Source organism: Candidatus Blochmannia sansabeanus (nom. nud.), from assembly GCF_059935345.1.
Window position 1 is genome coordinate 57,672 of the sequence record NZ_CP011795.1, and the last position, 57,671, is coordinate 115,342.

Genomic DNA, 57,671 nt, shown 5'->3' on the forward strand with positions numbered 1-57,671 from the left:
GATTTAATCCAATGATTATGTCGCCTTTTTGTAGGCCAATAGAATAAGCTGGAGAATCTTTGGCTACTTCTTCAACTTGTACCCCTTTTGTCCCATCTTTTAAGTATCCATTGCTTAAAGAAGCTCCTTGTAACGCAGGAGTTAAAACCTCTTCAGTGGTGCTGACAGAAGTACTATCATCTAATAAAACTGATATTGTTTGCATTTTGCCATCTCGTAATAATCCTAGTTTTATAATTTTACCTGGAGCAGTAGTACCAATTTTGACTCTTAACTCTGCAAAATTTTTAATTGGTTTTCCCTCTATAGACACGATAATATCTCCTGCTTTTATATTTGCTTTAGCAGCTGCAGTTCCTGGCAAAACTTCACTAACAAATGCTCCACGTTGTGCGTCGATATTAAGTGCTTTAGCAATATCAGCGGTCAATTCCGTTCCTTTAATTCCTAATTGTCCACGTTTTACTTCCCCAAACTCGATTAATTGTTGACTTAAATTTTTTACAATATTGCTAGGAATAGCGAAACCGATACCAATATTTCCTCCACCGGGTGTTAAAATAGCGGTGTTAATTCCAATTAATTCTCCGTGTAAGTTTACTAAAGCTCCTCCAGAATTTCCTCTATTTATAGAGGCATCGGTTTGTATAAAATTTTCTAGTCCTTCAAGGTTTAAACCACTTCTGCCTAATGCTGATACAATACCAGAAGTTGCTGTTTGCCCTAATCCAAAAGGATTTCCTATTGCAACAGCAAAATCGCCAACTTTTAAGATATCGGAATCAGCCATTTTTATTTCAGAAAGATTTTTGAATTTTGATAACTGAAGTAATGCTAGATCGGTTTGTTCATCGTGTCCTATTAATTTGGCATCAAATTCTCGGCCGTCGTTAAGTTGTACTTTAATTTTATCCGCGCCATTTACAACATGATTATTGGTGATAATATAACCTTTATTAGCATTAATAATAACTCCCGATCCTAATCCTTCAAATGTTCTAGGCCCTCCGAAGTTGCCTCCGGGTATATCTGGTCCGAAAAAATATTTAAATTCTTTAGGTAATGTAAGTTTTCTTGCTGGTTGAATACCCTCTACATGTACACTTACTACTGCTGGAAGTACTGTATCTAGCATGGGAGCTAAACTTGGTAGGAATCCTGATATTTCTGTAGAAAATGTTGTATGATTTATAGAAGATTCAGAATATGGAACGCCTAATGCAAACAATATACTTAGTATATTAAGTAAGTGTGTTATTTTCATAAATAGTTAATTTAGTTAGTTATATTCTTAAGTAAGAATAATATTTATACTAAAATGTTTATAAAATATTAGTGGTTAAACTGTGTATATTTAGATCTATAATTAGTTTTAATTGTCTGTAAGTTATAGCGCTAAAGATAGCGCTATATATATGAACATGTAATATGGTACATAATGAAATTTATATGAATGATACTAGTATTATGTGTTATCATGATTTTTTAGAGTATTTTCCGTATTATTAGAGTAATCTAGTGGTGCTTCTATTGGTAGCTGTTCTTTTTGTATATTTGCCTCTTTAGTATTGAATGTACACATTATATCTTGAATATGTGCGTTTGGTAAAAAAAAGTTAGCACTTTTTTTAACATTGTGATACAGGTGATGATAATCAATTATCATTTTGTTTAATGACTCTATGGTGCATAAAAAGTGGTTACTCAGTTCTCTTTGGTATTCATTTAGTTTAATTTTGTTTTTTTGTAATTCGTCATATAAAGTTTTTTGATTATGCAGTAAATAGCGAATTCTGTAATACATTATAATTGCTCCTGTAGCAATACCAATTATTAAGCTTGCAAATATATACATACATATCATGATATAATATCCCTAAATTTGTTTTGTTTTTGATGTATTCTGTTTTGCATGTTAACTGAGTGGTTAGATCTGAGTGTTGATTGCTGTATAGTTAATATATATGCTATGAGGTAGAATTCTATTCCACTTAATTTTCTTTATCAAGAGTATTTGAAAAATACTCTTGATAAAGAAAATTAAGTGGAATAGAATTCTGTTTGACAAATATTTAGATAATTAAAGAACTAAAAATAGTTTTTAAAAATTGTTTAGGTACATTGATTATAAATTTTGATTTAATTAGCAATATACGACGAATTTATTTATTATAAGGCGTAATACCATTACATTTTTAATTATTTATTCTAAAAAATCTGTAGACAGATAGATTGTAGATATTTTATGTGTTAGATATTAATGTGTATCTATTTCAAATATAAGATAAAATTGAATAAATTGTATTTTTCAATAATACTGTTATAGTGTAAAATTCATTGTGCTATATTTTTATATTGAAAACTTATTTTTTAGTTTAAAATGGGTTTGATTTTTTTGTATTGAATTGAATTTTATTTTCATGAAAACTTTTATGGCAAAATTAAATATAATTAAACGAAATTGGCATGTTATTGATGCTAAAAATAAAATACTTGGTCGTTTATCCACTGTGATTTCTAGATATTTAATTGGTAAACATAAGGTAGAATATGCCCCCCATATTGATATTGGAGATTATGTTATTGTTTTAAATGCAAAAGAAGTATCTGTAAGCGGGCATAAATATGATAATAAGATTTACTATCATCATACTGGATATGCTGGAGGAATTAAACAATCTAATTTTAAAAGAATGCTTGATAAGCATCCTGAAAAAATAGTTGAAATTGCAGTAAAGGGTATGTTGCCTAAAGGTCCTTTGGGTCGTATTATGTATTGCAGATTGAAGGTATACTCAGGGAATACACATATACATTCAGCTCAGTCTCCTCAATTCATAGATTGGTAATTAGTAAAATAAAATGGAAGATAGAATATGATCTGTAATCGATATTATGGTACCGGACGAAGAAAAAGCGCTTCTGCTCGAGTGTTTATTAAATTTGATGCAACGAATAATGGAAAATTTATTATAAATAAACGTAAATTAAATCAATATTTTCCTAAAAATAGTATGCAATTTATTGTCACAAGACCTTTGAAAATTACTAATTTATTGAATAATATATTAGATATATATATTACTGTGAAAGGTGGAGGTACATCCGGACAGGCTGGAGCTATATGTCATGGGATAACACGTGCATTATTGCAGTATGATGAGAAATTGCGTGATACATTGCGTTCAGTTGGGTTGGTTACTAGAGATTCCAGAGAAGTAGAAAGAAAAAAGGTAGGATTACGTAAAGCACGAAGGAGCCCTCAATTTTCTAAACGTTAATGTTTGCTTTTATGACATTTTTATAATATATAAATAAAAAGGATATAAACGGTCTAATTTTAAATAGTATTTAAAATTAGACATAAGTTTAATTATAATAAACATTGAGATAAATTTTAAGCAGTAACCGTTGGGTATGTTTAGTTGATAAAAATTGGATTTAATATCATTATTAAAATAATATCAATTGCAGTAGTTTAATGCCCACTGTATGAATTTTATATTATTTATAGTAGTATGGCCAATGAAATTAGCTAATGACCCGGTTTAGGTGTGTTTATATCGTGTCAAAATAAATTGATGTGATGTATATTTTATTTTTAAACTATATATTTTAATATTTACTGAGTTATATATGATTTGATGATTTCAGGATGTTTATACTGCAAGAAAACTAATATTTACAATAATGTTTATCATATAGTTAAATTTATAAAATTTTAAATTTAAAATATATTTTGATAAGAATAAAATAGTATCTTTATTGAAAGTGAGGATTATTCAGAATCCTTGATGAACGTTAAAATGATTGGAAATATAGATAAGTTGATTTTATATAAATAGCTGTTTAATTTATCCTAATTATTTTTTCGTGTGATTAAATGTATGTAATAATACTAGTTATTTACTTTAGTTATTTTATAAATTTTATAAGTATATAAATTCACAAATAAGATAATGAAATATTATATTTTAATTTTATTAAAGATTTATAAATTATATTAAATATTTATGTATAAGTTTAGATAAAATAATTTATTTTTGTTAGATATATAGATATACTATATAAAATTAAAAATCTGCGATTTAGCGCTAACGTTTATTATTTTAGAATATTTATATATATTAAAGAATGATGTTGGTTTATAAATATCTTGTATTAACAAAAGAAATGATTAATTTTTATATTTATTATATTATAAGATAAGAAATATAAGATTTATTGTGTTTGTTAAAAATATTCTCCTATCTGTAGATAGGATTAATTAAAAATTTTATTATTTTTGTATATTTGTGAATGTAAATAAAAGTGTCAGTTAATAATAATTAAAACTAATATACTAATAAAAGTTAGTAAGTAAATTAAATTACAAATAATGTATCATGTATATATTTATTTTATTTATTTTTATAAATATTATTTGTATTTTACATCTATGTCAAGACGTTCGTAAAGAGTAGAATAAACCTATTTGGAAAGAGAGTTATATCTTTGTAACTACCGCGTTTTTTTATATATAAGAAAACGCGGTAGTTACATTTTTTACCCCATTTATCGTATTCGCAATTTCTTCAGCATACTTACCTTCTACATGAGTAACTTTACCTAAAAGAAATACTTCTTTATTTTCTGTAATTATTTTGATACTAGAGGTATGTATATCTTTTTTAAGAAGAAGACTTAAACGTATTCGATTACTAATTAAAGTATCCATAAAAATAGATTGTAAACATATGGGCGTGTCTTGACGAATTGCATTATAAATATTTTTTGTTCCATTAGTTTTAGCTACTATTTTTATAGCCTCTTCAATATAAGAAACAGAAGGAGCCTGTCCGGTTAATAGTACATTACCTTGATATACAGTGTTTTTGATACGTGCGAATTTTTTAATATATTGATTTTTATTGAAAGAATAAGCAATATGAGTTTCTAAAATATTATCATCCAGTTGAGTCCCTATGGTACGGGGATCATGCCATGCTGTAGTAATAAATGCAGCAGTTCCAATAGCTAACATGCTTGAGCAACAAGCTTGCAATATTAATACAGAAAATAAAACCAATAATAATTGAACTATATGATATCTATTATTCATTTATATGCATGTTAAATTTAGATGTTAAAATTGAAAATTCATGTTAATTTGATTATTATATGGTCTATAAGCACATTACTTGAAATGCATTATTATAATAATATATAATATAAAAATATTCAGTTATACAAGTACAATATAATATATTTTTAATAAATACGCATAAAATTATTATATTTTTGTTAAATATTTTTAATAATTTAATTATGTTCATAGTTTTTTTAAAACAACTATTTTAATAAAAAATAGTTATTAAATGAATTATATTTCAATTGCTAAATTTAAATTATTCAACGTTAAAGAATTAATCAGAGTGTTTTAGTTAAATATATACTTAAAATACATTTTAATTTTTAAAAAATAATATATTAATTAATTATTTATATTATTGAATTATTTATATATTAGCAGTCTTAATATATAAGATATGAATTTAATATATTAAGTATTCATAATAAAAAATATACTATATTATGGAAATTTTATTAAAACAATATTTATGAAATATATATATTAATATATGAAGAAACTATCGTCACCAATAACCAATTGTGCACCTGCTTTGTATATAGTGCCAACTCCCATTGGAAATTTAGAAGATATTACATATCGAGCGTTATCAGTTTTGCGTCAAGTAGATTGTATTGCTGTAGAAGATACACGCCGTACTCGCATATTATTAAATTTTTTTTCTATTCGTGCATCTTTGTGTGTATTACATCAACATAATGAATATAAAAAAATACCAACGTTAATTTCAAAATTACAAGCAGGATTAAATGTTGCTATAGTTTCTGATGCAGGTACTCCATTAATTAATGATCCAGGATATCGTTTAGTACAGCATTGTCAGAAACTAAAAATTAAGGTTATTCCGTTGCCTGGTCCATGTGCTGCTATTACTGCATTATGTGGATCTGGGTTGCCGACAGATCGGTTTTGTTTTGAAGGATTTTTGCCGCATAAACATAATTTACGTATAGCTCGTTTGCAAACCTTATTAGAAGAACCACGTACATTAATTTTTTATGATGTAAAATATCGTATAATAGATACTTTAAAAGATATAATTAGTGTTTTTGGATTAGAACGTTATGTTGTGTTAGCTCGAGAATTAACTAAAATATGGGAATCTATTTATGGAGCTCCTGTAGGCCAATTGTTATCTTGGATACAAAAAGATCATTCTCGAATTCAAGGAGAAATAGTTTTAGTTGTAGCAGGAAATTGTCTAAAAGATCATGAATTATCACCAAAAATATTTCATATCATGAATCTATTGGTATCAGAATTATCTGTAAAAAAAGCTGCAACTTTGGTAGCATATATATATGGATTGAAAAAAAACGTGCTTTATAAAAAGTATTTGAGTAAGCAATTAAATAAAATTGAAAACTAAAATATTAATTGATTGATGACACTGTTTAAAATAATGATTATAATATTCCAGGGAGTTAGCCAAACAGTCGCTGCTTCTTTGTATTTGTAGTAAGTAATAAAGATAAAATTGATATAATTACAAACGAAGGAGAGGAAAGTCCGGGCTCCACAGGACAGGGTGCCAGGTAATACCTGGGAGATGTGAATCTACGACAAGTGCAACAGAAAGAAAACCGCCAATAATTATTTTTGTAATGAATAATTATAGGTAAGGGTGAAAAGGCGTGGTAAGAGCACACCATACGGATTGGCAACAGTTCGTATCATGTAAACTCCACTCGGAGCAAGGCTGAATAGAAGTTCTATAGTATGGTCCGTACTGAACTCGGGTAAGCTGCTTAAGCTAGCATGTGAGTGCTAGCGTAGATGAATGATTGTTCAAGACAGAACCCGGCTTAACGGCTAGCTCTTTATTAAAACACATAAACCAAGAACAAAATCAGAAGTCATTGTAATCATTTGTATTACGTGTTTGGTTTTACAGTTAGTGATATTTCTTTTAGTAATTCATTACAAAATATACACTATTTATGGCAGATAATAAAAATTTTATTTGATGCTTCAATGTTAGATTGTGTATATTGTGTGACGTATTGAAATAATCTTTTATTACTATATTATTAAATGAGTTTTTAATGCCATTAATAAATAAAGTAGACAAAATAGTACGAATTAAAATATATAATTATATTATCTAATACTAATTGATATATCATTGCATTAATATATCTCATATGAAAATTTTATAAAAGTATTTCAGTGTTTATAATTATAGTGATTGAGCGAATAAATGTTAATGTTTAACTAGTTGTTAGTGGTATTATATAGAAGTTTTAGAAGAGTAGTATATTTGCATCTTTTATTGATTGAAAAGCAATGTAAATAAAATAAAGATGTATGGAAATATATATTTATTTTAAAAGTAGTTGTACATTTTATACGTATGCAATTAAGTGAGTCATGGATATTTTAAAAGAATTACTAAATATAATATGGCAAAATAATCTTACATTATTTCCCAACTTAAGATTGGTATTAGCTATTTATTCGTTAGTATTTATTATTCTTTTTTTAGAGAATGCTATTCTTCCGGCATTTTTTTTGCCTGGAGATAGTCTATTAATTATATTAGGAGTATTGATTGCAAAAGGTATTTTGAATTTTACTGCAACTTTAGGGATTTTAACTGTAGCAGCAGGTTTAGGTAGTTGGATGAGTTATTTACAAGGTAGATTTTTAGAAAATAATAAAACTGTAAAACGTTGGTTATCTTTTATACCCAATAAATCTTATCAAAGAGCAAATCGTATGATCCATAAACATGGATGGTTATCTGCTCTTTTTATTGGTCGTTTTATAGTATTTATACGAACAGTATTACCTACTATTGCAGGAGTATCTGGATTAAGTTTTTTTCGTTTCCAATTATTTAATTGGATTAGTTCATTTGTATGGGTATTCATACTTATTGGTTTAGGTGTTTTTTTAGAACGATCGGAATTTTTCTATATATTATGATAAATAATATAGTAAATTTTTATCTGAATAACGGCTGAAATATCATCAGTTCGTGATTTCTGTCAAAAATACCTTGTAAAATTTTTTCGAGATAATAGTAAAAATTGCTTTTTTATAAAAATAAATTGTGGCCCCTGCTGGATTCGAACCAGCGACCAAACGATTATGAGTCGCCTGCTCTAACCAATCTGAGCTAAGGGGCCTTTATTGTCATCTTAATTATTCAATAGCAATTTCAACTAAATTGCTTAAAATAAAATTAAAATATGTAAAAACTTAATTTAGTATTCAAAACCATTATAATGGAATTATATAATTTTATTAAGTTTTATTTTTATTCTCCTGTGTGATTTTTCATTTATTGGTATTGTAACCGTCGTAGTGTATATAGTATATTTTATATGATTTTAAAAAAGATTGTTATATTTGATATTTTTATATTAAATGTGCATATTGTAAATTAACATGTGATATCATAATTATATTAAATTGGTAATTATGATTTTTATATTTATTTAATCATCTAAAAAGCTGCGCAATATTTCAGAGCGGCTAGGATGACGTAATTTTCTTAAAGCTTTTGCTTCTATTTGACGGATGCGTTCTCGAGTTACATCAAATTGCTTTCCTACTTCTTCTAAAGTATGATCAGTATTCATATCAATGCCGAATCGCATACGTAGTACTTTGGCTTCTCTTGGAGTTAATCCAGAGAGTACATCATGGGTAGCAGTACGTAAATTATCTGAAGTTGCTGAATCTAAAGGTAAATCAAGATTTGTATCTTCAATAAAATCACCAAGATGAGAATCTTCATCATCTCCTATAGGAGTTTCCATGGAGATAGGTTCTTTCGCAATTTTTAATACTTTTCTAATTTTATCTTCTGACATAAACATACGTTCTGCTAATTCTTCTGGCGTTGGCTCATGTCCTATTTCTTGTAGCATTTGCCTAGACACTCTGTTAAGTTTGTTAATAGTTTCTATCATATGAACTGGAATTCTAATAGTACGTGCTTGGTCCGCTATCGATCTAGTAATTGCTTGGCGAATCCACCAAGTGGCGTAAGTAGAAAATTTATAACCACGACGATACTCAAATTTATCTACAGCTTTCATCAAACCAATATTACCTTCTTGTATTAAATCTAAAAATTGCAGTCCTCTATTTGTATATTTTTTGGCAATAGATATAACTAAGCGCAGATTAGCCTCAACCATTTCTTTTTTAGCTCTTCGTGCCTTAGCTTCTCCAATAGACATACGACGATTAATATCTTTTACTTGTTCTATTGTTAGTCCTGTTTCTTTTTCAATTTGGTGTAGTTTGGATAAACTATGTTGTACATCTTCATCAACTTTATGTAACGTTTTTGACCATGACGTGTTGTGCATAGATAAAGCTTTGTTAAACCAAGCTTTATTAGTTTCATTTCCTGAAAATAATTCTATGAAATTTTTCTTAGGCATTTTACTAATTTCAACACATAATTTCATAATCAAGCGTTCTTGTATGCGTACTCGTTCCATCATAGAGCGCATATTACTAACTAAATTATCAAATTGTTTTGGAACTAATCTAAATTGCTTAAATACTTCGGAAAGCTTTAAGATTTCTTTTGATGATTGAGCATGATTTCGTCCATTACATTTTATTGATTTTCGTGTTATTTCATATTGATCGCGCAGAGCTATAAATTTCTTACGAGCTATGTCTGGATCAATATTATTTTCATCATTATTTTCTGCTTCATCGTCGTCAGATATTGTTTCAGAAATAGTCTCAGAAGTTATATTATGAGTTATATTTATATGTTCCGATATATTTTCATCTGCATTAGGATCTACGAAACCTGTAATTAAATCTGAAAGACGTGTTTCGCCAGTTTCCACGCGTTTATATTGATCTAAAAGATAAGTGATTGCTTCTGGGTATTCAGCAACTGAGCATTGAACTTGATTTATTCCATCTTCAATTCTTTTAGCAATATCTATTTCGCCTTCTCGTGTTAATAATTCTACAGTACCCATTTCTCGCATATACATTCGTACTGGATCAGTTGTTCTTCCTAATAGTTCTGAGTCAACATTAGCTAACGCCTGCACAGCTGCTTCTGTTACGTCTTCCTCGTCATTAGTAGAACCAGTGTGTTCAATTAACAAAAACTCATCGGAATTAGGAGCTTCCTCCATGACTTGAATACCCATATCATTCATCATTTGGATTATATTTTCGATTTGACCAGGATCTACAATGTCTTCTGGTAAATGATCGTTGACTTCAGAAAAAGTTAAATATCCTTGTTCCTTCCCAAGTGTGACGAGTAACTTAAATTGTGATTGTGGGTTATGTTCCATAAAAAGACTCCCACGTTTGCAGTAATATTTAAAAGTTTAATAGATAGTGGCACGACCATCTATCGATGATATGTAAATAAAACTATTAATAATAATTTATTCAGGAGGTATTTTTATGATTATTTTCATTAGTAATATTAAACCTAAAAAGTTTATAATTTTATATTAACGTTTTGATAATGTTTGAGTTAATAACCACAATTCTTGACGTTCTTGTATCGTTAATCCAGATACTCGATCACGAGCAATAAGCATCTCTTGACGTTGTTCAAGAGTTAAAGTATATAATTTAGTTAGTGCGTCAATAAAAGTAGTTTCTATCATATCATTTGTAATCAAGTGGTTCCAATATGCTAGTGTTTCAAGTTTTAAAAAAAATTTATTCTCGCGGTAGTACTCCAACAATTGCGCAGTAGTTGATGTTGGATATATCTTGCATGTTTGAACCAAATCAATAAATATCATGATATCGTCTTTTTTAAATTGCTTTAATCCTTGTATGCTTGGTACTAATTTAGCAAGTTGTGGATTTTGTATTAATAGTCCTATTAATATGTGTTCTACGCTGTAACTTGTATAATATTTTTTTGTTTTGTTAGCAGATGATAAAATAGGTTTGTTTATAAGTAATTGGTTTAATTTATTTTCGTCTAAAATTCCTATTTTATTGCCTAATTGTTGTAGTAAACATAATTTTAAAGTTTTTCCAGGAATTTTATTAAGCATAGGTAATATTAGGTTGCTTAATTTAACCCGACCCGCCAGTGTTTGTAAATTTATTTTTTGTGATAGTGTTGTAAATAGAAAATTTGATAAATCCTGTGTTTGAGTGAATGTTTTTAAAAAGTTATCTTTTCCTATTTTACGTATTAATGTATCTGGGTCTTCTCCATGAGGTAAAAATATAAAATTTATTTGTCGATCATCAGTAAGATATGGTAAAGCGATATTTAATGTACGCCAAGCAGCTTTTTTACCCGCATGATCCCCATCATAACAACAAATAATTTGATTAGTAATATTGTATAATAATCGAATGTGATTAGCAGTAGTGGTTCCTAAAGAAGCTACTACATAATTGATTCCAAATTGTGTCAACGTAATAACGTCTATATAACCTTCTACTAAAAGTATGTAAGAGGGGTTCTTACATTGTATGCGCGCTTCATATAAACCATACAAATGTTGATTTTTTTTAAAAATTTCAGTATCTGGTGAATTTAAATATTTAGGCGTTTTTTTATGTGTGATAACACGTCCTCCAAATGCTACGATTCTCCCTGTTATGTCTCGTATAGGAAACATAAGACGATTACGAAATCGATCATATTTATATTTTCTGTTATTACTAATTAACATACCTGATTGATCAAGTAGCGCTTGATCATATGATGTAAGATTAAATGTTTGTGTTATGTTATTCCATCCAGGCGGAGCAAATCCAATGTTGAAATCGGCAATAGTTTTAGTGTTTAATCCACGATTTTTCAAATATTTGTAAGCGTATAAATATTTTTTTTGAATCAATATATTTTGATAGTACTTACTTAATTTATCCATTAACTGATATAGATTATTTTTTTGACGATTATTTTTTTGTAAAATATCTACATTCAGTTCCAATGGTATTCCATTTATAACTGATAGTTCTTTGATAGATTCAATAAATGTAAGTCGGTCATAATTCATCAAAAAATCTATTACATTCCCATGTGATCCACAACTAAAACAATAATAAAATTGTTTCTCGATATTAACAGTAAATGATGGGTGGTTTTCGATATGAAATGGACAATGAGCTAGAAAATTTTTTCCTTGTTTTTTTAAAGATATGCGTCGACCAATTAAATCAATAATATCAGTACGTGATATCAATTCATTAATTACTGTATTTGGAATACGGGTAATTATATCTCCTTAGTTTGTGTTATTGAATAATAAATAACACTAACATCATTATTAGTTACGATTAAATGTTTGTGACCTAGTTTTATTCATCATAAAAATATTTTTATTTATTTTTTATACATTGAAAATTATATAAGTTAAAATTATTTAGTATAATCGGACACGTCGTAAGTTTTCTCGGGCTAATTTTTTTGTATGACGTTTAATTGCTGATGCTTTTGCTCGTTTGCGTTCTGTAGTTGGTTTCTCATAAAATTCTCTGCGACGTACCTCAGATAAAATTCCGGATTTTTCACAAGATCTTTTAAAACGGCGTAGCGCTACATCGAATGATTCATTTTCACGTACTTTAATTATTGGCATATATTTTCTCTATTATTATTGTTATTATTTATTTTTGATCTTCTTATTGAAGATTATAATTGCAATATGATTGGAATAACTATATTTTTACTATTTTGTAATATAACATTAAATATTATGACATGAAATATAAAACTAATGTGAAGTATTTTATAATTATTCATTAAATATGGAAAATGTATATGCGAGTTTTAGGAATTGAAACTTCATGTGATGAAACCAGCGTAGCAATTTATGATCAACATCGAGGATTATTAGCTAATAAAGTATATAGTCAAGATGCCTTACATGCTGATTATGGAGGAGTTGTACCTGAATTAGCTGCTCGTGACCATGTACGAAAAATAGTTCCTTTAGTTTTGTCTACATTAAGGCAAGTGTATTTAAAACTCAAAGATATCAATGGAGTAGCGTATACTGCTGGGCCTGGCTTGATAGGAGCTTTATTAGTTGGCGCTACTTTTGCTAGAACACTTGCTTATGCTTGTAAAATACCTGCTATTGGTATTCATCATATGGAAGCTCATTTATTAGCACCAATGTTAGAAAAAATAGCTCCTACATTTCCGTTTGTAGCATTGTTAGTATCTGGAGGGCATACTCAACTTATATTAGCAAATAATATAGGAGAATATAAAATATTAGGAGAATCTATTGATGATGCCGTTGGGGAAGTATTTGATAAAATTGCTATATTATTAGGATTAAAATATCCTGGTGGCGCTTTGTTGTCACAAATGGCTCGACAGGGTACTGTGGGTCGTTATATATTTCCTCGTCCTATGATTGATCGACCAGGATTAAATCTTAGTTTTTCTGGATTAAAAACTTCTGTGGTAAATACTATCATGTCAAGTGCTCATGACGCTCAAACTCATGCTGATATTGCACGTGCATTTGAAGATGCGATCATTGAAACATTAGCAATAAAATGTCGTCGTGCGTTAGATCAAACTGAGTTAAAATGTTTAGTAGTATCTGGAGGTGTTAGTGCTAATCATGTATTGAGATTGTATTTTTCAAAAATGATGAATATCTTAAAAGGGACATTATTTTATCCTCGTCCAGAATTTTGTACAGATAATGGAGCAATGGTTGCTTATGCTGGATTTATTAGACTTAAAGCTGGTTTATTTAGTGATTTACCAATTTTGGTAAGACCGAGATGGTCTTTAGAATCCCTTCCAAAAGTAAAACAATTATCATAATTATTATTTAGTAGTATTTTGTATTAATTACGCCAAATACGTTTTTCTTGACGATTCCATAGTCGTCTAATATTGACAATATGCTTGATTAAGACTAGAGAAGATATTATTATTGTTGAGAATAGATATTGTGGTTGAAAATACCAAGTATAGCAAGGCACAATTAATGCAGTCACAACAGCACCTAATGAGGAATATCCAAAAGATAATACAGTTAATGACCAAGTACTCATCATGATAACAGAAAAATTAATATTTATTGCAGTCAGCGCCCCAAATGAAGTAGCTACTCCTTTTCCTCCAAAAAATTTAAAAAATATGGGATACATATGTCCTAAGCACGAAAAAATAGCTATAGTCCCTAAAAAATCAGATGAAATTTTCAGGTAATAACTTAACCATATTGGAATTGCGCCTTTTAATACGTCGAATAATATTACAAAAACTGCAATTTTATAACCTGCAATACGAAAAATATTAGTAGCACCAGGATTTTTAGAACCAAAATATCTTGGATCTGGAATATTTAATATTTTACATATTAAAATAGCGCTAGATACTGATCCTAACAAATAAGCTAATATTATTATTAAAATAGAAATAAAAGTCATAAGTTATTCTTTTTGATGTACCATGGGGGATTATTATGTAGATTTAATATATAGTATATTTTTAAATCGTTAGTATCATTTTAATAAATGATTTATTTACATAAATTAAATATCATAACATATAAATGAACATTCTATTTATAGAGCAACTAACAGTAATGGCATATATAGGCATATATGGTTGGGAAAAAAAATATTTACAAAAATTAATTTTTGATGTGCAGTTATCATATAATACCGCAGTTTTTTTAAGTGAAACAAGTATAGTATCTTATGTAGATTATACTCGTGTAAGTCAAACAATAGTTGATTTAGTTAGCAAAAAACATTTCTGTTTAATAGAAGATGTTGCTAATTTAATAGTTAACATGTTAGTAAAAAAGTTTTGCATTTATTGGATTCGTGTAAAAGTAAGTAAACCCGGAGCAATTCGTGGTGCTGCTAATGTTGGTATATGTATCGAACGAAAAGTGAATATTTCTTGAATATTTAAAATAAGATTAGTTTTTAAGAAAGAACATGTATATTTATTTTCAATCAAATAACTTTTTAAATAAATGAAATTATATTTTATATCCTAAAAACAATGTGATAGTTTATGTTTCAATTATTTATATTAGATCAAATGTTATAACCATGTTGCTTATCTTGGATTATTCATGTTAGACATACGTAGATTAATTACTTCACTGATTCTAGGAGTAGTAGAGGGTTTAACAGAATTTCTTCCTATCTCTTCAACAAGCCATATGATGTTAGTGGAGAGTATTTTTCATTATGCGGATGATTCGACAAAAACTTTTACTGTGATTATTCAGCTAGGTGCAATTTTATCTATAACAATAATGTTTTGGAATAGATTATATAGTATGGGTATAATTTGTATAAAAAAAACATTTGTTAAGCAACATTATAATAATCGTCATTTATGTATTCGACATATATTATTAGGGACGTTCCCCGGCGTGGTATTAGGATTAATTTTTTATGAAGAAATTAGATTGATTTTTGAATTAACATATATTATGTACGGATTAATAATTGGCGGAGTATTTTTATTAATTGGAGAATTGTGTTTGCTTAAAGGACCGCGTGTATCAGATATTGATAATATAACTTATGTGCAGTCTTTTTTAATTGGATGTTTTCAATGTTTAGCGTTTTGGCCAGGATTTTCTCGTGCTGGAGCTACTATCGGAGGAGGATTATTAGTTGGATTAGATAGACGTATATCGTCAGAATTTTCATTTTTTTTAGCAGTTCCTATTATATCTGGCTCTGTGGTACTGACTTTATATCATTGTGGATCTTCTATTAGTGTAATGGATGTTTTATTATTAATTGGCAGTAGTATAGTGGCGTTTGTTGTAGCTTTATTTACTGTAAGATATTTCTTAAAAATAGTCCAAAATGTTTCTTTAATTCCTTTTGCTATATATCGATTTTTGTTGGCTGGAGGTATTTACTGGGGATTAATAACATAATAAAAAATTGATGTTTTCAAATAGTTATTCATGACTGCATAGGAATTAAAGAGTGGAGTAATGCAACTTTTGAAAGTTCTATCACAAAACTATCGTTACATGTATAATAATCTTAAATTTATATGAAAATTTTTAGGTAAATTTGGTTCCGACAAAAGCAGATGTTATATATAATAGTTGATTTTTACTTGGACTTATATACTCTAAGTAATTAAATATTTTATTATTTATAGTTTTAAAATTTTTTTATTTAAATATTATTCTTTTTTATTTTTCCAAATCTTTAAAGCATGTAATTGTCTGGAATATAATTCTTTCCCTATATTAATTCCGGTAAATCCGTCTTCAATAATATCTGTAATGGAAATTTTTTTAGTAATAGAAAAAGCTGTATGCAAAATAATTTTTCGGTTATATAAATAATTGTTATAATTCATATATCCTAATGTATTAGATTGACTAACTAAAATAATTTGTTCCAATCTTTTAGGACGTCTCCAACAATCAAAAACATCAAATAATATCATTAGCATTTTAGGTGTTAATGTCTCGATATTATGCAAATAATCATAATATTCGGAAACAATTTTTGCAAAATTACGAATTCCGTGTGGTATTTTTAATCTATCACATAAATTGTTAATTAAAGGAATTCCTAATTTTCTGTAATCATGATATTTAATACATTTTTTTTTATTATTAAGAAGAATTGGTTTTCCTAAGTTATGACATAAAATAGAAAAGCGCACATTGATATCATCTGTTAAACAAGCAGTCTTAGTAAGCATCATCATGGTAAGATTTCCTGTATTTATTGGTATACTCTGTTGCACTGAAGTAGGTATATTAAATAATGTATCGAGTTCAGGAAACAAGATTTTTAATGCTCCACAATGACGCAAAACTATAAAATATATTTGTGGACTATTTGTAATTAAAGCTTTCTTTGTTTCAATCCATACACGTTCTGGGGATAGAAATAACAATTCATCAGTCATTTGTTTCATTAATGTTAGCGTTTCTGGGGCTATAGTAAAATTCATATACGCGAATCGAGCAGCAAATCGAGCAACTCTTAATACTCGTAGAGGATCTTCATTAAATGTATGAGAAACATGTCGTAACAATCGTAATTTTATATCTCGTTGTCCATGATACGGATCTACAAGATTGCCGTGTGTATCATAAGCCATAGCATTAATGGTTAAATCTCTGCGATATAGATCTTCTTCAATAGTCACGGAAGGATCTGTATGACAAGTAAAACCAGTATAGCCTTGACCAGATTTTCGTTCAGTACGTGCTAATGCATATTCTTCATGATTTTCTGGATGCAAGAATACTGGAAAATTTTTTCCAACTTGCTCATAACCATTATTTAACATTTCTTGAGGGCTAGATCCTACTACCACCCAATCTTTTTCTTTAATTGGTAGTTTTAGCAATCTATCTCGTACAGCACCGCCTACTAAATATTTTTCCATTACATAATTTTTAATTAAATGATTTATTTTTTAATATAGGAGATATATAAATTACACATATGTCTATATAATACTGAATAATTAAAAAACAAAATTATTTCATATGCTATAATTTTTTAATGTAAAATACAGTGAGTTTTGTTGTTATTAATCATCTTGCATAAGAAATTAATCAAGTAACTATTTTAACAATAACAATAAGAAAAGTAGTTGATATATATTACGTTGTAACTAGTGTAAATAATTTTAAATATAAGAGCATTAATATATGTCTTGTAATATAAAGTTTTGATTTATAAGTTTTTGGAAGACACAAACTGCATTTTCATTTAAACATAATATTGTACCAAAACCAAGAATTATTTATATTCTAGATTTAAATTATTTACTAAATAATTTAATGTGTTATTGTTTTTATTAACTTAACATAGAATAATAAATCATTTTTTATTTATGTAAATAGGGTGTATTTAAGTAAATTATGACTGTCATTTTTCCAAATTTTTCTAAATCTAGTGTATTAATTGTAGGAGATGTTATGTTAGACCGATATTGGTATGGGTCTACCGATAAAATTTCTCCAGAAGCACCTGTTCCAATCGTTAAGATTAACAAAATTATAGATAGACCAGGTGGAGCTGCTAATGTTGCAATGAATATTGCTGCTTTAGGTGCTCAACCAAGATTGTTAGGATTAACCGGAGTTGATGAAGCGGCTAATATTTTGGGAAAACAACTTGATAAATCCAATGTAAAATGGAATTTTATTCCGATTCATACATGTCCTACTATAATTAAATTACGAGTAATGTCACGTAATCAACAAATTATTAGATTAGATTTTGAACAGTATTTCAATAATATTGATACTACAAAATTGCTTAAACAAATTGAATTTTATTTGTCTAAATATAAGGTATTAGTATTATCTGATTATGCTAAAGGTTCTTTAAATAGTATAGAAGAAATTATTAGGTTAGCGCGTGATATTAATATACCAGTTATAATAGATCCTAAAGGCATGCAGTTTTCTCGTTATAAAGGTGCTACGTTATTAACCCCTAATATATCAGAATTTGAATCTATAGTAGGATTTTGTCGTAATGAAAAGACCTTAATAAATCGTGCTCAGGAAATTATAATTGATTATAATTTATCAGCTTTATTAATTACACGTTCTGAACAGGGCATGACTTTATGTACACGAGATGCAGCTCCGTTACATTTTCCAACTCAAACAAAAGAAGTACATGATGTAACTGGCGCTGGAGATACAGTCGTTGGTGTGTTATCAGCGGCGTTATCTTCAGGTAAGAGTTTAAAGACGGCATGTTTTTTAGCTAATTTAGCTGCTAGCGTGGTGATAAAAAAATCTGGTACTTCCACTACTAATTTAAATGAAATAAAAAGTGTCGTAAATAATAATCATGCGTACACCAATTTTCCTTGTGGTATATTAGACGAACAGACATTAAAACAGATAATATTTTTAGTTCGTAAAAAAGGTGAAAAAATAGTAATGACTAATGGTGTATTTGATATATTACATCCTGGTCATGTAAGTTATTTAACCAATGCTAAGAAACTTGGAGATAGATTAATTGTAGCTGTAAACAGTGATAATTCAACAAAAAGATTAAAAGGTACAACAAGGCCTATAAATACTTTAGAGAAACGCATGCTTATGTTAGCTGCTTTAGCAGTAGTAGATTGGGTAGTTCCTTTTTATGAAGACACGCCCGCGAGATTAATTTCAAATTTATCTCCAGATCTTTTGGTGAAAGGAGGCGACTATCGCGTTTGTGATATTGAAGGAAGTCAAGAGGTATTTAAAAATGGAGGAAAAGTACATGTGTTAAATTTTGAAACTGGTTACTCTAGTAGTAGTATTATTAATACTATTAAACATAAAAATTAAAATAATATAAATTAATTACAAATGGTGTGTATTTTTAACCTAATGTTTAGGATTTAAAATAGAGTAAATGCGCTAGGGAAAGGAATGTAGATATAGATATTGCAATTGTATGTATAGCTTTCAGATATAATGTAAATATAAATGTATTAAAATAAAACAGATAAGAAAAAGAATTACAGTACCAGTAGAAAGTGGAGGTATTTATAATTAAATATAGCTATGATAGGACGGGTGTATTTTGATTTTATTTATTTTTATATTTTCGATTTTAATTTTCTTATATATTAATTATTCAGAAATATGACAATTATTGAGTTTTATTCTTTGAATTATATATAAAATGTCGAATAATTTTGAAATAGATTTACAGAAATGCCAGTAATTTTTAGTTTTTTCAATATTGATAATAATTAGTGTTGTTAGTTGTGTTTAGTTACTGCAGTATTAATTTTTTAGTGACTGGTATTTTGGTATATGTTGTAACGATAATATTTCTTGTAGAAACAGTATTTAGTTTATCTTATAGATCAGATATAATTTTAGGATTAAGATGATTTATTATATATACGAATTTCATTTTTCATTATCTCAAATAGATAGAATATGTATAGCATTGTTAGTATGATTTTTAAAATGGTGTTTTAATATAATTTTTAATATTTATGACGATAAACATAAACAAAAAAGGTGATGTATGGGATAAATTTTAATTTGTCAATATTTGGGTTTTACTGAATCATGCTTTTAGTTTATATCCAATTTTTCCCTTGTCTCATATGAGATTAATCAGGATCAAATTATCATGTGTCGGCAGAATTTTTTATCGAAATTTGGTACACCTATAGAGCGTGTCCAAAATGCATTAGAAGCATTGCGTAATGGTCATGGGGTTTTAGTAATGGATGATGAAAACCGTGAGAATGAAGGTGATATGATCTTTGCTGCAGAAAATATGACAGTTGAACAGATGGCTCTAGCTATCCGTTATGGTAGTGGAATAGTTTGTTTATGTTTGACAGAAGATCGGTGTAATCAATTAAATTTACCAATGATGGTGGAAAATAATAGCAATCGTTATGGTACTGCTTTTACTGTTACCATAGAAGCAGCAGAAGGTATAACTACTGGAGTTTCAGCCGCAGATAGGTTAGCTACAATTAAGGTTTCTATAGAAGATAATGCAAAACCTTCCGATTTGAATCGTCCTGGTCATATTTTTCCTTTACGCGCTCAAAATGGCGGAGTTCTGGCTCGTGTTGGACATACAGAAGCGGCTATAGATTTAACCTCATTAGCTGGATTAAAACCATTTGGAGTGTTGTGTGAAGTAACAAATAAGGATGGAAGTATGGCGCGTATATTAGAAGTCATTGCATTTGCAAATAAATATATGATGCCAGTTCTTACTATTTCAGATTTAATAACTTATCGAGTCAGTGTAACTTAACATATATCCACTAGTTACTAGCTTTATTTATGAATTTGGAGATATTTTGATATATTTAAAATAAATAATTATCGTTAAATATAACGAATGATAACATGTTTAGTTACATTAACTGTGCATATATTTAATAGTATTTTACTTAAATAGTAATGTTTTCTGTTTTATTCAAATAGAGCCCTATGTCTTATGGACGAGCTTGGTGTTTTTATTAACAGTTTATATTGTGATACTTTTAGAGAGCAGATATGCTTGCCATTACACGTATTATTGTAGTTTTGATATTATCAATTGTTATTTGTGTGTTTGGTATCGTTTATTGTTTATTCAGACCTCATCAGTCATACCATTCTGATTTTTTTGGTCGTTTGTTTGGAAGCATGGCTCCTATCTTTGGTGTTACAGTTAAAATACGAAATTTTTCAAATAATCCATTACCAAAGAATTGTATATACATTGCCAACCATCAAAGTAATTATGATATGGTTACAGTAGCTTGTATTGTGCAACCACGTACAATAATAGTCGGTAAAAAAAGTTTACTATGGATTCCATTATTTGGGCAATTATACTGGTTGTGTGGAAACATATTAATTAATCGGAATCAAAGCTCTCGGTCTCATAATTTTTTAATAAAAATAGCTAAATCCATTAGAACACGCGATATTTCAATTTGGGTATTTCCGGAAGGCACGCGTAGTTTTGGAAAGGGATTGTTACCGTTTAAAATAGGCGCTTTTCATGCTGCAATTTCTGCTAAAGTTCCAATTGTACCCATTTGTGTTTCTAATACTTCTAATAAAATAAAATTAAACCGTTGGTCTAATGGTTTAGTAATCATTGAAATTATGCCTCCTATAGAAACTAAACAGTATGAACCCAATAAAATACGTGGCATGACTAAATATTGTTATGAAGTTATGAAAACAAAAATTGATGCGTTAAATCAAGAGGTGATTGCGTCTGAAAAACAGGTTACTCGATCATTAAAATCACGTTGTACAAAATAACTGTCAAAGAAGTGTGCACTCTTAGGTAGGAGAGATACTCAGAGTCACTCAAAAGATATTATATTGATTTTATTTTTTTTGGTTAACCTTACACATGATATATGTAAGGTTGCCCGTTTCAGGGCAGCGTGTAAACTTACATTGTAAGTGACCATTATCATAGATAGTAATATAAAAAATTTATATTTGTACTATTTTACAAATTAATACGATTAAAACCATTTGATAAATCATTAATTAAATCATCAGGATGCTCTAGTCCTATATGTACTCGAATCAATGTTCCCGTGAAATCTAATGTTCCAGCTGGACGTATGTGGCGCAGCTCCTCTACTTGATTTACTAAAATCAAAGATTCAAACCCACCCCAGGAATATGCAAGTTTAAAATGCTTAAGGTTATCAATAAAACTAGATAATTGTAAGTTATTTAAACGTTTCTTCAAGATAAATGAAAATAACCCACTAGATCCGCTAAAATCCCTTATGAAATATTTGTGTCCCTTACATGTAGCTAAAGCAGGATGATTTACCCGTTTTACTGCTGGGTGTTTGGTTAACCAATGAGCAACATGCAGTCCATTTTTTTCATGTTGTTTTAATCTAACATATAAAGTACGTAATCCACGTGATGCTATATAGGCAGTATCAGCGTCAACCATTTGACCCATCAAATAAGATTGTTCTTGTAATTGATCCCAGCAACGTGCATTAGACACTGCAGTTCCTATCATAGCGTCAGAATGACCTGTAATATATTTAGTACCAGATTGCAAGGAAATATCAACTCCTATATTTAGCGCTTTTAAAAAAACCCCTGCTGACCAAGTATTATCTAATAATATGACGATATCTGATTTTTTTTCACGCACCGTTTTAACAATGTCAGGGATATTTTGTACTTCCATAGTTATGGATCCTGGTGATTCTAATAAAATTAAACGAGTGTTATGTTGAATAAAATTACAAATGTCACTCCCAATTAATGGATCAAACCAAGTGGTGCGTATATTTATTTTTTTTAGAAAATGTCGACAGAATTTTTGGGTTGGTTCATATGCTGACCCTGTCATCAATATATGGTCTCCTGGCTTAACAAAAGCAAGTATTGTGTGCGTGATAGCCGCTGTACCACATGGATATAACATACAACCAACACCATTTTCTAATTCAGTCATAGATTGACGTAAGGAAAAATGGGTGATAGTTCCGTATCTACCGTAAAATAATGTATCAGTTGTTGTGCAACCATTTTTAATGGCTCGTTTTTTCTGTTCAATAGAATCAAATATTACTGAAGATGCCCGTTGAATGACAGGATTCACTGCTCCACAGGTATATTGTTTGTCTCTTCCAGAGGTAATTAATTTAGTTTCAAATTTTATCATAGTTACTATATTAAATTAATAAACCTTAAAATTAGCGATAAGTTTTTATTATATATTACATTTCTAATATGATTGTTCTTTCTATTAGATAGAAAGCTTAAATTTTATTTTAATTACTTATTTAATGCGTGTATATGTAAGTTATTTAACTAAATTACAATATAATAACCATATATTTTATAATTCTAATGGATGTGTATATATATATTTAACATCACATTTTGCAGTATAATATATGCACTCTTTATCTCAAAGAGAAGGTTTCTGTTAATTGCATGATTAATGTCGAATAAATGATTATAAGGTGATATTAAATATCTATTTTATATATGTTAATTGTTCAGGTAATTGTTATATAAATTTTATTTTTTATTTTAATATACACTATGATTAAATACAATTATTATAATAATTTTACAGGAAATAACGTTTATTACAAGTTTACGAGTGTATATATTAAATTGAATTATCCATTATTGATACGACATACAGAATTTGATATAACAGATGAATAAATATTATACCACAGTGATATTATACTATTTAAATAACTAAGACAAGTATATCTATGATTATCTATAGTAATAGATAATTAATTATTTTATAAAATGGAAACGCTTGAATTATATTTTTATAAAAGTAAATATTACAAAGGAAAAATAAGATTTTGATATTATAGTAAAGTAAATTATTAGGTGATCAGTTAGGATTGATCATAGTAGATAAAATTAAGTGAATCAATTGTAATTCATCTATTCAACTTATCATTAGATATAATTATATAGTTTTATTTTTAGTATACAAATGTTAATTATTTATTTTTTAACCATATATGTATGAGCGCATATAATTTTTAATGGTTCTTGATTAATTTATTTAATCGCGATAAATATACTGCATATATGTGTAGTGGGTAGTACTACTATACTATATTTGTATTTATGAATACTTTATTTTATAATTAATGTGAAACTATCTAAGTTAAATATTATTGATTAATTTAATTTTTAGAAGCTATTAATAACCGTCAGATCAGGAACGTAGCCTACATATCTTACTTAGATACAGTATAATGTGAATAAATTTATAGATAGTTTAAAAAGTTTATTATACTGTGCATGTATAAGAAATTGTTATTATTTTTACATTAAGATATAAAAATAGATATATTCTATTTTAGTTTTATTTTAAAAAATAATAGATTCTATTAAAGTCAGATACAGATCTACGGTTTTTTAATATTTCAATTTATAAATTAGTTGTTTTTAAGATGTGCCCGGACTTGGAATTGAACCAAGGACACGAGGATCTTCAGTCCTCTGCTCTACCGACTGAGCTATCCGGGCTTTTTAGTTTTGATTACTATTGCTAGTTAATTGATAAAAAAGAATTTGATTGTATTATCTTTATTCTATTCATTTCGTCAATATATTTTATTTATTAATAAAAAATTATTATCTGGAATATCTTAAAATAATGAATAGCTCTAGATTTTGTATTAGTTTATATCAGTAACGTTATTAAAATTAAACGGCATAAATCATAATAAATAGATATTGTTCTTTGCTTTTATCAGAACATTGTATGACCTTTATTATTTAGAATAGTAATTTTTATTTTTGTTAATTTTCAAATAAAAGAATTCTTATAAAATTTTAGAATATAAAATTTGGTTCTCGAGATCTATTCTTAGAGTAAGTATATTCACTGGGATTTGTTGCATGATTAATTGAATTGCTATGTAATTTTATTCTACCATCTAAGCTATTAGCGTTAGATCAATATAGATTGCATCCATGATAGGTAATTTGGTTCTCCATCTATAATAGGTAACACTAATAATTCTGGAACTTTATAAGGATGTAACTGTTTAATTGTTGTAAATACCGTATCTTTTAAAGAATTTTGTGTTTTAATTAATAATTGTAATTCAGTATGGTCTTTGAGGGTAGTTTCCCAATAATAAAATGAACGCACTTCGTGTAATAAAGTTATGCATGCTGCCAGTTTATTATTTAGTAATGTTTTTGTGATATTTAAAACAATAGACATATCGTTTGGTGTAGTACACAAGATTATTATCATGGTTTTCTCTTTGAACAATCAAGCTATGTATCAATTGATATTACATTTACAATAGAATATTTGTACCCTGTTTTTAACAAAGGCCAATTATTTCAGTAAACAGCAATCTTTTATTGTATCATGTTTGTATTGTTTTGTGTTGCCATATTAAATGGTATTTGTAAATGTACTGCTAAACTATGACAAAAATCAATTGCTGTTCATGATGGATAGATTGTTTAGTTATAAGAATAAAGATGTTTATATGTAAAAATTTTTTTGACCCCCCTTGAAGCAATCTTGAATGCCCCCATTTTAATACTGTCTTGAAGTGGTGAATATTAATAAAATTTGCATCTAATGTTCATAGTACAAGAATTTGTTCATGTGGTATGCAAATAGTTAGATAATATAATTAGGGAGCATTAAATGAAAATTCGTCCATTGCATGATCGTGTAATTGTTAAGCGTAAAGAGGTTGAATCAAAATCTGCAGGAGGTATCGTGTTGACTGGATCTGCAGCAGGAAAATCTACGCGTGGAGAAGTATTGGCTGTTGGTCATGGCCGTGTTTTGGAAAACGGGGAGGTAAAAGCTTTAGATGTTCGTATTGGTGATACCGTGATTTTCAATGACGGGTATGGTGTAAAAGTGGAGAAAATTGATAATGAAGAAGTATTAATTATGTCAGAAAGCGATATCCTTGCTATCGTTGAGAAATAATTCGCGACTAACTTATTAATTGAACTAAAAATTTTTAAGGAAAATGAAATGGCAGCTAAAGATGTAAAATTTGGTAATGATGCTCGTGTTAAAATGCTACGCGGCGTAAATGTGTTAGCAGACGCTGTGAAGGTTACTCTTGGCCCTAAGGGTAGAAATGTAGTATTAGATAAATCTTTTGGAGCTCCAGTTATAACTAAGGATGGAGTATCTGTAGCGCGAGAAATTGAATTAGAAGATAAATTTGAAAATATGGGCGCTCAAATGGTAAAAGAGGTTGCTTCTAAGGCAAATGATTCCGCAGGTGATGGGACTACTACTGCTACTGTGTTAGCTCAGTCTATAGTTAATGAAGGATTAAAAGCTGTGGCTGCTGGAATGAATCCTATGGATTTAAAACGTGGAATTGATAAGGCAGTGGTTGCTGCAGTAGAGGAGTTAAAAAAATTGTCTGTTCCTTGTTCGGATCCGAAAGCTATCGCTCAAGTAGGTACTATTTCTGCAAATTCTGACGAAACTGTTGGTAAGCTTATTGCGCAAGCAATGGATAAAGTAGGAAAAGAAGGTGTGATTACCGTAGAAGAAGGATCTGGTTTGCAGGATGAGTTAGATGTAGTTGAAGGTATGCAATTTGATCGTGGCTACTTATCTCCTTATTTTGTCAATAAACCTGAAAGCGGTACAGTAGAATTAGAGCATCCTTTTATTCTATTAGCAGATAAAAAGATTTCTAATATCAGAGAAATGCTACCTATATTAGAATCTGTCGCAAAAGCAGGAAAACCATTGCTGATTATTGCTGAAGATGTTGAAGGAGAAGCTTTAGCTACTTTAGTAGTTAATAATATGCGTGGTATCGTAAAGGTAACTGCTGTAAAAGCTCCAGGTTTTGGTGATCGACGTAAGGCTATGCTGCAAGATATAGCTATCTTAACTGCAGGAACTGTAATTTCTGAAGAAATTGGATTAGATTTAGAAAAATCGACACTGGAGGATATGGGGCAAGCTAAGCGTGTAGTGATTACTAAGGATGCTACCACTATTATTGATGGAGTTGGCAATAAGTCTGCTATAAATAGCCGTGTGGCTCAAATTAATCAACAACGTGATGAAGCTACTTCTGATTATGATCGTGAGAAACTTCAAGAACGTGTTGCTAAATTAGCTGGTGGTGTTGCGGTTATTAAAGTTGGAGCGGCTACTGAAGTAGAAATGAAGGAAAAGAAGGCGCGTGTGGAAGATGCATTACATGCAACTCGTGCTGCTGTAGAAGAAGGTGTAGTTGCAGGCGGTGGTGTGGCTTTAATTCGCGTGGCAAATGCTATTAGAAATTTATGCGGTGATAATGAAGATCAAAATGTTGGAATTAAAGTAGCTCGTCGTGCAATGGAAGCTCCGTTGCGGCAGATTATGGCTAATGCTGGAGAAGAGCCATCAGTAATAGCTAATAATGTTCGATCTGGTGAAGGAAATACTGGATATAACGCTGCTACTGAAAAATATGGTAATATGATCGAGTTGGGAATTTTAGATCCTACTAAAGTGACTCGTTCTGCTTTGCAATATGCTGCATCTATTGCAGGTTTGATGATTACTACTGAGTGTATGGTTACCGAATTACCTAAAGAAGATAAACCAGATTTAGGTAATGCAGGAGCTGGTGGTAACATGGGTGGAATGATGTAATTTTCATTAAAATAATAGAATCACCACCGAACTAAACAACCCTAATCTATACAATCTAAATAAAGATTAGGGTTGTTTAGTTCGGTGGTGATTCTATTATTGTAGAACTAATTTGTGTTTATGGTCTTATATAACATTAATGAATTTAAAACTGGGCTTAAGATTATTCAAAATGATGAACCATGTGTTATAATCAACACTGAATCTATAAAACCTGGTAAAGGACAATCTTTTAGTCGTGTGCGATTTAAACAAATAATATCTGGAAAAATCTTAGAAAAGACTTTCAAATCTGGAGATTTATTAAGATCAGCTGATCTTTATGATGTCAGTGTAATTTATGTATATCATGATGATGAATTTTGGTATTTTATGGATGAAAAAAATTTTGAAGAGATCGTCATTACCTCAAAAATAATAGGAGATAACTTTAAATGGATTTCCGTCCAACTACATTATGTAGTCACTCTGTGGAACAACGTACCAATTCTTATAACTCCTCCTAATTGTATAGAACTAAAAGTCATAAAAACTACCTCAATAAAAAAGAATAACTCTAGATCGTCTGAAACTAAATTGGCTACTTTAAATACTGGAGCTGTGATTAAAGTTCCATTTTTTATTCAATCAGGGGAGTTAATTAAAATAAATACTCGTTCAGGGATATATATCTCTCGAGCAAAGTAAGTCTGTACTAAATGCTAGTATTTATTTTGTTGGATAATAATTTGTATTAGGATAATTAGAATCAAAATTATTAATAAATAGTTGATTGTTATAAACACATATAGGTACATGTGGTAATTTTAGATCATTGTTTCGGTAATATTCTATAATTAACATATGTATTTGATGACATAAAGGCATACGAAGTTTTATATCTGATATATGCATTCGTATTTCAAATACAGGCAATCCCTGTTGCAAATCTACTAAATACACTTCTGGGGGCGGAGTATTCAAGGCAAGAGAAGAGTTGTTTACTATTTGCAGTAAGATTTGTACTATTTTTTTAGCATCTGTTTGTAACGGAGCTGGTACACGTAGTACTACGCGTGTTAACGTATCCGATAAAGACCAATTAATAAATTGTTTTGTAATAAATTCTTTGTTTGGAACAATAATTTCTTTATGATTCCAATCAGTAATGATAGTTGCACGAGTATTAATTCGAGTAATATTGCCAGTAAGGTTACTAATAGTTACAGTATCACCAATACGAATTGGTTTTTCGAATAATATTATTAAGCCAGAAATGAAATTAGCAAAAATTTCTTGTAATCCAAAACCTAATCCTACACCTAATGCTGCCACTAACCATTGTATTTTAGTCCATTCTATACCTATCAATGAACATCCTATTATTCCTCCAAGAAACATCAATATATATTTGGTTAACGTAGTAATAGCATATCCTGTGCCTGGTGTAAGATCTAAATGTTGTAAAAAGGTGAGTTCTAGAAATGCTGGTAAATTTCTCACTGTTTTTGTGGTAATAACAATTACTAAGACAGAAATAATAAATGAATTCAACGTAATAGGTTGGATATTATCTACGCCTTTTATAGTAGAAGTAACATCCCATAATGTAATATTTTCTAAAAAAGAAAAGGCTGAATATAATTCAGACCATAATAAAGTTGTTAACAATAGAGCAATAAGGGTGATAATAGATCGTATTAGTTGTAATGACTGAGTACTAATAGTATCTAAATCTAAAATCTTTTTATTGTTTTTATCATTAGATACTAATTCGTTAGTTTGTAATTGATAAGCATTTGATTCAGCATTATATGCTCTTAGATTTAATTGTGTAGCTCGTCTTTGTTTAGCTCGCTCAAAAGCAATACGCCGTCGCTGAATAGATGTCCATCTACGAATAATATGGTATACGATTAATAATATAATCCAAATAAATAATGATGTTTCTAATCGCGCTAATAATGCCTGAGCAACGAATAAGTAGCCTAAAATACAAGAAATTGCTGCTATTATTGGTGCGCATATCATTATGTTCCATAAAGAACGATTGATGATATTATCAGAAGAATCATATTTGTTTAAATATAAAGGCAATCCAGAACATTTTAGATTATTAGTAATGAATGTTAAATAAATACATAGCAAAATAAAGCATGATCGTCCCAAAGTACTCGAAAACTCTCTATCGTTATAGTTATTAAATATAGTTAGCATCATTATTAAAAAAACAACTGTTACAACAGCCCAGATATAATGATGTGAAAAAACTTGTTGAACTCTTTTTTTTGGCCAACCAAAATGGATAATGAACAATCCTTTTGGAGATGCAAAATACACACTTATTATAAATACCCACAATATAAAAGTTGTAGTATTAATTTCGTTATTAATTTCTACAGAAATAGGATATAACCAAGCATGATTTAAACTATAACCTATGGTTGCCCATAAAATTGGGATTGGTAATGCCATTAACATTGAGTACCATATATTATTTAAAGTAAGCAAAAAATTATCTTGATTTACCTTACCTATTTTTTTACTAGATCGTTTTAAAAATTCCTGATAATGACGATACGCTGTGAAATGAAATCCAATTGATGCAATAAAACATAATATTATTAATGTTAGGGTTTTTTGATTAGAAAAAATCATTTTTAAAATATATATTATTTGATTATTAAATTGATTTATAATTAATAATCTGTATAAGTCATGATAAATTTCTAATAGGTAAGATATCGTAATTGGACGCAAATCAGCTACCCAAAATAAATGACGATGTGTAGCTTTTTGTACATCTTCTAATGCTTCTTTAAGTTGTTCATAAGAAACTTTTAACTTTGTTAATTCGAGAATTTGTATATCATAATTATTTAATAATGAAGTAATAAGATTACGTTGTATAGTTAATTTTTTTTCAAGGATATGTTTTTGTAGTAATGTTAATGACGATCCATCATCTTGTTTACTTTGTGATGATATTAACATTAATTTATTCAATTGATTTTCACATTGAAGACGCTTAGCTCTTAATTGCGCCATATCATGATCTAACTGTTGAGATTTAGGCATTTTTGGTAACTTTGAAACTTGAGAACGTAATGTTTCTCCAAGAGCTGGAGATTTATCCAGCCACTGTGCTTGTTCAAGTAAATTAGCAAGAGTTTGACGTACTTGTAATGTATATGATGTAACTTTTTGTTTTTTAGATATGATACTGTTTACATAATATGCTTGTTGTTTTAAAATAACTGAAAGATCATGATTGATTTGTATCTGTTTTATAATAGATTTTGGTAATGTGTTATTCTGTTCTGACAATATTTTTTCGCTATATTCAATAGGTTGTTTTGCTTCGTTTTGATATAAATGACTTAATTGGTTTCTTAATATTTGTAATTTATTATCTATACATTTGGATTTTTTTTTTAATAATGCTATCCGAAGTTGAGATAATTCTTTACGATTGTTAGCGCTTAATTGAGCAAGTTCAAGTTCAGCTACCTTTAATTGTCTGGCTACTTGCTCTGCTTGTAATGCAGTAAATTTAGCTTGTTCTATCGGGGTGTTTATATTTATAACAGATAATATTTGTTGTTGTGCCAAATTATTTAGCATATTTTTAGCTGCAGCTTGTTGTTCCGGCAATAACTTCAATGATTCATTAATTGCAGATATATAATTTTGTTCTCGTTTCAATTGTTTTGACAGATCTGTTAATTGATTATTCATCTGGAATAATTGTTGTTTTAGTTCATGAGTAGAAAGATTTTTATTGATATTAATACTTTGATTAGATACACTGTCATATTCTTTACGTAATTGAAGAGTTAAATATGGAAAATCGTCTATTATTTTCTGATATTCTTCAATTTTAGTATTAGAAAATTTTCTCTCAGAAATAAAATATAAAGTAGATTGCAGACTTTCTATAATGGATTTTTGATTAACGTCAATATATTCTTGTTGTTGTATATATTGTAGATATTTTTTTATTTCGTGTTCTTCTAAAAAATCATAGGAGAATATTATCAATGGATACAGAAATCCAATAATACATATCAATGAATAAAAAGATTTGAAAAATATGAATTTCTTTTGAGAAAAAAGCATATTACATACAGTATCATTGCATGATTTTATATAATGCATAACATAATATGTGTGATTATTTCTTTTAATTACGTCCTTGTGCTAAAGGCATTCCAATACGTGCAATATCGTATGGTTGTAATAGATTATTTAAAATAACCTTTTCGTTATCAAATAAATTAATAACAGTCGATCCTAACTTAAATAACCCCATTTCGTGCCCTTTTTGTAATGTAATTACATCTTCAATATTTGAAGTATTTGGATAACGCCAATGTTTAACAATACCTTCTCGTGGCGGGGTAATGGTTCCTAACCATGTAGTTTCAATACTTCCTACTATTATAGTTCCAACTAGAATTTGGACCATATAACCAAAGTCTGTTTCAAATAAACAAATGACTCTTTCATTACGAGAAAATATATTAGGTATATTTTTTGTAATTTTTGGATGTACTGAAAATAATTCGCCAGGTATATACAACACCTCACGAAGTGTACCTGTGCAAGGCATGTAGACGCGATGACAATTTTGTGGTGGTATATAAATAATAACGAAGCTCCCATTACTAAAATAATCAATAATGTTATCATGACCTGCTAGTAATCCATCCAAATGATAAGGAATCCCTTTTATTTGGAAGGTATTTGTTTGATTTATTTTTCCTATTTGAGTAATGATTCCATCAGCTGGAATAACTAATGAAGATAAATTGGTATCTATAGGTCGAGCATTATTACGCAATTTTCGAGTAAAAAACTCATTAAACGTTGTATAATTAGATGGATTAGGGTTATCAAATTCTCTCATGTCTATTTTATAGATACGAATAAATAATCGAATAGCATAATGTGTTACCCATCCACCTTTCCATGAAGCACCCAATCCTAATAAATAAGTAATCCAATATTTTGGTAATAAGTACTGCAGTAGAACTTGTATTCTTTCTAACATAATGTATACCTAATTTTTAGATTATTAATTTTTAATTAATGATTATAACGATTATATATTTTGTTGTTAACTTTTTATAAATTCACATTATCCTTAAATATTAATATAACATATAATGTGATTATATATTGTATAAAAGTGCGTAAAAGTATGCTAAACTTTTATTTTGAAAAAATTAGGTCTATCGCTAAGCAGATAGTTATAAAATAATAGTGATAGATACGAGAATTTTCTTTGAATAGTATAGTAGTTCATATTTAACATTTAATATGGGTTTTATTACGATAATACGTGTACATACATATAATATATTTCATATATTTTACTTAATTTAGATTAGCATTGTGTTAAAAATAAAAGTGCTGATAAATGATATTTATGTGCTTAATTAAATATTAAGTAATATAATCTCGTACAGGTGGAGTAGATGCATGATCGGAATTTAATATGGATTGATTTAGAGATGACTGGGTTGAATCCGGAACAAGATCGTATTCTGGAAATGGCTACAGTGATTACTGATAGTAAATTAAATATTTTATCGGAAGGACCTGTTATAGCAATACATCAATCTGAATATCAATTATCGTTAATGAATGATTGGAACGTGCGTGTTCATAGTTGTACTGGATTATTAGAAAAAGTTAGATCTAGTGAACTAGATGAAATTGATGCATCTAATTTAACAGTAAATTTTTTAAAAGATTGGGTTCCTTTTCAGAAATCACCGATATGTGGAAGTAGTATAGCCCAGGATCGTCGGTTTTTATTTCGATATATGCCAGAATTAGAATCATATTTTAGTCATCATTATTTGGATGTTAGCACCATTAAAGAATTAATGATTCGTTGGCGACCAGATTTGATATCTGGATTGAAATCACATAAAACTCATCGTGCATTGGAAGATATTCGTGATTCTATTATAGAATTGATGTATTACCGTAAACATTTTATGAAAATATAAAATAATATATGATTAATAATATAAGAAATTATCTAATCATATTCAAGATAAAGTACTGTACAATGATCAATTAGTATAAAAATTTAGTTATTGGAATAACTATATATATATCAATGAATGGCAATTATGGGTTTGATTTTTATTTTAGATAAGCGGGAATAGCTCAGTTGGAAGAGTACAACCTTGCCAAGGTTGGGGTCGCGAGTTCAAGTCTCGTTTCCCGCTTGATTTAATTTATTTAAACGCTCTAGTTATTAATTGTGTTATTCATTAATCTTAACAAATCTTAAGAAGAAATATAAATACTTGCAGATTTAGTATAGTAAATTATAAATTGTTGTTTAGTTTATAAATAACTGAATAATGGTTATATTTATGGAGGTAAGGGATTGTTGTACTTGATAATGTGGATGTAATGAATTATTACACGCTAATTCATATAAGAAAATCAGTAGCATATATCATTTTATTGTTTCAACATATTCAACATTTATTATGTTATTAATTCTTTGGAAAAGATGAATTTTTATTAAAAATTTAATACTTTGGAGATGTGATAATGTAATCCAAATGTTTTAATACATTGTTATATTTACATACGATATATCGAATAACAAGAAATTATATTAAGTTTTCATATTATTTATATATGAAGTTTTTATCATCGCATCAGATCTTAAATTGTATTAAAGATGAGAAAATGTGTATTGATGTTGTCTGATGAATCAAAAACCTTACTATTAGGTGCAATGTTAGCTTCTGTTTGTGTTCGAAGCTGTGTGATTTATTTAAATGGTGATGTAGGATCAGGAAAATCTGTTTTTTGTAAAGGATTTTTAAATGCATTAGGACATGTTGGGCATATAAATAGCCCAACTTATACTTTGGTTGAATCTTATATTTTAACGTATTGGCATGTGTGTCATTTTGATTTTTATAGATTAATTTCTTCAGAAGAACTTGAATATATGGGTATTAGAGATTATTTTGATGAAAATACTATATTCTTAATAGAATGGCCAAAACAAGGAATGGGAATTTTACCAACAGAAGATATTTCAGTGACGATTAATTATTATGATTGTAAAAAATCCAGGAAAGTAATTATAGAATCTTCTAGTCATTTAGGTCATAGAATGATAGATGATTTATCGGCATATTGGAAATTGCAGATATGAAGTTGAAATATGAAATAATTTTTGTGATAATGATCTTATCAAAATATTTATGTATTGAACCGATAATAGCATCGACTCTGAGCGCAATTTCTGTTACAAATAATAAACATAAATCTACTGTAATGCTAGATTGTTCTGTTGTTCCCATCTATATGATATTTTCTTTGTGCAATCCAGAAAGAATTGTAATAGATCTTCTAACAGCATCTAAAGTTGGTAAAAATGTATTTCCAATAAATTTCAATGGGGCTAATTTAGTTAGATGTATTCGAACTAATACATCTATCAATCATCAAAATATACGCATAGTATTAGATTTAACTTGTCCTTCACATATTGGAACAATAACACAAAAGCAAATAAAAGAAAATTATCGTCTTATACTAACAATTTTGAAAAAGAAAACATTTACTGGAGCTACTGATGATATAAAGCTTCATGAAATACCATCTATTGTGACTCATAAAACTCGTACACATGTAAATAAAGTAATAAATAATCAAAAAAAGATAATAGATATGCAATTTGAAAAAAATCAAAACCACACACGGGTATTATCTCCGATTATTGTAGCAATTGATGCTGGACATGGAGGTCAGGACCCAGGGGCTATGGGGCGCCATGGCGGGATATCTGAGAAAAATATTACAATTAATATAGCTAAAAAACTAAAAATGTTGTTGGATTTAGATCCAAGTTTTAAAGCTGTAATGATCCGCGATGGAGACTATTTTTTATCGGTTATGGAACGTTCTGATTTAGCTCGAAAAAGAGGAGCAAATGTTTTAATTTCTATTCATGCGGATTCTGCTTTAAACACTAATGTTAGAGGAGCATCAGTTTGGGTATTATCTGATCGTCGTGCTAAAAGCGAAATGATGCATTTATTACAATGCAGTGAAAAACATTCAGAGTTATTAGGAGGATTAGGGCATATATTAACTAATTATTGCAATGATCCATATTTTAGCCATTTAGTATTAGATTTACAGTTTGGTTATGCTAAACGAGTAGGATATGATATTGCAGTACACGTATTACACCAATTAAAAAATATTACTCCTTTACATAAGACTACACCTGAGTATTCTAGTTTTGCTGTATTGCGATCTCCCGATATTCCATCTATTTTAGTAGAAACTGGATTTATTAGTAATATAAAAGAAGAGTATCTTCTTGTTAGTAGTCTTTATCAAGAAAAAATAGCTAACGCCTTGTACAAAGGTTTGTGTTCTTATTTCATAAAATCACAAAAAAAACCATTAGATTCTTTGCAAGTAAAGAAAACATATTTTGCTGCAAGTTAATAAATGATCAGCAATCATTATATTGGTACTGTCATTATGAAAATTTTATTTTTTAAATTTTCATTAATATTTATTGTATACTCTTACGTATAAAGATTGATATATTAACGAAATAATTGCAATTTATTCATATATCATTTATTTATGTGACCTATAGAAATAATATTCATATTATGTAAGTTAAGGAAAAATAGTATTAAACGTCAACCATTAGTTATATTTTTAATGGGCCCTACAGCTTCTGGAAAAACAAGTGTAGCTATAGCTTTAAAAAAAAGAAACATAAAAATAGATATCATTAGCGTTGATTCAGCTTCGATATATCGTGATATGAATATTGGTACAGCCAAACCTGCTCCTGAAGAATTAAAGCTTGCTCCTCATAAATTGATAGATATTCGTGATCCAGTTGAATATTATTCAACAGCAGATTTTTGTCGCGATGCAAATAATGAAATAGAAAAAATTATAAAATCCGGACATACGCCTTTTTTAGTTGGTGGAACAATGTTATATTTTAAAACTTTACTGGAGGGTTTGTTTTTTTTACCAGCAACTGATCAAAAAATTCGTAACGATCTAGAATGTGAAGCACAAAAAATAGGATGGATAAATATGTATGATTTACTTAAATATGTTGATCCTATTGCTGCTAATAAAATTCATTTAAATGATCATAAAAGAATAATTAGAGCATTAGAAATTTTTTTTATCTCTGGCAAAACATGGACAGAGTTGAAATCACTTATTAGCTTCAAATTAAAATATCAAGTATACCAATTTGCTATTATTCCATCAAGTCGTGAAATTTTAAATAAACGAATTGAGCAACGGTTTTATAAAATGTTAGAGATTGGATTTGAAGATGAAGTTAGTCAATTATTTAATCGTGCTGATTTACATAGAAAAGAAGTAAAATCACCTATTTCTTGTGTTGGTTACCGCCAGATGTGGGAATATTTATCTGGTGAGATAAACTACAATCAGATGATAATTAAAGGAATTTGTGCTACTCGACAACTTGCAAAACGGCAACTAACGTGGTTACGTAAATGGTCAAACTTATGTTGGTTATGTAGCGACAATTTATCCGCTGCAGTTGATAGTATATCAAAAATATTAATAAAAAATTAATTTCATATGTGTGAAATTCTAAAAAATAGGTTTGAAATTATATAAATTTTTAGATTATTTAAAATGACAAAAACAAATTTTAAGGAAATCGAAAAATGAACAAAGGTCAATCATTACAGGATCCGTTTTTGAATGCCCTACGTCGAGAACGTATTCCAGTTTTTATTTATTTAATAAATGGCATTAAATTACAAGGAGAAATTGAATCTTTTGATAAATTTGTGATACTTTTAAGGAACACAGTTAATCAAATGATTTATAAACACGCTATATCTACTATTGTGCCTTCTCGTATCGTCCCATATCACATCAGTCGTCATAGTTAAAAACTTCTTTATAATCGTTTATTTTAGAGATTTTCATATTTTTTTTGCATATGATTGATTATATATATTAAACTTGATTATTACTGTGAAATATCATTTAGTGTAGTATACTGTAAGAAATTTGATTGATTAATTGTATATATTACATTTGTTTGGAGGAGTAGTTATTATTGTGTGATTTAAATTTTTTAAATAAACAAGCTGTATTAGTTCATACGATTTTTTCTAAAAAAAAAGAAAATGAAAATTTCAATTTAAAAGAATTTGTATCTTTAGCCTCTACAGCAAAAATACGAATTTTAAGTGTTCTTACTAGTCATTGTAAAACTTGTAATAGTAAATATTTTATTGGAACTGGAAAAGTATTAGAGCTTGAACAAATAGTTAAAAATAACCCTGTATCTATTATATTGTTCAATTGCATTTTATCCCCTCATCAAGAACGTAATCTTATGAATTTATTACAATGTAAAATAGTTGATAGAAATCAATTGATTCTTAATATTTTTGCGCAACGTGCGCGTACATATGAAGGTAAATTACAAGTAAAATTAGCCCAATTGCGTTATTTAAATTCTCGTTTAGTACATGAATGGAGTCATCTTGAACGTCAAAAAGGAGGTATTGGTTTACGGGGAGGGTCAGGGGAGATGCAATTAGAAAGTGATCGTCGTTTGTTACGTAAAGAGATTACTCAAGTCTTATTGCGTTTAAAAAAAATAGAAAATCAAAGAGAGCAAAATAGAAGACACCGGTTTAGAATTGGAGTACCTACTGTTTCTTTAGTAGGATATACAAATGCTGGAAAATCTACTCTATTTAATACGATGACTGCATCACATGTGTATACAGCAGAGAAATTGTTTACTACTCTCGATCCTACATGTAGACGCATTATGTATAGAGGAGGATCGAATATTATATTATCAGATACAGTAGGTTTTATTCAAAATTTACCACAAAGTTTGCTATCTTCTTTTAAGGCGACTTTACAAGAAACAATACAAGCAACATTATTATTACATGTTGTAGATGTTTCTAATGAAAGATTTGAAAAAAATATTAATACAGTACATTATATTTTAAACAGTATAAATATTAATAATACTCCAATACTTTTAGTGATGAATAAAATAGATCAATTAAAAAAATTAGCACCGCGTATTGACCGAGATCACGATAGCCGTCCAATACGAGTATGGATATCTGCTCAAGATAATTTGGGCATTTCTTTATTAATACAAGCCCTTAATGAATTATTATCAAACAATATGATTTCTCGTGAATTACGGATGCCTATAAACAATGATTTATGTCAAAAATTATATAGACTGCAAGTTGTGAAACAATATTGGGTTGAAGAGAATAATTATGTTAGATTAAAAATATATTTATCTTCTATAGATTGGTGTCGTTTGTTAAAAAATAATAAATTATTAATAGATTATATTATTTAATATTTTTAAATTAAAAAACAGTAATGTATATTACTCATCTAATATGTGAGGCAAAATATGATTTTTAGTGTTTTTCATAACCACAAATATATTCATGATCCATGGGAAGGTCGCGATAAAAATGATGTAAATAGTTCTTCTTCTAAAAATAAAAACAAATCTAAATTTAACATATTAGATCCAGATGAATGCTTAAATAAAATAAATGATAAATTAAATATATTTAGTAATAAAAATAAAGATATAAAAAAATTTTCTAAAAATAAAAATTTTTTAATAGTTTTAATATTGATTATTATTATTTTTGTATGGGTTTTTAGTGGTTTATATACTATTAAAGAGGCAGAACGTGGAGTAATTTTAAGATTTGGAAAATATCATCATTTAGTACAGCCAGGATTAAATTGGAAACCTACTTTTTTTGATGTTGTAATCCCAGTAAATGTAGAATCGGTGCGTGAATTAGCAGCATCTGGCATGATGCTAACTTCAGATGAAAATGTAGTTCGAGTAGAAATGAATGTGCAGTATCGTGTAACTGAGCCAAAAAATTATTTGTTTAATGTTATTGACGCCGATGACAGTTTGCGTCAAGCTACTGACAGCGCATTGCGCGGAGTTATTGGTAAATATAATATGGATCGTATTTTAACTGAAGGGCGTACAGTGGTGCGTAGTGATACTCGAAGAGTTTTAGAAAAAACGATATATCCCTACGATATGGGTATTACTTTATTGGATGTAAATTTTCAAACAGCTCGTCCACCAGAAGAAGTAAAAGCAGCGTTTGATGATGCTATTGCTGCTAGGGAAAATGAACAACAATATATTCGTGAAGCTGAAGCTTATGCTAATGAAGTACAACCACGTGCCAATGGACAAGCACAACGTATCTTGGAAGAAGGGCGTGCATATAAAGCACGCACTATTTTAGAAGCGCAAGGAGAAGTACAAAGATTTTCAAAAATTTTACCAGAATATAAAGCAGCCCCTGAAATTACTCGTGAGCGATTATATATAAATTCTATGGAACGTGTATTGAGTAATACTAGAAAAATATTCGTAAACTTAAAAAATACGCAGAATGTATTGTTATTGCCTTCAGGTCAAGTCAAAAAGATTAAAAATAATAATAGCAAAATTGAATATTCTGATAGCATTGATAACACTGATGATACTTTTAATTTAAATAAAATATGTGCTTCTAGTGATTCTAGTACCGATCATTCAAAATTAATATTAAAAAATAATCAACTGTCTCGTCATACCAACACTATAGATGAAGAAAAAGTTTTAGATCAAAGACAAGCTAATACACAACGTGTTAATATTATGCGTAAAGGGAGAGAGTCATAAATGATACGAAATATTTTTTCATTCGTTATATGTATAATAGTAGTGGTGTTATTTTTTTCTTTATTCATAATAGAAGAAGGGCATAAAGGTATTATATTACGTTTTGGTAAGGTATTACGTGATATGGATAATAATCCATTAATTTATAATCCTGGATTACATATAAAAATTCCATTTATTGAGACAATAAAAATTTTAGATTCACGTATTCAAACTATGGATAATCAAGCAGATCGTTTTGTTACTATGGAAAAAAAAGATTTAATTATTGATTCTTATATTAAATGGCGTATTAGTGATTTAAGTCGATATTATTTAGCAACAGGAGGGGGTGACATTGCTCAAGCAGAAGTGTTAATAAAACGAAAATTTTCTGATCGATTACGCTCAGAATTGGGAAGATTAAATGTACAAGGTATTGTAACAGATTCACGAAATAGATTAATGACTGATGTGCGCGCATCGTTAAATAATGGTACTTCAGGAGAAGAAACGCTGACTTCGTGTCCTGACAATATTAAAGATTTTAATTTTAGTTCAGAAAAATATGATATCTCAGCACAACAACCATATCGTGTTTCTAATGTAGTTCATCCAAACAGTATGGCTGCATTGGGTATTGAGATAGTGGATGTGCGTATTAAACAAATTAATTTACCAACAGAAGTATCTGATGCAATTTATCAGCGTATGCGAGCAGAACGTGATGCTGTTGCTAGACGTCATAGATCCCAAGGGAGAGAAGAGGCAGAAAAATTACGTGCTACGGCAGACTATGAGGTAACACGTACTTTAGCTGAAGCTAAGCGTCAGTCTTTAATTATTCGAGGAGAAGCTGATGCAGAGACTGCTAAACTGTATGCCACTACTTTTAATGAAGATCCGTCATTTTATGTGTTAATACGTACTTTACGTGCATATGAAAATAGTTTTAAGAAAAATAATAATGATCTCATGGTATTAAGCACAGAAACTGATTTTTTGCGTTTTATGCAATCGCCACAAATTTTACCGAGTATTAGCGATTCAAATCTTATGAGTAATAAATAAACACCTTATATCATATATTACAAACAAGCATTATTTGTTATATTTTATATATTTAATCTTTAGAGAAAATAATTATTTAAATTAATAGGTAACTTTAAGACATGGTGAGAAGCGTTGTTGTGTTAGGAGCTCAATGGGGCGATGAGGGTAAAGGAAAAATAGTTGATTTGTTAACTTCACAAGTTCAATACGTAGTACGTTATCAAGGGGGACACAATGCTGGTCATTCTATTGTAGCAGGACAGAAAAAAATTACTTTGCATTTAGTTCCTTCTGGTATTTTACATAACCATGTAACTACTATTATTGCTAGTGGAGTTGTAATATCACCAGTGTCTTTAATAAAAGAAATAGAAATGCTAAAAAAAGTAGGTATATCGACATGTAAACGTATATTTATTTCCGCATCTTGTCCTTTGGTATTGTCCTATCATGTAGCAATGGATTTGGCTAGAGAAAATTATCAAACTTCTAAAACTATTGGTACTACAGGGTGTGGTATTGGACCGGCTTATGAAGATAAAGTAGCGCGGCGTGCATTACGAGTGGGTGATTTATATAACATAGAAAATTTTAAAAACAAACTACAGGATATAATAAATTATTATAATTTTCAATTAGTTCATTATTATAAGATGAAACCTGTTAATTATCACGTGGTTCTAGATGAAGTAATACCAACATCTGATATATTAACTGATATGATTATTGATGTTCCCGAATTATTAGATGATGCCATCAAACGAGGAAATTCAGTTATATTTGAAGGAGCTCAGGGTAGTTTATTAGATGTTGATCATGGAACCTATCCTTATGTTACATCCAGTCATACTATTGCCGGGAGCGTAAGTGTTGGTGCAGGGATTGGACTTAGCCGCATTGATTATATTTTAGGTGTTGTAAAAGCGTACTCTACTCGTGTTGGTTCCGGTCCTTTTCCTACAGAACTATCGAATGATATAGGTAATTGGTTATACGTGAATGGAAATGAAATTGGTTCTACTACTGGACGTCGTCGTCGCACTGGTTGGTTTGATGCAGTAGCAGTACGATATTCTGTAAAAATTAATTCTTTTTTTTCGTGTTGTTTAACAAAACTTGATGTTTTGGATGGTTTAGAAGAAATAAAGATTTGTATCGCATATCGTAAGAAGAATGGGAAAGTAATATATAATTTTCCATCTTCTTTAGAAGAATTAGAACATGTAGAACCGATATATGAAATATTACCTGGATGGCAGAAAAGTACTGTAGGTATTACGGCCTTCCATAAACTTCCTGAAGAATCACAATCTTATGTCAAACGTATAGAAGAAATTATTGGAATTCCTATTAATATTATTTCTACTGGTTCAGAACGCTCAGCAATAATAGTATTATGCAATCCGTTTAATTCTTGATTAACAAAAGGAACTGATATTTTATTTTTAATAAAATAATTATCTGTTTGATGATATATATAACATCGTCTATTAATACATAGATAGGTACAATATTTAGATTTAGTGTTTAATTATACTTTGAACTAATTTTTCTAATTTTTGGATGTGGAAATAGAGTATAAAATAGAACTAAATAATGTTATCTTTACGTTCATGTGTTTAAGTGTTTAAAAAATTAGTTTAATATTACACATTAAAATAAATTTATTTTAGAAAATATAATGATTGAATTAGCATATGGCATACATGCTGTAAAGTCTATTTTAGATAATAATTCAAAACGGATTTTAGCTGTTTATATTACACAAAAATATAAAGATTTGCGTTTGCAATCGTTAATTAACCAAATCAAACAATGTAAAATTAGCATAAAAAAATGTGATCGTCAGCAGCTAGATATTAAAGCGCCAGGAGCATTGCATCAGGGTATTATTGCTGAAATAACTCAAAAATATTGTATGAAAGAAAATGATCTGCCCAATTTTTTAACACAATGCAAAACTACACCATTATTGGTGATATTAGATGGCATTACTGATCCACATAATTTGGGGGCATGTTTGCGATCTGCAGATGCAGCTGGAGCGCATATGGTTATTGCCCCTCGTAATCGATCAGCTCGTTTGAATGGGACAGTTAGAAAAGTAGCTAGTGGCTCTGTAGAGCATATACCTCTTATGCAAGTAACTAATTTAACTAGGACATTGCAATTACTTCAAAAGCATAATATTTGGATTATTGGTACTATCATGCAATCTAAACGTCTTATTTTTAATACTGAATTAATTAAACCATTAGCTTTTGTAATGGGTTCTGAAGGAAATGGTATTCGTCGTTTAACTCAAAAATATTGCGATGAATTAATTACTATCCCAATGGTAGGTGTTGCTACATCATTAAATGTCTCAGTAGCTACAGGAATATGTTTATTTGAGGCGTTAAGACAACGTGGGAAGTACTAAATAGTGATGATTAAATATATATAATATTTGGTTATATAATTATAATATGGATTATTATTATTTAATATGTATGGCATGAATCATAAGAATTAACATTTATTTAGAATTTTATTGCTATGAAAAGTTACATAGAAGAAAATATAAACGTCCTATTATTTTTTTAAGAATGTTACTAATTAAATAAAGAGGATATTCTAGAATGAAAGGAACGAAGTATGCGTTATTATGAAATAATCTTTATGATTAACCCTGATTGCAGTGAACAAATATCTAGTATTATTAATCATTATACAGAAATCATCATAAATTCTGAAGGGAAAATTCATCGTATTGAAAATTGGGGGCGTCGTCAATTAGCATATCCAATTAATAAGTTTAATAAAGCTTATTATATATTGTTAAATATAGAGGTGTCGCAAGATATTATGAAAGAACTAAATAATGCTTTTCGTTTTAATGATCTTATCATACGTAGTATGATCATACGAACTAAATGTGCAATATCCGATCCGTCTCCTATGATGAAAAGAAAAGAAGAAACCCAAGAGCGCTATGTTACTAATACATAGTAATAGTAAAGTATTAAAATATACGTATATTTTAATATAAAAATAAGTTAAATGTTTTATTTAAACACATTGTAGTGATTATATTTATTTAATTAAATATTTATGAATATTTAGTAATCAATAATAATTAAAACTATAGAAACATGTCACTATACAATTACATTAGATAAATATAAATATTATTATATTAATTTAGTTAAATGTCACAGTTTGTATCGTAAAATACGGAGTTAATTATGGGACGATTTGTGCGTCATCGTAAGTTTTGTAGATTTACAGCAGAAAAGTGTATTAATATTGATTATAAAGATCTTGTTACAATACAACATTCTATTATAGAAAGCGGGAAGATCATCCCGAGCAGAATTACTGGAACGAAAGCAAAATACCAAAGACAATTGGCTCGTGCCATCAAGAGAGCGCGTTATTTGTCTTTGTTACCATATACTGATCATCATTAATTAATTCAGAATGAATATAGATTAGTGTGATTTTGTTATTAAAAAAAAATGGTACAATAATGAAAATTATTTTAATTAATAATGTTGATAAACTTGGAAATATAGGATCAGAAATTACTGTAAAATCAGGTTATGCTCGTAATTTTTTAATACCAAAGTACAAAGCAATGCCAGCTACAAAAAATAATATCGCAATCTTTAAAGAAAAACAGCTTGAATTACAAAATAAAGCAATAGAAATGAGGACTCAGGCTGAGATGTGCGCGGAAACAATTAACAAATTAAAGAGTATTACTATTAAAGCTAAAGCAGGAGTTGAAGGAAAGTTATTTGGTTCTATAGGTTCTCGCGATATTGCTAATGCAGTTACAACAGCTTCTGGTTTTAAAGTTGTTAAATCTCAGATTAGATTGCCTAATCATAGTGTATTGAGAACTACTGGTACGTATAACATCAATATACATATTTATAATGATATTTTTGCTAAGATAAACGTTGTTATTAATTAAATTATAAAGAATCAGTGATTCATAAATGATGTAATAATTTTATTATATTTTTTAAAAGCATATAAATAAAAATTGTGTATATTTTATTTTAATTAATAATTACAGTATTTGTGATTATTTATAGCTGAATCCAGATTTTTCTATACATAGATTATTATTAATGTACTTTTTAATTTATGTTGTGACGTGTATAAAAGGTTATTAGGATATATATTATGATATTTCGTGATGGAATGATTGAAAAAATAAGTTGTATTGCTCGTACCGCTGGAGCAGAAATCATGAAGATTTACAATGGGAGTTTAAAGTTGGATTCGTACCAAAAGTTAGATCGATCTCCTGTAACTAATGCTGATTTACTCTCTCATAAAATCATCATGTATTCATTACGAAATTTGACACCTAAAATTCCAGTGTTATCTGAAGAGGATATTACTGAGTGGAAAGCATGCAGAGACGAAAGTTATTTTTGGTTAATAGATCCTTTAGATGGAACAAAAGAATTTTTATTAAGAAACGGTGCATTTACGATAAATATAGCATTTATAGAATACGGTCAACCTATCATGGGAGTAGTGTATGTTCCTGCATATAATATACTATATGCAGCAGACAATGGGCAGGTATGGAAGATTAATGATAATAAGGGAGAACGTATAAATATTGCGGTTCGTACATCCTGTTATCCAATGATAGTGATGAGTCGTAATGATGTTAATTATGATCAACATCATTTATATAGTTATTTAAAAAGATTTAAAAATTATAAAATTATCAACATTGGCTCATCATTTAAATTTTGTTTAATAGCAGAAGGTAGTGTACACTTTTATCCGAGATTTTCTTGTACTAAAATTTGGGATACAGCTGCTGGGCATGTTATAGCTAAAGCAGCTGGTGCTATAATTAATGATTGGGATGGAAATGCTTTACACTATAGAAACATAAATCGATCTTTTTTAAACCCAGGTTTTCAAGTAGAAGCGTATTAATTTTTTATTGTATGTTTTTATTTTTTTTATTATTTTTATAAGTTGATGCAGATATATGTGTGATCTCTATCGGTATTAAAATTTTAATTTTTAATATTATTTGGAAACATTACCACTGAAGTCTTAATTATTTATTAAGACACGTAGAATATTATATTTAATGTATTGATTATTAGATATCATTATATCTGATAGAAAAATAAATAAATATATATTTAATAAATATGAAGTAAAATAAGGTATTGCATAAGGGGAGTTTAGTAAAACTACTATATTCGTTAATATAATATTTTATTATTTCACTTAAAAATTTAATATATTCAAGGTCTTTAATGCATGTTCACGGAGCTTAAAAAGTATCTGGTGACCAGATCATGTTTAATAGTTTATTTTTTCATACCATTGATATGTAATAGTGACATTAATATAATAATAGAAGGGTTAGATAGTGAATTAAATTATAATGTACGTAAGAAATTATCTAACATTAATACTGACTGCAAGTATATAGATCTAGATTTAAAAAAAAATAGATAATGCGGTTAGGGCTGGGTTGCGTCCATTAGGTTATTATAATCCAACGTTGATTTTTTCTTCATTTAAATCTTGTAATAAACAATCTGATCTATTAGTTATTAAAATTGAACCGGGACCTCCAATTATAGTTACTGAGGTAAATATTGTTATATATGGAGATGGTAGAAAAGATTATGATTATCAACAAATAATAAAATATGGAAAATCTTTTGTTGGAACAAGATTAAAACATAGTGACTATGAACAATTTAAAAATAAACTTTATAATTTAGCTTTATTTAAAGGGTATTTTGATGCTACATTTCAGAGTAGTCAACTTATTGTGATACCCTCACTTTATAAGAGTATTTGGAATATAGATTTTTATAGTGGACAACGTTATTTTTTCGAAAAAATTAAATTTCATGGAAATCAGATTAAAGAAGATTACTTAAAAAATATATCTAATATACATTTAGGAGAATACTATAATGTTGCGTCTGTTATGGAACTAAATCGCCGACTCTTTTCTACTAATTGGTTTGAATCAGTATCGATCTCTTCGGATTATTCGCGTTGTCAGCAAAAAAAAAAAATAATATTAGATATTTTTTGTCATCCTTGTGCTCAAAATAGTTTTGAAACTGGATCTGGTTACAGTATAGAAACAGGCCCACGCACTAAAATAATTTGGAAAAAACCGTGGATTAATGCATATGGCCATAGTTTAGAAAATAATTTTAGTTTGTCTACATCAGAACAAGTTATTGATTTGAATTACAAGATTCCACTTTTTTGTAACCCATTGGAACAATATTATTTATTGCAGGGAGGGTTAATACATGAAGATATATATAATATTCGGTCTAGCATTATAACTATAAATATGGCTCGTTATTGGAATCGTCCCCACAAGTGGCAACGTGCAATTAATCTGCATTGGCATCTTAATCATTATACTACTAATTATATTACTAAAAATATAATGTTAATTTATCCAGGGATGAGCATACATCGTATTCGTAAGCGCGGTGAAATAATGCCGCATTGGGGAGATAGCCAGCGTTATTCGCTTAACATATCTAATAATTGTTGGAAATCAGATATTAATTTTGTTGCTGTGCAAGCTCAAAATATTTGGATTAGAACATTATTAAAAAAACATCGCATTCTAGTTCGTGGGAACTTAAGCTGGATAAATACTAATGATTTTTCATTTATTAATTCAATGTTACGTTTTTTTTCGAGTACAGATAGTGGTATTCGTGGATATAAATATTTAAATCCTTATAACAATTCTAAATGTTATACAGGAGTAGCTACTAAGCTACTCACTACTACATTTGAATATCAATATAATATGATTAGTAAATGGTGGGGAGTTATTTTTATGGATGTGGGAGAGATTACTAATAATATTAAATGGAATAATTTTAGATCTGGTATGGGTATTGGAGTACGCTGGCAATTGCCGGTAGGTCTTATAAAATTAGATCTAGCAACTCCAGTAATACACAAAGAGAAACTGAATCATCAGTTTTTATATTTATATGTTAATTTAGGATCAGATTTATGATTTTTATAAAGAAAATCTATTTGATTTTCTTATTATGGATATCCATAATATGTGGAGTTTTTATATTTTTGTTGGGTACTAATACTGGAACATATTTAACTCTTACAGGAATTGCCCACTGTATCCCTGGCTTAACATTTGATTCTGCTTCTGGTACTTGGGGTAATTTTAATGTAACTCATATAGTCTACAAAACGCCGATAGGTATAATTGATGCTGATCAATGTAATATTTTATTAAATCTAAAATATATATGGAATAAACAGATATATATAGATCATCTTCTTTTGAAAGATGTTTTCATAAATCTAAAAAAACCAGATACTAGCAATCAAGAAAATAAGAGATATAAAAAAATAAAAATAGAAAATATTTTTTCTTTTCCATTTCCATTTCCTATAACACTAAAAAAAGTAGTGTTGCACAATACTCATATTATTTCAAATAATATTATATTTAAATTAAAGACATTAGATACTGGATTAATATTTCAAGATAATTTATTAACAGTTTTACCTGTATGTATCAAAGGAGCAGTTTTTAATGTTTCTAATGTAAATATGTCAAACATAAAAACTAATATAATAGAGATGTATAATAAATATAATAACCAATGGAATATTAAATGTTTGTTTAAATCATTGTCCAGTAAACTATTAATGACATTGTCTTATTTTAATATTCCTAGAAATTTAATTTTAAAAGATATAGAAGGAGAGAATATTTATATTTTCGATAATTATCGTAATTATTGTACTATTAATTATTTTTATTTTTGGGCGTATTTGCATGATCAGACTGCAAATCTAAAATTACATATTAAATTACCATATGGATATTTTCATGCGATAGGAGATGTAATATTTAAGGAATATTACCCAATAAATATTACGGCCGATTATACTGTATATGATAGCTCCAACACTAATAACTCTTCTGATAAGATAAAAAATCAGAGCACAAATAAAATACAATTAATTCTTACTGGAGAATTGTATAAAGACATATGTCTTCGTTGTGATTTTTTAGGTATTGTTTCTACAGTACATGTATTATTAAAAATTAATATAATGCACTTTGGTATGCCTATAGGTATATCTGTAGTGGGCAGAAAAATACCGCTTTCTTTTTTAGGCATAGATGATTATCTGATAGAAGATATTAATTTATGTTTAAACGGTAAGATACAAAGTTATTATATTCAAGCAATATTGCAATTAAGTAGTACCAATCTTTCGGCAACACATATCGTCATGAATGCCCAAGGGAATACTAACAGTTGCACCATTTCTAAATTGAGAGCAACAATGTCAGATGGATATTTTAGTATGCAAGGAATTATTCATTGGACTAATATGATTAGTTGGAATAGTGTATTTTTATTAAATAAGATTAGTTTTTGTCAAAAGTGGTTTAAAGATCCGATTAAATTATCGGGTCATATCGCTACTCAAGGATGTGTACATTCTAATACTTGGAATATTAGAGTATCTGATTTAAATCTTAATGGAAGTATAAAAAATAATAATATCTCATGTACAGGTGCGTTATATAGTAACTCCTGTGGTGAATGGCAAATACCAGCATTATTAATAAAATGGGGAACTAATATATTAGAAATACAGGGAGACTTAAAAGAAGATTCTGTTCTAAATGCTACTTTTGTAGCACCAGATTGCAATATAATCGTGCCTAAACTAAGTGGAAGGGCATATGGAAAATTTAAGTTATACGGACCTGTTAAATGTCTTAGATTATTATCACATATTGATATATCTTCTTTGAATTGGAAGGATAAAAATATTAAAGTTAATAAGATAACAATAAATAGTGATATTTACCGTGATGATATTATGCAAAGTAAATTTTTTTTACAAGCAGATAAAATACGATGTGGATTTTTGTCATTACGTCAAATAATAATGCAAGGACAAGGCAATATTAAACAACATCATTTAAATTTAGTAGTCCGTGACGACAGGTTGTCTGGAGAAATAAAACTTTGCGGTAATTTGGATATTTTTAATAAAACTTGGCATAGCAGAGTTAGTAAAACAAGCATTATTACTCCGACAGGAACATGGAAATTAATGCAAGATATTGTGCTTACTTATCAACATTTAACACAAAAAATTATTTTTGATGCACATTACTGGGAAATTATTAATTATACAATTCCTATTTCTAATGTTTTAAAAACTAATATTTTAAATAAAATAAATGGTTTGCTTAAAAGTTTTAATATAGTTTCTTTAAAAATATTATTGCCAGAATTAATAAATATACATACTGTTCGTATATATTGCTCAAATTGTTATTGGATTGCAGGAGAACGATTGCCTAAGGGTACAATTTTATTTTCAGGAAGACACTGTAATGTTAAATCTTCCATAGAAGATATAGAAATAGATTCTATTAAAATAAATAAAGCTACTGTAAAAATTACATTAACACAAGCTACTGCATATTATGAGTGGTTCATAAATATTGGTAATTACGATCAAAATTATGGATCGTTAAAAATAACTGAGTTACGTAATACATCTAAAATAACGGGAAATATACAGATTAAAAATACCTCATTGCTTCCCTTTTGTCATTCATTGATTTCATTAAGAGAATCTATAAATGGATTGTTAAATTTGAATATTCATTTTTATGAACATGCACATCACTTAAAAATTTATGGTTCTGCTCAACTACAAAATTTTAATTTTAATCAGCCCGATACACCGTTTTTTGTCAGAAATGCTCAACTGTTTATAAGATTTTTTGGGGATCATGCTATATTAAATGGGACAATGAATACTGATAACGAAAGAAACATATTAAATTTAAATGGTGATATTGTTAATTTTGATTCTATTCACAATATGCGTGCATTTTTTAGAATATGGGGAAACCAAATTTATTTTTGTATATCTCCAAAAATAAAAATGAAAATGTCCCCTAATATTACTTGTACGATAACTTCAGAAAAAATTAATTTGCGAGGCAATATAGAAATTCCTTGGGCTTATATTGAAGTAAAAGAACGTTCAAGAAATGTAGTTAGAGCATCTTCAGAAGAAATTTTGTTAGACGATAATTTTAAACCTATTTTAGATAATTCTAAAAATTTATGTATTTCTATTTATTCTAACGTTACTGTGTCTCTTGGTAATGATGTGAATTTCGATGGATTAGGTTTACACACGAAATTGAGAGGTAATTTAAAAATTGGATATAATAGAAATAACTTACTTTTGACAGGGCATATTGATATGCCTTCTGGTTATTATCAAATATATGGCCAAAATTTAATAATAAAAAAGGGGCATCTACTATTTTCTGGATCAATAAATCAACCATATCTTGACATTGAAGCAATTTGTGGCCAGTCTAATATTAGTAGAAATAGAAACATAGTTAGTATACGAATTACTGGTATTCTTGATCAACTAAAACTAGAAGTTTTCTCTACTTCTTCATTATTTTCCTCACAAGAAATAGTATCTTATTTATTAGGTAAGAATAGAAATTTTATACTTTTTAATACGGATGCAAGTATAATAACATCTTTTTTAATTGGGGCTAGTGTTAAAAATAGTGAGCAGTTTATTAGCAAAATAGGAAAAATGTTCGGCGTGCAAGACTTGGCATTAAATACTCAAGATATCATTGGAACCACACCGTTCGTCTCAATCAGTGGATACATAGCTCCTGGTTTACAAATTAAATATGGAATAAGTATTTTTGATTTATTGACAACAATAACTGTACGTTATTGTTTATGTTCACAATTGTATTTAGAAGCTACGTCTGGAAACAATCTCGCACTTGATTTATTATATAAATTTGACTTTTAATAATTTTTTAAACCTACATATCGTCAATATTTGATTAGAGTTATGCGATTAAAATATAAAAATTATGTAGTCTGTTTAAAACGTTCAAAGGCCTTTGAAATTTCAATTTTAGCAGCGTTACTATTTTCCCAGTTTTTTATTTTAACCCATTTCCCAGAGTCTAAATTTTTATAATTTTTGAAAAAATGACTTATTTGATTACGTAATAAGTTTGGAAAATCATTTATATCTTGTATTAATGAATATTGTTCTGATACTTTACTATGAGGAACCGCAATTATTTTGGAGTCTTTACCAGATTCATCTATCATATTGAGCATACCTATGGGGCGACAATATATTACGCAACCTGATTGCAAAGGATGTGGAGTGGGCACCAACACATCTACTGGATCGCCATCTAATGACAAAGTCTGATTGATATAACCATAATTACAGGGATAAAACATAGGTGTTAATAAAAAACGATCAACGAATATCGTTCCTGTTTTTTTATCAATTTCATATTTAATTGGATCAGAGTTAGCTGGAATTTCGATAATAACGTATATATCTTCTGGAATATTTTTCCCAGCTGGAATTGCAGGGTTTAAATACATGTACATTGCCTTATATTTGCATGTGATTAATTATAATAAATAATAATAATATGTATTTTATTGGTGTTTTATTTTTAACGCATCTACCAATATTATACTATTTTACTTATCATAAACATGATAATATATAAATATGTTATTGACAAACAGTATTCACCGTTATTTTAAAGAATAAATTATAACTATAATTTGATATTTTTATATATCTAATTCTCAAATATTAATTATATTTATTATTCTAAAATGATATAACTAATGAATCCTTCTGATTACATAACTAGCTAAACTTGCTAATGCTTTTCGGTAGGGAGAAATGGGTAAAATATTAAGACAAGAAATAGCTTTATTAATTTCTGTTTCAGCACGTTTTCGAGTATACTCTAACGATCCGTATTGACGCATTGTATCTACAACTACACCTAATAAATGACGATTATTACCTTGTTTAATGGCATGACATATAAGTGATGCTTGCTTTGGGGTACTATGATGAATAGCATGCAATAAAGGCAGAGTAGATTTGCCTTCATTTAGATCATTTCCAATTTTTTTGCCGGATATTGTTTCTGAAGCAGAATAATCTAATAAATCATCAATTAATTGAAAAGCGGTGCCAACATATCGTCCATAATTACGCAATGCTTCCTCTTGATAAATATCGGCATTAGCTAAAATAGCAGATGATTGAGCGGCTACTTCAAATAAACGAGCAGTTTTACTATAAATAATTTTCATATAACTGTCTATAGTAATAGTTGGATTATTGCAATTTGTTAATTGTAATATTTCTCCTTTTGCAATTATATTAACAGCGTCTGCCATCAATGATAATATTCGTAAAGATTCTAACTCTGTCATCATTTGAAAGGCTCGTGTATATATAAAATCACCTACTAATACACTAGCAGCATTGCCAAAAATCATATTAGTAGTTGTTTTACCGCGTCTTATATGTGATGCGTCTACTACATCATCATGTAATAAAGTAGCAGTATGAATAAACTCTATTAATGTAGCAATAGTAATATGTTGTGTTTTTTTATAGTGTAACGCTCTTGCAGTTAACAAGGTAATCATTGGTCGAATTCGCTTTCCCCCGCTATTAATAATATATTGAGCAAGTTCATTGATTAAAGTAATTTCAGATGCTAATCGTACGCGAATTTCTGTATTTACATCTATCATATCTTGTTCAGCTAATTTTGTGATTTGAGTAATATTCATTGATATCATAACTATTAAATGTCAGATAATATGTATGTACTATATATGTAACGATTTGTATTACATATAGGCTATTCCACAAATAATACATATAGTAATTTTTATTATTATTATTATTAATAATAATATTTACTATTATGGTTGAGAAAGATTCCTTTTTCATGTATAAGAACATATTTAAAGATAATATCAAATTATAAACAAGAGATGGATCATTATTTATGTATGCAGTTTTTCAGATTGGTAGTAAACAGTATCGTGTTACTGAAGGTCAAATAATTAATATAGAAAAGATTACTATTAATGTTGGTAATCAAGTTGAATTTAATGAAATATTACTTATTAAACATAATGATCATCTTCAAATAGGATATCCCTTTGTAAAAGAGGGAAAAGTTGTAGCGGAGATTATAGAGCAAAATATCGATCGAAAGATAAAGATTATTAAATTTCGTCGTCGTAAGCATTTTCGTAAATGTCAAGGACATCGTCAGTGTTTTACTACAATAAAAATAACAAGCATAAATAGTTATCATCTAAATAATCAAGAAATAAGGAATAAACATGGCACATAAAAAAGCTGGGGGTTCTACTCGTAATGGTCGAGATTCACATAGTAAGAGTTTGGGGATTAAACGTTTTGGAGGAGAATTTATATCTTCAGGTACTATTATCGTACGTCAACGTGGTAATACGTTTCATCCAGGAAAATATGTAGGCTGTGGAAGAGATTATACTCTTTTTGCTTTAAAATCTGGGAGAGTGTTATTTGAAAAAAAGGGAATGCCTCGCCGCAGGTTTATTAGTATTATTGCTAATGGATAAAAAATATGATATTGGAACAATATTATTTAATAATTAAATGTTAATTTAATATACATAAATTAGTCAAAGTAAGATTTTAGTTATGTTTTATAGATGAAGTCATTGTTATACTAACATTGATAGGTCTGTAAATACATGTTTTTAGTAGATAAATGAAAAATTAAAAATAATCTCAAATATGAATATAAAATTTTTATAAAAATAATCATTCACCAAACTATGTCTATGGAATGATGGTTATAACATTGATGGCGTTGGATGATTTATAATTTGTAAGATTAATTAAATATATATTTACGTTAATATTTGGTTTGTTTACGTAAATATTATTATTGATTATGTTTTATTAGGACTATAGTAATTTTTACTATTTTGGATTGTTTGTGATGATAATTTTATTAAATTGTAAATGATGTGTTTACAATGTATACAATGGAAAATACTAAAAAAGTATTTTAACAATATGAAATAGAATTAGTTATTGTATTAATTTGTATCAAATTTATTAAATGAGAGGTTATATCTGTATGCTGTAAAATCTAAGGGATATGTATAGAGGTATATTATGAGATTTATTGATATGACTAATATTACAGTTGTCGCTGGAAACGGGGGGGATGGTTGTATTAGTTTTCAAAAAACCAGAAGAGGGCGATCTTTTTTCAAAAAACCCAATGGTAGTAATGGAGGAGACGGAGGTAATGTTTGGTTATTAGCAGATCCTAATGTAAATACTTTGAATTATTTTCATTTTCATCATGTTTTTAGAGCCGAACATGGACAATGTGGTAGCAGCCGGGGTTGTACTGGTAAAAAAGGTAAGGATATCATTATAAAAGTTCCGTATGGGACTAGAGTGAGTGATAAAAATACAAATAAATTATTAGGAGAAATAGATAATCATAAAAAACGGTTAATGGTAGCTAAGGGAGGACGCCATGGTTTTGGAAACAGAAATTTTAAATATTCTTTACGACATACACAACCTTGCAGTAAACATGGGAAGACAGGAGAGTTTCAACATCTGAACTTGGAATTACTTCTAATGGCGGACGTCGGAATATTTGGGTTGCCTAATTCTGGAAAGTCTAGCTTTATTCGTGTAATATCATCAGCAAAACCAAAAGTGGCAGATTATCCATTTACTACATTAGTACCGTATTTAGGCGTGGTACAGACTAATAATTATGATAGATTTGTTATTGCAGATATTCCTGGTATTATTAAAGGCGCATCTAATGGATCAGGATTAGGAATAAGGTTTTTAAAACATCTGGAACATTGTCAAATATTATTGCATTTTATTGATATTGCACCTTTAGATAATTCTGATCCATTAGAAAATATTATTACTATTAGACATGAGTTAAATAACTACAATAAAAAATTGATTCGTAAACCTTGTTGGTTAATATTTAATAAAATAGATTTATTAGAGAAATATATAGTAGAAAAAAAAATTAGATATATCATTAGTTCTTTACAGTGGAAAGACCGTTATTATTCTATATCTTCGACACACAACACGAATACATCATTGCTATGTGACAATATTATGAAGTTTATTATTTATCATGGTCAAAATTAAAAATAAATTTTAATATATACGTGTATGTAAGGTAACGGAATAAAGTAGTCAAATTAATGTGATTTAATTTATGATTTAAAGTAATAAACTGAACATTCTATTAAATTTAAAATTTTTATACTGTGGTATTTCGTCTATATGATGTTTTTCTATAAAGAGCGATATTCTTGATAAAATTATGCATCTGTACTAGAGAATATGTTTTGATTATATTGTTAATCAAATAACATAAATTTTGTATGTAGATAAGAATTTATTTTTTTAAAACATATGTAATATGATGAAGGTAAATCATGAAGTACGTGCCAATGACTTTGCGTGGAGCTGAAAAGTTGAGAAAAGAATTAGATTATTTGAAAAATATTCGTCGTCCAGAAATTATAAAAAATATTTCTGAAGCACGTGAGCATGGTGATTTAAAAGAAAATGCTGAATATAATGCTGCCCGTGAGCAACAAGGGTTCTGTGAAGGGCGTATTCAGGAAATAGAGTCTAAGCTTTCTCATGCACATATTATAGATGTAACTAAATTAATCACTAATAATAAAATAGTTTTTGGCGCTACAGTTAATATTGAAAATTTAGATACAACGCATAGAAGAACATATAGTATTGTAGGAGATGATGAAGCAAACCTTAAAGAAAATACGGTTTCTATTAATTCTCCTATTGCTAGGGGTTTAATCGGTCATAAAGTAGGAGATGTTATTGAAATTGATACTCCAAAAGGGAAGATAAGATATAAAATAATTCAGATTAAATATTATTGAAATAACATGTTGTAAAAATTATATTTTTTCTGAAAATTTCTAAAATAGTGATTTCATAATTAAAAGGTTTAAGTTTTATTTATTGTATAATTTATATTAATGTATATTATAGCGGAAGTATGTGATGTAGTAATGTTATTATTAAGGTTGATATTTTTAGTGATTACATATTTTGAGGTATTAATTAATTTTTATTGCAGGATGTGTTTTGATTTCTATATTTTTGTAGTGCTGAAAATGATGCTAAGACTAGTATATACTAAAAATTAATTAA

Annotated in this window: 47 protein-coding genes, 3 tRNA genes and 1 other RNA gene (1 of these 51 only partly in view); 35 read left to right on the top strand and 16 right to left on the bottom strand. The window is 28.5% G+C overall.

Features of this window, described 5'->3' with window-relative positions; genetic code table 11:
- Nucleotides 1-1,264, bottom strand: partial view of a Do family serine endopeptidase gene (locus tag Bsans602_RS00240; RefSeq protein WP_500837126.1) — the 5' portion only. Its footprint begins 113 nt before the window's first position; only the first 1,264 of its 1,377 coding nucleotides appear in the window; the start codon lies at nucleotides 1,262-1,264; the stop codon falls past the left edge of the window.
- Between the two features lie 201 nt (nucleotides 1,265-1,465).
- The gene (locus Bsans602_RS00245) at nucleotides 1,466-1,855 is read right to left on the bottom strand and encodes a Z-ring associated ZapG family protein (protein ID WP_500837127.1); all 390 of its coding nucleotides are present in this window, start codon (nucleotides 1,853-1,855) and stop codon (nucleotides 1,466-1,468) included.
- A gap of 565 nt (nucleotides 1,856-2,420) precedes the next feature.
- Here Bsans602_RS00245 and rplM point away from each other — a divergent pair.
- Nucleotides 2,421-2,849 (top strand): 50S ribosomal protein L13, encoded by a 429-nt coding sequence (gene rplM, locus Bsans602_RS00250; protein ID WP_500837128.1) that lies wholly within the window; start codon nucleotides 2,421-2,423, stop codon nucleotides 2,847-2,849.
- A gap of 27 nt (nucleotides 2,850-2,876) precedes the next feature.
- Nucleotides 2,877-3,281, top strand: coding sequence for a 30S ribosomal protein S9 (gene rpsI, locus Bsans602_RS00255; RefSeq protein ID WP_500837129.1), 405 nt, complete (start codon nucleotides 2,877-2,879; stop codon nucleotides 3,279-3,281).
- Between the two features lie 1,232 nt (nucleotides 3,282-4,513).
- Here the strand turns inward: rpsI and dolP are convergent.
- Nucleotides 4,514-5,101, bottom strand: coding sequence for a division/outer membrane stress-associated lipid-binding lipoprotein (dolP, locus tag Bsans602_RS00260; RefSeq protein ID WP_500837130.1), 588 nt, complete (start codon nucleotides 5,099-5,101; stop codon nucleotides 4,514-4,516).
- 520 nt (nucleotides 5,102-5,621) lie between these two features.
- Here dolP and rsmI point away from each other — a divergent pair.
- The 3 genes from rsmI to Bsans602_RS00275 all read left to right on the top strand — a co-directional run bounded on the left by rsmI (nucleotide 5,622) and on the right by Bsans602_RS00275 (nucleotide 8,059).
- Entirely contained in the window at nucleotides 5,622-6,500 is an 879-nt protein-coding gene (gene rsmI, locus Bsans602_RS00265) for a 16S rRNA (cytidine(1402)-2'-O)-methyltransferase (RefSeq protein ID WP_500837131.1), read from the top strand.
- A 51-nt stretch (nucleotides 6,501-6,551) separates the two neighbouring features.
- An RNA gene (gene rnpB / locus Bsans602_RS00270) (RNase P RNA component class A) lies at nucleotides 6,552-6,955 on the top strand.
- 546 nt (nucleotides 6,956-7,501) lie between these two features.
- Nucleotides 7,502-8,059, top strand: a complete 558-nt coding sequence (locus tag Bsans602_RS00275) for a DedA family protein (RefSeq protein WP_500837132.1) — start codon at nucleotides 7,502-7,504, stop codon at nucleotides 8,057-8,059.
- 128 nt (nucleotides 8,060-8,187) lie between these two features.
- Here Bsans602_RS00275 and Bsans602_RS00280 read toward each other — a convergent pair.
- From Bsans602_RS00280 to rpsU, 4 genes are all read right to left on the bottom strand, one after another.
- A tRNA-Ile gene (locus tag Bsans602_RS00280) sits at nucleotides 8,188-8,262 on the bottom strand.
- A gap of 312 nt (nucleotides 8,263-8,574) precedes the next feature.
- A complete protein-coding gene (rpoD, locus tag Bsans602_RS00285) occupies nucleotides 8,575-10,419 on the bottom strand; it encodes an RNA polymerase sigma factor RpoD (protein WP_500837133.1) in 1,845 nt (614 codons plus the stop codon).
- Between the two features lie 165 nt (nucleotides 10,420-10,584).
- Complete coding sequence (dnaG, locus tag Bsans602_RS00290) at nucleotides 10,585-12,330, bottom strand: DNA primase (RefSeq protein ID WP_500837371.1); 1,746 nt, start codon at nucleotides 12,328-12,330, stop codon at nucleotides 10,585-10,587.
- A 144-nt stretch (nucleotides 12,331-12,474) separates the two neighbouring features.
- Nucleotides 12,475-12,690 carry a 30S ribosomal protein S21 gene (gene rpsU / locus Bsans602_RS00295; protein WP_250236286.1) on the bottom strand — a complete coding sequence of 72 codons (216 nt, stop codon included), beginning with the start codon at nucleotides 12,688-12,690 and terminating at the stop codon, nucleotides 12,475-12,477.
- A gap of 182 nt (nucleotides 12,691-12,872) precedes the next feature.
- Between rpsU and tsaD the strand changes: the two genes are divergently transcribed.
- Nucleotides 12,873-13,898, top strand: coding sequence for a tRNA (adenosine(37)-N6)-threonylcarbamoyltransferase complex transferase subunit TsaD (gene tsaD / locus Bsans602_RS00300; RefSeq protein ID WP_500837134.1), 1,026 nt, complete (start codon nucleotides 12,873-12,875; stop codon nucleotides 13,896-13,898).
- Between the two features lie 23 nt (nucleotides 13,899-13,921).
- On the opposite strand, the gene plsY is transcribed toward tsaD, so the two are convergent.
- Entirely contained in the window at nucleotides 13,922-14,509 is a 588-nt protein-coding gene (gene plsY / locus Bsans602_RS00305; protein ID WP_500837135.1) for a glycerol-3-phosphate 1-O-acyltransferase PlsY, read from the bottom strand.
- A 125-nt stretch (nucleotides 14,510-14,634) separates the two neighbouring features.
- On the opposite strand from plsY, the gene folB reads away from it, so the two are divergent.
- Both folB and uppP read left to right on the top strand, forming a co-directional pair.
- Entirely contained in the window at nucleotides 14,635-14,994 is a 360-nt protein-coding gene (gene folB / locus Bsans602_RS00310) for a dihydroneopterin aldolase (RefSeq protein WP_500837136.1), read from the top strand.
- A 174-nt stretch (nucleotides 14,995-15,168) separates the two neighbouring features.
- Nucleotides 15,169-15,993, top strand: a complete 825-nt coding sequence (gene uppP / locus Bsans602_RS00315) for an undecaprenyl-diphosphatase UppP (protein ID WP_500837137.1) — start codon at nucleotides 15,169-15,171, stop codon at nucleotides 15,991-15,993.
- 257 nt (nucleotides 15,994-16,250) lie between these two features.
- Here uppP and Bsans602_RS00320 read toward each other — a convergent pair whose 3' ends face one another.
- Nucleotides 16,251-17,477 (bottom strand): tRNA CCA-pyrophosphorylase, encoded by a 1,227-nt coding sequence (locus Bsans602_RS00320; RefSeq protein ID WP_500837138.1) that lies wholly within the window; start codon nucleotides 17,475-17,477, stop codon nucleotides 16,251-16,253.
- A gap of 481 nt (nucleotides 17,478-17,958) precedes the next feature.
- On the opposite strand from Bsans602_RS00320, the gene hldE reads away from it, so the two are divergent.
- The 3 genes from hldE (at nucleotide 17,959) to Bsans602_RS00335 (ending at nucleotide 21,849) form a co-directional block, all read left to right on the top strand.
- The gene (gene hldE, locus Bsans602_RS00325) at nucleotides 17,959-19,395 is read left to right on the top strand and encodes a bifunctional D-glycero-beta-D-manno-heptose-7-phosphate kinase/D-glycero-beta-D-manno-heptose 1-phosphate adenylyltransferase HldE (RefSeq protein WP_500837139.1); all 1,437 of its coding nucleotides are present in this window, start codon (nucleotides 17,959-17,961) and stop codon (nucleotides 19,393-19,395) included.
- 802 nt (nucleotides 19,396-20,197) lie between these two features.
- The gene (gene ribB, locus Bsans602_RS00330) at nucleotides 20,198-20,842 is read left to right on the top strand and encodes a 3,4-dihydroxy-2-butanone-4-phosphate synthase (protein ID WP_500837140.1); all 645 of its coding nucleotides are present in this window, start codon (nucleotides 20,198-20,200) and stop codon (nucleotides 20,840-20,842) included.
- A 245-nt stretch (nucleotides 20,843-21,087) separates the two neighbouring features.
- Nucleotides 21,088-21,849: a 1-acylglycerol-3-phosphate O-acyltransferase gene (locus Bsans602_RS00335; RefSeq protein WP_500837141.1), complete on the top strand. Its 762-nt coding sequence runs from the start codon at nucleotides 21,088-21,090 to the stop codon at nucleotides 21,847-21,849.
- 196 nt (nucleotides 21,850-22,045) lie between these two features.
- Here the strand turns inward: Bsans602_RS00335 and metC are convergent, their stop codons facing one another.
- From metC to cutA, 3 genes are all read right to left on the bottom strand, one after another.
- Nucleotides 22,046-23,236 (bottom strand): cystathionine beta-lyase, encoded by a 1,191-nt coding sequence (gene metC / locus Bsans602_RS00340; RefSeq protein ID WP_500837142.1) that lies wholly within the window; start codon nucleotides 23,234-23,236, stop codon nucleotides 22,046-22,048.
- Nucleotides 23,237-24,509: 1,273 nt separating this feature from the next.
- Nucleotides 24,510-24,582 (bottom strand) — tRNA-Phe (locus Bsans602_RS00345).
- A 427-nt stretch (nucleotides 24,583-25,009) separates the two neighbouring features.
- Nucleotides 25,010-25,321, bottom strand: coding sequence for a divalent-cation tolerance protein CutA (gene cutA / locus Bsans602_RS00350; protein ID WP_500837143.1), 312 nt, complete (start codon nucleotides 25,319-25,321; stop codon nucleotides 25,010-25,012).
- 408 nt (nucleotides 25,322-25,729) lie between these two features.
- Between cutA and Bsans602_RS00355 the strand changes: the two genes are divergently transcribed.
- The 3 genes from Bsans602_RS00355 (at nucleotide 25,730) to efp (ending at nucleotide 28,396) form a co-directional block, all read left to right on the top strand.
- Nucleotides 25,730-26,023 (top strand): co-chaperone GroES, encoded by a 294-nt coding sequence (locus Bsans602_RS00355; protein ID WP_250232595.1) that lies wholly within the window; start codon nucleotides 25,730-25,732, stop codon nucleotides 26,021-26,023.
- A gap of 48 nt (nucleotides 26,024-26,071) precedes the next feature.
- On the top strand, nucleotides 26,072-27,709 hold the full coding sequence (gene groL, locus Bsans602_RS00360; protein ID WP_500837144.1) for a chaperonin GroEL: 1,638 nt from the start codon (nucleotides 26,072-26,074) through the stop codon (nucleotides 27,707-27,709).
- A 120-nt stretch (nucleotides 27,710-27,829) separates the two neighbouring features.
- Nucleotides 27,830-28,396, top strand: a complete 567-nt coding sequence (gene efp, locus Bsans602_RS00365) for an elongation factor P (protein WP_500837145.1) — start codon at nucleotides 27,830-27,832, stop codon at nucleotides 28,394-28,396.
- 21 nt (nucleotides 28,397-28,417) lie between these two features.
- On the opposite strand, the gene mscM is transcribed toward efp, so the two are convergent.
- Complete coding sequence (gene mscM / locus Bsans602_RS00370; protein ID WP_500837146.1) at nucleotides 28,418-31,807, bottom strand: miniconductance mechanosensitive channel MscM; 3,390 nt, start codon at nucleotides 31,805-31,807, stop codon at nucleotides 28,418-28,420.
- Nucleotides 31,808-31,871: 64 nt separating this feature from the next.
- A complete protein-coding gene (gene asd, locus Bsans602_RS00375) occupies nucleotides 31,872-32,741 on the bottom strand; it encodes an archaetidylserine decarboxylase (protein ID WP_500837147.1) in 870 nt (289 codons plus the stop codon).
- 427 nt (nucleotides 32,742-33,168) lie between these two features.
- Between asd and orn the strand changes: the two genes are divergently transcribed.
- The 17 genes from orn to tamB all read left to right on the top strand — a co-directional run bounded on the left by orn (nucleotide 33,169) and on the right by tamB (nucleotide 52,391).
- Nucleotides 33,169-33,708, top strand: coding sequence for an oligoribonuclease (gene orn, locus Bsans602_RS00380; protein WP_500837148.1), 540 nt, complete (start codon nucleotides 33,169-33,171; stop codon nucleotides 33,706-33,708).
- A gap of 152 nt (nucleotides 33,709-33,860) precedes the next feature.
- A tRNA-Gly gene (locus Bsans602_RS00385) sits at nucleotides 33,861-33,933 on the top strand.
- Nucleotides 33,934-34,400: 467 nt separating this feature from the next.
- A complete protein-coding gene (gene tsaE / locus Bsans602_RS00390) occupies nucleotides 34,401-34,886 on the top strand; it encodes a tRNA (adenosine(37)-N6)-threonylcarbamoyltransferase complex ATPase subunit type 1 TsaE (protein WP_500837149.1) in 486 nt (161 codons plus the stop codon).
- Nucleotides 34,883-36,193 carry an N-acetylmuramoyl-L-alanine amidase gene (locus Bsans602_RS00395; protein ID WP_500837150.1) on the top strand — a complete coding sequence of 437 codons (1,311 nt, stop codon included), beginning with the start codon at nucleotides 34,883-34,885 and terminating at the stop codon, nucleotides 36,191-36,193. The genes tsaE and Bsans602_RS00395 overlap by 4 nt, the downstream gene beginning before the upstream one ends.
- A 225-nt stretch (nucleotides 36,194-36,418) precedes the next feature.
- Complete coding sequence (gene miaA / locus Bsans602_RS00400) at nucleotides 36,419-37,327, top strand: tRNA (adenosine(37)-N6)-dimethylallyltransferase MiaA (RefSeq protein WP_500837151.1); 909 nt, start codon at nucleotides 36,419-36,421, stop codon at nucleotides 37,325-37,327.
- Between the two features lie 95 nt (nucleotides 37,328-37,422).
- On the top strand, nucleotides 37,423-37,653 hold the full coding sequence (gene hfq / locus Bsans602_RS00405) for an RNA chaperone Hfq (protein ID WP_500837152.1): 231 nt from the start codon (nucleotides 37,423-37,425) through the stop codon (nucleotides 37,651-37,653).
- Nucleotides 37,654-37,823: 170 nt separating this feature from the next.
- A complete protein-coding gene (hflX, locus tag Bsans602_RS00410; RefSeq protein WP_500837153.1) occupies nucleotides 37,824-39,110 on the top strand; it encodes a ribosome rescue GTPase HflX in 1,287 nt (428 codons plus the stop codon).
- Between the two features lie 57 nt (nucleotides 39,111-39,167).
- Nucleotides 39,168-40,466: an FtsH protease activity modulator HflK gene (gene hflK / locus Bsans602_RS00415; RefSeq protein WP_500837154.1), complete on the top strand. Its 1,299-nt coding sequence runs from the start codon at nucleotides 39,168-39,170 to the stop codon at nucleotides 40,464-40,466.
- On the top strand, nucleotides 40,467-41,516 hold the full coding sequence (hflC, locus tag Bsans602_RS00420; RefSeq protein WP_500837155.1) for a protease modulator HflC: 1,050 nt from the start codon (nucleotides 40,467-40,469) through the stop codon (nucleotides 41,514-41,516).
- A gap of 101 nt (nucleotides 41,517-41,617) precedes the next feature.
- Nucleotides 41,618-42,916: an adenylosuccinate synthase gene (locus Bsans602_RS00425; RefSeq protein WP_500837156.1), complete on the top strand. Its 1,299-nt coding sequence runs from the start codon at nucleotides 41,618-41,620 to the stop codon at nucleotides 42,914-42,916.
- A gap of 263 nt (nucleotides 42,917-43,179) precedes the next feature.
- Nucleotides 43,180-43,920 carry a 23S rRNA (guanosine(2251)-2'-O)-methyltransferase RlmB gene (rlmB, locus tag Bsans602_RS00430; protein ID WP_500837157.1) on the top strand — a complete coding sequence of 247 codons (741 nt, stop codon included), beginning with the start codon at nucleotides 43,180-43,182 and terminating at the stop codon, nucleotides 43,918-43,920.
- A 215-nt stretch (nucleotides 43,921-44,135) separates the two neighbouring features.
- Nucleotides 44,136-44,489 carry a 30S ribosomal protein S6 gene (rpsF, locus tag Bsans602_RS00435; protein ID WP_500837158.1) on the top strand — a complete coding sequence of 118 codons (354 nt, stop codon included), beginning with the start codon at nucleotides 44,136-44,138 and terminating at the stop codon, nucleotides 44,487-44,489.
- A gap of 236 nt (nucleotides 44,490-44,725) precedes the next feature.
- Nucleotides 44,726-44,950 (top strand): 30S ribosomal protein S18, encoded by a 225-nt coding sequence (gene rpsR / locus Bsans602_RS00440; RefSeq protein WP_250236695.1) that lies wholly within the window; start codon nucleotides 44,726-44,728, stop codon nucleotides 44,948-44,950.
- Nucleotides 44,951-45,009: 59 nt separating this feature from the next.
- On the top strand, nucleotides 45,010-45,459 hold the full coding sequence (gene rplI, locus Bsans602_RS00445) for a 50S ribosomal protein L9 (RefSeq protein ID WP_500837159.1): 450 nt from the start codon (nucleotides 45,010-45,012) through the stop codon (nucleotides 45,457-45,459).
- A 233-nt stretch (nucleotides 45,460-45,692) separates the two neighbouring features.
- On the top strand, nucleotides 45,693-46,451 hold the full coding sequence (cysQ, locus tag Bsans602_RS00450) for a 3'(2'),5'-bisphosphate nucleotidase CysQ (RefSeq protein WP_500837372.1): 759 nt from the start codon (nucleotides 45,693-45,695) through the stop codon (nucleotides 46,449-46,451).
- A 553-nt stretch (nucleotides 46,452-47,004) separates the two neighbouring features.
- A complete protein-coding gene (locus tag Bsans602_RS00455) occupies nucleotides 47,005-48,543 on the top strand; it encodes an autotransporter assembly complex protein TamA (RefSeq protein ID WP_500837160.1) in 1,539 nt (512 codons plus the stop codon).
- Nucleotides 48,540-52,391: an autotransporter assembly complex protein TamB gene (gene tamB, locus Bsans602_RS00460; RefSeq protein WP_500837161.1), complete on the top strand. Its 3,852-nt coding sequence runs from the start codon at nucleotides 48,540-48,542 to the stop codon at nucleotides 52,389-52,391. Before Bsans602_RS00455 ends, tamB begins: the two co-directional genes overlap by 4 nt.
- 62 nt (nucleotides 52,392-52,453) lie before the next feature.
- Here the strand turns inward: tamB and ppa are convergent, their stop codons facing one another.
- Together ppa and ispB are read right to left on the bottom strand one after the other, a co-directional pair.
- Complete coding sequence (ppa, locus tag Bsans602_RS00465; RefSeq protein ID WP_500837162.1) at nucleotides 52,454-52,990, bottom strand: inorganic diphosphatase; 537 nt, start codon at nucleotides 52,988-52,990, stop codon at nucleotides 52,454-52,456.
- A gap of 252 nt (nucleotides 52,991-53,242) precedes the next feature.
- Nucleotides 53,243-54,214 carry an octaprenyl diphosphate synthase gene (gene ispB / locus Bsans602_RS00470; RefSeq protein WP_500837373.1) on the bottom strand — a complete coding sequence of 324 codons (972 nt, stop codon included), beginning with the start codon at nucleotides 54,212-54,214 and terminating at the stop codon, nucleotides 53,243-53,245.
- 221 nt (nucleotides 54,215-54,435) lie between these two features.
- Between ispB and rplU the strand changes: the two genes are divergently transcribed.
- The 4 genes from rplU to greA all read left to right on the top strand — a co-directional run bounded on the left by rplU (nucleotide 54,436) and on the right by greA (nucleotide 57,397).
- Nucleotides 54,436-54,789: a 50S ribosomal protein L21 gene (rplU, locus tag Bsans602_RS00475; protein ID WP_500837163.1), complete on the top strand. Its 354-nt coding sequence runs from the start codon at nucleotides 54,436-54,438 to the stop codon at nucleotides 54,787-54,789.
- Nucleotides 54,779-55,039, top strand: coding sequence for a 50S ribosomal protein L27 (gene rpmA / locus Bsans602_RS00480; RefSeq protein WP_500837164.1), 261 nt, complete (start codon nucleotides 54,779-54,781; stop codon nucleotides 55,037-55,039). Before rplU ends, rpmA begins: the two co-directional genes overlap by 11 nt.
- Before the next feature lie 565 nt (nucleotides 55,040-55,604).
- Complete coding sequence (gene cgtA / locus Bsans602_RS00485) at nucleotides 55,605-56,627, top strand: Obg family GTPase CgtA (protein WP_500837165.1); 1,023 nt, start codon at nucleotides 55,605-55,607, stop codon at nucleotides 56,625-56,627.
- Nucleotides 56,628-56,920: 293 nt separating this feature from the next.
- Nucleotides 56,921-57,397 (top strand): transcription elongation factor GreA, encoded by a 477-nt coding sequence (greA, locus tag Bsans602_RS00490; protein WP_500837166.1) that lies wholly within the window; start codon nucleotides 56,921-56,923, stop codon nucleotides 57,395-57,397.
- The last annotated feature ends 274 nt before the right edge of the window (nucleotides 57,398-57,671 follow it).

Excerpts from the sequence above, each read along its gene's own strand:
- uppP (WP_500837137.1), top strand. The coding sequence starts at position 15,169 with ATGTTAGACATACGTAGATTAATTACTTCACTGATTCTAGGAGTAGTA.
- cgtA (WP_500837165.1), top strand. The coding sequence starts at position 55,605 with ATGAGATTTATTGATATGACTAATATTACAGTTGTCGCTGGAAACGGG.
- cysQ (WP_500837372.1), top strand. The coding sequence starts at position 45,693 with ATGATTGAAAAAATAAGTTGTATTGCTCGTACCGCTGGAGCAGAAATC.
- mscM (WP_500837146.1), bottom strand. The coding sequence starts at position 31,807 with ATGCTTTTTTCTCAAAAGAAATTCATATTTTTCAAATCTTTTTATTCA.
- rsmI (WP_500837131.1), top strand. The coding sequence starts at position 5,622 with ATGAAGAAACTATCGTCACCAATAACCAATTGTGCACCTGCTTTGTAT.
- tsaE (WP_500837149.1), top strand. The coding sequence starts at position 34,401 with ATGAGAAAATGTGTATTGATGTTGTCTGATGAATCAAAAACCTTACTA.
- rplM (WP_500837128.1), top strand. The coding sequence starts at position 2,421 with ATGAAAACTTTTATGGCAAAATTAAATATAATTAAACGAAATTGGCAT.
- Bsans602_RS00395 (WP_500837150.1), top strand. The coding sequence starts at position 34,883 with ATGAAGTTGAAATATGAAATAATTTTTGTGATAATGATCTTATCAAAA.
- rpsR (WP_250236695.1), top strand. The coding sequence starts at position 44,726 with ATGGGACGATTTGTGCGTCATCGTAAGTTTTGTAGATTTACAGCAGAA.
- rpoD (WP_500837133.1), bottom strand. The coding sequence starts at position 10,419 with ATGGAACATAACCCACAATCACAATTTAAGTTACTCGTCACACTTGGG.
- rlmB (WP_500837157.1), top strand. The coding sequence starts at position 43,180 with ATGATTGAATTAGCATATGGCATACATGCTGTAAAGTCTATTTTAGAT.
- cutA (WP_500837143.1), bottom strand. The coding sequence starts at position 25,321 with ATGATAATAATCTTGTGTACTACACCAAACGATATGTCTATTGTTTTA.
- ppa (WP_500837162.1), bottom strand. The coding sequence starts at position 52,990 with ATGTATTTAAACCCTGCAATTCCAGCTGGGAAAAATATTCCAGAAGAT.
- miaA (WP_500837151.1), top strand. The coding sequence starts at position 36,419 with ATGGGCCCTACAGCTTCTGGAAAAACAAGTGTAGCTATAGCTTTAAAA.
- rpsF (WP_500837158.1), top strand. The coding sequence starts at position 44,136 with ATGCGTTATTATGAAATAATCTTTATGATTAACCCTGATTGCAGTGAA.
- Bsans602_RS00275 (WP_500837132.1), top strand. The coding sequence starts at position 7,502 with ATGGATATTTTAAAAGAATTACTAAATATAATATGGCAAAATAATCTT.
- rpsI (WP_500837129.1), top strand. The coding sequence starts at position 2,877 with ATGATCTGTAATCGATATTATGGTACCGGACGAAGAAAAAGCGCTTCT.
- metC (WP_500837142.1), bottom strand. The coding sequence starts at position 23,236 with ATGATAAAATTTGAAACTAAATTAATTACCTCTGGAAGAGACAAACAA.
- ispB (WP_500837373.1), bottom strand. The coding sequence starts at position 54,214 with ATGAATATTACTCAAATCACAAAATTAGCTGAACAAGATATGATAGAT.
- plsY (WP_500837135.1), bottom strand. The coding sequence starts at position 14,509 with ATGACTTTTATTTCTATTTTAATAATAATATTAGCTTATTTGTTAGGA.
- rpmA (WP_500837164.1), top strand. The coding sequence starts at position 54,779 with ATGGCACATAAAAAAGCTGGGGGTTCTACTCGTAATGGTCGAGATTCA.
- Bsans602_RS00425 (WP_500837156.1), top strand. The coding sequence starts at position 41,618 with ATGGTGAGAAGCGTTGTTGTGTTAGGAGCTCAATGGGGCGATGAGGGT.
- efp (WP_500837145.1), top strand. The coding sequence starts at position 27,830 with ATGGTCTTATATAACATTAATGAATTTAAAACTGGGCTTAAGATTATT.
- Bsans602_RS00245 (WP_500837127.1), bottom strand. The coding sequence starts at position 1,855 with ATGTATATATTTGCAAGCTTAATAATTGGTATTGCTACAGGAGCAATT.
- Bsans602_RS00355 (WP_250232595.1), top strand. The coding sequence starts at position 25,730 with ATGAAAATTCGTCCATTGCATGATCGTGTAATTGTTAAGCGTAAAGAG.
- hflC (WP_500837155.1), top strand. The coding sequence starts at position 40,467 with ATGATACGAAATATTTTTTCATTCGTTATATGTATAATAGTAGTGGTG.
- rplI (WP_500837159.1), top strand. The coding sequence starts at position 45,010 with ATGAAAATTATTTTAATTAATAATGTTGATAAACTTGGAAATATAGGA.
- Bsans602_RS00335 (WP_500837141.1), top strand. The coding sequence starts at position 21,088 with ATGCTTGCCATTACACGTATTATTGTAGTTTTGATATTATCAATTGTT.
- rpsU (WP_250236286.1), bottom strand. The coding sequence starts at position 12,690 with ATGCCAATAATTAAAGTACGTGAAAATGAATCATTCGATGTAGCGCTA.
- groL (WP_500837144.1), top strand. The coding sequence starts at position 26,072 with ATGGCAGCTAAAGATGTAAAATTTGGTAATGATGCTCGTGTTAAAATG.
- hflK (WP_500837154.1), top strand. The coding sequence starts at position 39,168 with ATGATTTTTAGTGTTTTTCATAACCACAAATATATTCATGATCCATGG.
- dolP (WP_500837130.1), bottom strand. The coding sequence starts at position 5,101 with ATGAATAATAGATATCATATAGTTCAATTATTATTGGTTTTATTTTCT.
- orn (WP_500837148.1), top strand. The coding sequence starts at position 33,169 with ATGCATGATCGGAATTTAATATGGATTGATTTAGAGATGACTGGGTTG.
- tsaD (WP_500837134.1), top strand. The coding sequence starts at position 12,873 with ATGCGAGTTTTAGGAATTGAAACTTCATGTGATGAAACCAGCGTAGCA.
- tamB (WP_500837161.1), top strand. The coding sequence starts at position 48,540 with ATGATTTTTATAAAGAAAATCTATTTGATTTTCTTATTATGGATATCC.
- Bsans602_RS00320 (WP_500837138.1), bottom strand. The coding sequence starts at position 17,477 with ATGGAAAAATATTTAGTAGGCGGTGCTGTACGAGATAGATTGCTAAAA.
- hfq (WP_500837152.1), top strand. The coding sequence starts at position 37,423 with ATGAACAAAGGTCAATCATTACAGGATCCGTTTTTGAATGCCCTACGT.
- greA (WP_500837166.1), top strand. The coding sequence starts at position 56,921 with ATGAAGTACGTGCCAATGACTTTGCGTGGAGCTGAAAAGTTGAGAAAA.
- ribB (WP_500837140.1), top strand. The coding sequence starts at position 20,198 with ATGTGTCGGCAGAATTTTTTATCGAAATTTGGTACACCTATAGAGCGT.
- rplU (WP_500837163.1), top strand. The coding sequence starts at position 54,436 with ATGTATGCAGTTTTTCAGATTGGTAGTAAACAGTATCGTGTTACTGAA.
- hldE (WP_500837139.1), top strand. The coding sequence starts at position 17,959 with ATGACTGTCATTTTTCCAAATTTTTCTAAATCTAGTGTATTAATTGTA.
- folB (WP_500837136.1), top strand. The coding sequence starts at position 14,635 with ATGAACATTCTATTTATAGAGCAACTAACAGTAATGGCATATATAGGC.
- asd (WP_500837147.1), bottom strand. The coding sequence starts at position 32,741 with ATGTTAGAAAGAATACAAGTTCTACTGCAGTACTTATTACCAAAATAT.